This is a genomic window from Pseudomonas sp. BF-RE-21 (assembly GCF_019947305.1).
Lineage (GTDB): Bacteria > Pseudomonadota > Gammaproteobacteria > Pseudomonadales > Pseudomonadaceae > Aquipseudomonas > Aquipseudomonas migulae.
The window spans coordinates 57,672-114,539 of sequence record NZ_JAGYGF010000010.1 but is presented as its reverse complement, the minus strand read 5'-3'; the positions used below and the strand labels follow the sequence as shown (position 1 = coordinate 114,539).

At 60.3% G+C, this 56,868-nt stretch carries 52 protein-coding genes and 3 pseudogenes (2 of these 55 running past the window's edge); 21 read left to right on the top strand and 34 right to left on the bottom strand.

All coding sequences use genetic code 11. The features are described from left to right. On the bottom strand, positions 1–1,080 hold the 5' portion of the coding sequence (locus tag KGB25_RS10280) for a GntP family permease (protein ID WP_008038555.1). The gene continues 273 nt to the left of window position 1, outside the view; only the first 1,080 of its 1,353 coding nucleotides appear in the window; the start codon lies at positions 1,078–1,080; the stop codon falls past the left edge of the window. An 82-nt stretch (positions 1,081–1,162) separates the two neighbouring features. Continuing rightward, positions 1,163–1,696 carry a gluconokinase gene (locus KGB25_RS10275; RefSeq protein ID WP_192229135.1) on the bottom strand — a complete coding sequence of 178 codons (534 nt, stop codon included), beginning with the start codon at positions 1,694–1,696 and terminating at the stop codon, positions 1,163–1,165. A gap of 215 nt (positions 1,697–1,911) precedes the next feature. Here KGB25_RS10275 and KGB25_RS10270 point away from each other — a divergent pair, with 215 nt between their 5' ends. The 3 genes from KGB25_RS10270 (at position 1,912) to KGB25_RS10260 (ending at position 4,440) form a co-directional block, all read left to right on the top strand. After that, complete coding sequence (locus tag KGB25_RS10270) at positions 1,912–2,943, top strand: LacI family DNA-binding transcriptional regulator (RefSeq protein WP_008032586.1); 1,032 nt, start codon at positions 1,912–1,914, stop codon at positions 2,941–2,943. 142 nt (positions 2,944–3,085) lie between these two features. After that, positions 3,086–3,718 (top strand): glutathione S-transferase family protein, encoded by a 633-nt coding sequence (locus KGB25_RS10265; protein ID WP_008038561.1) that lies wholly within the window; start codon positions 3,086–3,088, stop codon positions 3,716–3,718. Positions 3,719–3,876: 158 nt separating this feature from the next. Further along, a complete protein-coding gene (locus KGB25_RS10260; RefSeq protein WP_008038562.1) occupies positions 3,877–4,440 on the top strand; it encodes a hypothetical protein in 564 nt (187 codons plus the stop codon). A gap of 305 nt (positions 4,441–4,745) precedes the next feature. Here the strand turns inward: KGB25_RS10260 and KGB25_RS30560 are convergent. From KGB25_RS30560 to KGB25_RS10245, 3 genes and pseudogenes are all read right to left on the bottom strand, one after another. Further along, positions 4,746–5,177 (bottom strand): annotated as a pseudogene (locus KGB25_RS30560) (methyl-accepting chemotaxis protein); the annotation flags it as partial. Positions 5,178–5,288: 111 nt separating this feature from the next. Continuing rightward, positions 5,289–5,960: pseudogene (locus tag KGB25_RS30555) on the bottom strand (PAS domain-containing protein); the annotation flags it as partial. A 512-nt stretch (positions 5,961–6,472) separates the two neighbouring features. Next, positions 6,473–7,345: a LysR family transcriptional regulator gene (locus KGB25_RS10245; protein ID WP_223434888.1), complete on the bottom strand. Its 873-nt coding sequence runs from the start codon at positions 7,343–7,345 to the stop codon at positions 6,473–6,475. A gap of 99 nt (positions 7,346–7,444) precedes the next feature. Between KGB25_RS10245 and gstA the strand changes: the two genes are divergently transcribed. Continuing rightward, entirely contained in the window at positions 7,445–8,047 is a 603-nt protein-coding gene (gstA, locus tag KGB25_RS10240; RefSeq protein ID WP_223434887.1) for a glutathione transferase GstA, read from the top strand. A 103-nt stretch (positions 8,048–8,150) separates the two neighbouring features. Here gstA and KGB25_RS10235 read toward each other — a convergent pair whose 3' ends face one another. The 4 genes from KGB25_RS10235 to KGB25_RS10220 all read right to left on the bottom strand — a co-directional run bounded on the left by KGB25_RS10235 (position 8,151) and on the right by KGB25_RS10220 (position 11,805). Then, positions 8,151–9,164 carry an ABC transporter substrate-binding protein gene (locus KGB25_RS10235; protein WP_008033013.1) on the bottom strand — a complete coding sequence of 338 codons (1,014 nt, stop codon included), beginning with the start codon at positions 9,162–9,164 and terminating at the stop codon, positions 8,151–8,153. Further along, a complete protein-coding gene (locus KGB25_RS10230) occupies positions 9,161–9,694 on the bottom strand; it encodes a sigma-70 family RNA polymerase sigma factor (RefSeq protein WP_008038576.1) in 534 nt (177 codons plus the stop codon). Before KGB25_RS10230 ends, KGB25_RS10235 begins: the two co-directional genes overlap by 4 nt. Before the next feature lie 243 nt (positions 9,695–9,937). Further along, the gene (locus KGB25_RS10225) at positions 9,938–10,729 is read right to left on the bottom strand and encodes a phosphate/phosphite/phosphonate ABC transporter substrate-binding protein (RefSeq protein ID WP_223434886.1); all 792 of its coding nucleotides are present in this window, start codon (positions 10,727–10,729) and stop codon (positions 9,938–9,940) included. Between the two features lie 134 nt (positions 10,730–10,863). Continuing rightward, entirely contained in the window at positions 10,864–11,805 is a 942-nt protein-coding gene (locus KGB25_RS10220) for a fatty acid desaturase (RefSeq protein ID WP_223434900.1), read from the bottom strand. A 421-nt stretch (positions 11,806–12,226) separates the two neighbouring features. Here KGB25_RS10220 and KGB25_RS10215 point away from each other — a divergent pair, with 421 nt between their 5' ends. Beyond that, positions 12,227–12,643: a GNAT family N-acetyltransferase gene (locus KGB25_RS10215; protein ID WP_223434885.1), complete on the top strand. Its 417-nt coding sequence runs from the start codon at positions 12,227–12,229 to the stop codon at positions 12,641–12,643. Positions 12,644–12,763: 120 nt separating this feature from the next. On the opposite strand, the gene def is transcribed toward KGB25_RS10215, so the two are convergent. Then, entirely contained in the window at positions 12,764–13,303 is a 540-nt protein-coding gene (def, locus tag KGB25_RS10210) for a peptide deformylase (protein WP_008032999.1), read from the bottom strand. Continuing rightward, positions 13,300–14,262, bottom strand: a complete 963-nt coding sequence (locus KGB25_RS10205) for a YihY/virulence factor BrkB family protein (protein ID WP_008032998.1) — start codon at positions 14,260–14,262, stop codon at positions 13,300–13,302. The genes def and KGB25_RS10205 overlap by 4 nt, the downstream gene beginning before the upstream one ends. Positions 14,263–14,497: 235 nt before the next feature. On the opposite strand from KGB25_RS10205, the gene KGB25_RS10200 reads away from it, so the two are divergent. Next, the gene (locus KGB25_RS10200) at positions 14,498–14,875 is read left to right on the top strand and encodes a hypothetical protein (RefSeq protein WP_008032995.1); all 378 of its coding nucleotides are present in this window, start codon (positions 14,498–14,500) and stop codon (positions 14,873–14,875) included. A 132-nt stretch (positions 14,876–15,007) separates the two neighbouring features. Here KGB25_RS10200 and fadD1 read toward each other — a convergent pair whose 3' ends face one another. Together fadD1 and fadD2 are read right to left on the bottom strand one after the other, a co-directional pair. Continuing rightward, positions 15,008–16,708, bottom strand: coding sequence for a long-chain-fatty-acid--CoA ligase FadD1 (gene fadD1 / locus KGB25_RS10195; RefSeq protein WP_008038583.1), 1,701 nt, complete (start codon positions 16,706–16,708; stop codon positions 15,008–15,010). Positions 16,709–17,091: 383 nt separating this feature from the next. Then, on the bottom strand, positions 17,092–18,780 hold the full coding sequence (fadD2, locus tag KGB25_RS10190) for a long-chain-fatty-acid--CoA ligase FadD2 (protein WP_008032992.1): 1,689 nt from the start codon (positions 18,778–18,780) through the stop codon (positions 17,092–17,094). Positions 18,781–18,995: 215 nt separating this feature from the next. On the opposite strand from fadD2, the gene KGB25_RS10185 reads away from it, so the two are divergent. After that, positions 18,996–19,940, top strand: a complete 945-nt coding sequence (locus KGB25_RS10185; RefSeq protein WP_008032991.1) for an alpha/beta hydrolase — start codon at positions 18,996–18,998, stop codon at positions 19,938–19,940. Positions 19,941–19,981: 41 nt separating this feature from the next. Next, a complete protein-coding gene (locus KGB25_RS10180) occupies positions 19,982–20,452 on the top strand; it encodes a MaoC family dehydratase (RefSeq protein WP_008032990.1) in 471 nt (156 codons plus the stop codon). A gap of 121 nt (positions 20,453–20,573) precedes the next feature. On the opposite strand, the gene KGB25_RS10175 is transcribed toward KGB25_RS10180, so the two are convergent. The 4 genes from KGB25_RS10175 to KGB25_RS10160 all read right to left on the bottom strand — a co-directional run bounded on the left by KGB25_RS10175 (position 20,574) and on the right by KGB25_RS10160 (position 24,251). Then, complete coding sequence (locus KGB25_RS10175; protein WP_192229123.1) at positions 20,574–21,434, bottom strand: HlyD family secretion protein; 861 nt, start codon at positions 21,432–21,434, stop codon at positions 20,574–20,576. A gap of 10 nt (positions 21,435–21,444) precedes the next feature. Beyond that, complete coding sequence (locus KGB25_RS10170; protein ID WP_008032988.1) at positions 21,445–21,651, bottom strand: DUF1656 domain-containing protein; 207 nt, start codon at positions 21,649–21,651, stop codon at positions 21,445–21,447. Next, complete coding sequence (locus KGB25_RS10165) at positions 21,638–23,626, bottom strand: FUSC family protein (protein WP_223434884.1); 1,989 nt, start codon at positions 23,624–23,626, stop codon at positions 21,638–21,640. Before KGB25_RS10165 ends, KGB25_RS10170 begins: the two co-directional genes overlap by 14 nt. Before the next feature lie 157 nt (positions 23,627–23,783). After that, complete coding sequence (locus KGB25_RS10160; protein ID WP_207285449.1) at positions 23,784–24,251, bottom strand: ferritin-like domain-containing protein; 468 nt, start codon at positions 24,249–24,251, stop codon at positions 23,784–23,786. A gap of 204 nt (positions 24,252–24,455) precedes the next feature. On the opposite strand from KGB25_RS10160, the gene KGB25_RS10155 reads away from it, so the two are divergent. Both KGB25_RS10155 and KGB25_RS10150 read left to right on the top strand, forming a co-directional pair. Beyond that, entirely contained in the window at positions 24,456–24,692 is a 237-nt protein-coding gene (locus tag KGB25_RS10155) for a DUF3820 family protein (RefSeq protein ID WP_003213031.1), read from the top strand. A 9-nt stretch (positions 24,693–24,701) separates the two neighbouring features. Next, positions 24,702–25,883 (top strand): aminotransferase class V-fold PLP-dependent enzyme, encoded by a 1,182-nt coding sequence (locus KGB25_RS10150; protein WP_223434883.1) that lies wholly within the window; start codon positions 24,702–24,704, stop codon positions 25,881–25,883. Positions 25,884–25,885: 2 nt separating this feature from the next. Here the strand turns inward: KGB25_RS10150 and KGB25_RS10145 are convergent, their stop codons facing one another. The 4 genes from KGB25_RS10145 to zwf form a co-directional block, all read right to left on the bottom strand. Beyond that, positions 25,886–26,611 (bottom strand): intradiol ring-cleavage dioxygenase, encoded by a 726-nt coding sequence (locus KGB25_RS10145; RefSeq protein WP_192417067.1) that lies wholly within the window; start codon positions 26,609–26,611, stop codon positions 25,886–25,888. 265 nt (positions 26,612–26,876) lie between these two features. Beyond that, on the bottom strand, positions 26,877–27,542 hold the full coding sequence (locus KGB25_RS10140; RefSeq protein WP_008032978.1) for a bifunctional 4-hydroxy-2-oxoglutarate aldolase/2-dehydro-3-deoxy-phosphogluconate aldolase: 666 nt from the start codon (positions 27,540–27,542) through the stop codon (positions 26,877–26,879). 17 nt (positions 27,543–27,559) lie between these two features. Continuing rightward, the gene (gene pgl, locus KGB25_RS10135) at positions 27,560–28,273 is read right to left on the bottom strand and encodes a 6-phosphogluconolactonase (RefSeq protein WP_008038595.1); all 714 of its coding nucleotides are present in this window, start codon (positions 28,271–28,273) and stop codon (positions 27,560–27,562) included. Continuing rightward, complete coding sequence (gene zwf / locus KGB25_RS10130) at positions 28,260–29,729, bottom strand: glucose-6-phosphate dehydrogenase (RefSeq protein WP_008032976.1); 1,470 nt, start codon at positions 29,727–29,729, stop codon at positions 28,260–28,262. Before zwf ends, pgl begins: the two co-directional genes overlap by 14 nt. Positions 29,730–29,971: 242 nt before the next feature. On the opposite strand from zwf, the gene KGB25_RS10125 reads away from it, so the two are divergent. Further along, positions 29,972–30,832 (top strand): MurR/RpiR family transcriptional regulator, encoded by an 861-nt coding sequence (locus KGB25_RS10125; protein WP_177318169.1) that lies wholly within the window; start codon positions 29,972–29,974, stop codon positions 30,830–30,832. Between the two features lie 128 nt (positions 30,833–30,960). On the opposite strand, the gene KGB25_RS10120 is transcribed toward KGB25_RS10125, so the two are convergent. The 11 genes from KGB25_RS10120 to edd form a co-directional block, all read right to left on the bottom strand. Beyond that, positions 30,961–31,815 carry a D-hexose-6-phosphate mutarotase gene (locus tag KGB25_RS10120; RefSeq protein WP_008038602.1) on the bottom strand — a complete coding sequence of 285 codons (855 nt, stop codon included), beginning with the start codon at positions 31,813–31,815 and terminating at the stop codon, positions 30,961–30,963. A gap of 115 nt (positions 31,816–31,930) precedes the next feature. Continuing rightward, positions 31,931–33,277: a carbohydrate porin gene (locus KGB25_RS10115; RefSeq protein WP_192229117.1), complete on the bottom strand. Its 1,347-nt coding sequence runs from the start codon at positions 33,275–33,277 to the stop codon at positions 31,931–31,933. Positions 33,278–33,450: 173 nt separating this feature from the next. Continuing rightward, complete coding sequence (locus KGB25_RS10110; RefSeq protein WP_223434882.1) at positions 33,451–34,611, bottom strand: ABC transporter ATP-binding protein; 1,161 nt, start codon at positions 34,609–34,611, stop codon at positions 33,451–33,453. Positions 34,612–34,615: 4 nt separating this feature from the next. After that, positions 34,616–35,461 carry a carbohydrate ABC transporter permease gene (locus KGB25_RS10105; RefSeq protein WP_008032971.1) on the bottom strand — a complete coding sequence of 282 codons (846 nt, stop codon included), beginning with the start codon at positions 35,459–35,461 and terminating at the stop codon, positions 34,616–34,618. Continuing rightward, entirely contained in the window at positions 35,454–36,362 is a 909-nt protein-coding gene (locus tag KGB25_RS10100) for a carbohydrate ABC transporter permease (RefSeq protein WP_008032969.1), read from the bottom strand. Before KGB25_RS10100 ends, KGB25_RS10105 begins: the two co-directional genes overlap by 8 nt. A gap of 171 nt (positions 36,363–36,533) precedes the next feature. Then, positions 36,534–37,841, bottom strand: a complete 1,308-nt coding sequence (locus tag KGB25_RS10095; protein ID WP_223434881.1) for an ABC transporter substrate-binding protein — start codon at positions 37,839–37,841, stop codon at positions 36,534–36,536. A 117-nt stretch (positions 37,842–37,958) separates the two neighbouring features. Continuing rightward, positions 37,959–39,218, bottom strand: a complete 1,260-nt coding sequence (locus KGB25_RS10090) for an AGE family epimerase/isomerase (RefSeq protein WP_223434880.1) — start codon at positions 39,216–39,218, stop codon at positions 37,959–37,961. A 182-nt stretch (positions 39,219–39,400) separates the two neighbouring features. Further along, positions 39,401–40,870, bottom strand: a complete 1,470-nt coding sequence (locus KGB25_RS10085) for an ATP-binding protein (RefSeq protein WP_223434879.1) — start codon at positions 40,868–40,870, stop codon at positions 39,401–39,403. Then, positions 40,860–41,591, bottom strand: a complete 732-nt coding sequence (locus KGB25_RS10080) for a response regulator (RefSeq protein ID WP_008031015.1) — start codon at positions 41,589–41,591, stop codon at positions 40,860–40,862. The genes KGB25_RS10085 and KGB25_RS10080 overlap by 11 nt, the downstream gene beginning before the upstream one ends. 172 nt (positions 41,592–41,763) lie before the next feature. After that, a complete protein-coding gene (locus tag KGB25_RS10075) occupies positions 41,764–42,714 on the bottom strand; it encodes a glucokinase (protein ID WP_008031013.1) in 951 nt (316 codons plus the stop codon). Continuing rightward, complete coding sequence (gene edd, locus KGB25_RS10070) at positions 42,711–44,537, bottom strand: phosphogluconate dehydratase (protein WP_008038612.1); 1,827 nt, start codon at positions 44,535–44,537, stop codon at positions 42,711–42,713. The genes KGB25_RS10075 and edd overlap by 4 nt, the downstream gene beginning before the upstream one ends. Positions 44,538–44,757: 220 nt before the next feature. On the opposite strand from edd, the gene gap reads away from it, so the two are divergent. The 10 genes and pseudogenes from gap to KGB25_RS10025 all read left to right on the top strand — a co-directional run bounded on the left by gap (position 44,758) and on the right by KGB25_RS10025 (position 55,850). After that, entirely contained in the window at positions 44,758–45,759 is a 1,002-nt protein-coding gene (gene gap / locus KGB25_RS10065) for a type I glyceraldehyde-3-phosphate dehydrogenase (RefSeq protein ID WP_008031008.1), read from the top strand. Between the two features lie 168 nt (positions 45,760–45,927). Then, on the top strand, positions 45,928–46,392 hold the full coding sequence (locus tag KGB25_RS10060; protein ID WP_008038633.1) for a methylglyoxal synthase: 465 nt from the start codon (positions 45,928–45,930) through the stop codon (positions 46,390–46,392). Positions 46,393–46,469: 77 nt separating this feature from the next. Next, a complete protein-coding gene (locus KGB25_RS10055; protein ID WP_008038635.1) occupies positions 46,470–46,988 on the top strand; it encodes an RNA polymerase sigma factor in 519 nt (172 codons plus the stop codon). Positions 46,989–47,069: 81 nt separating this feature from the next. Next, positions 47,070–48,035, top strand: coding sequence for a FecR family protein (locus KGB25_RS10050; RefSeq protein WP_223434878.1), 966 nt, complete (start codon positions 47,070–47,072; stop codon positions 48,033–48,035). 122 nt (positions 48,036–48,157) lie between these two features. Then, positions 48,158–50,749, top strand: a complete 2,592-nt coding sequence (locus KGB25_RS10045) for a TonB-dependent receptor (RefSeq protein ID WP_223434877.1) — start codon at positions 48,158–48,160, stop codon at positions 50,747–50,749. Positions 50,750–50,863: 114 nt separating this feature from the next. After that, positions 50,864–51,472 carry a biliverdin-producing heme oxygenase gene (locus KGB25_RS10040; protein ID WP_223434876.1) on the top strand — a complete coding sequence of 203 codons (609 nt, stop codon included), beginning with the start codon at positions 50,864–50,866 and terminating at the stop codon, positions 51,470–51,472. A 120-nt stretch (positions 51,473–51,592) separates the two neighbouring features. Beyond that, on the top strand, positions 51,593–51,985 hold the full coding sequence (locus KGB25_RS10035) for a YbaN family protein (RefSeq protein WP_223434875.1): 393 nt from the start codon (positions 51,593–51,595) through the stop codon (positions 51,983–51,985). Between the two features lie 201 nt (positions 51,986–52,186). After that, a pseudogene (locus KGB25_RS30550) lies at positions 52,187–53,419 on the top strand (chemotaxis protein); the annotation flags it as partial. A gap of 150 nt (positions 53,420–53,569) precedes the next feature. Beyond that, a complete protein-coding gene (locus KGB25_RS30545; protein ID WP_411738967.1) occupies positions 53,570–54,325 on the top strand; it encodes a methyl-accepting chemotaxis protein in 756 nt (251 codons plus the stop codon). Between the two features lie 193 nt (positions 54,326–54,518). Further along, entirely contained in the window at positions 54,519–55,850 is a 1,332-nt protein-coding gene (locus tag KGB25_RS10025; protein WP_223434873.1) for a CoA transferase, read from the top strand. 131 nt (positions 55,851–55,981) lie between these two features. Here KGB25_RS10025 and KGB25_RS10020 read toward each other — a convergent pair whose 3' ends face one another. Both KGB25_RS10020 and arcD read right to left on the bottom strand, forming a co-directional pair. Further along, complete coding sequence (locus KGB25_RS10020) at positions 55,982–56,845, bottom strand: DNA-3-methyladenine glycosylase family protein (protein ID WP_223434872.1); 864 nt, start codon at positions 56,843–56,845, stop codon at positions 55,982–55,984. Beyond that, on the bottom strand, positions 56,842–56,868 hold the final stretch of the coding sequence (gene arcD, locus KGB25_RS10015) for an arginine-ornithine antiporter (RefSeq protein ID WP_008027826.1). Its footprint extends 1,401 nt past the window's final position; the window shows 27 of its 1,428 coding nt (coding positions 1,402–1,428); its start codon lies beyond the right edge, outside the window; the stop codon is at positions 56,842–56,844. The genes KGB25_RS10020 and arcD overlap by 4 nt, the downstream gene beginning before the upstream one ends.

Here is a 56,868-nt window from a genome sequence, read left to right as displayed (position 1 = left end):
GATACGGATCACCGCCGCCACCAGCCAGGCCAGCAGGATCGGCGAGATTTGCGCGGCCACCGCCATGTTGCCGATGACATTACCCACGCCACTGGTCACCAGCATCTGCTTGAAGCCACCACCGGCACCGATGATCAGGATGATCGCGGCGGTTGGCGCGAGGCTCGCATCCAGCCATTTGAGCATCTGGTTGGAGCCAATGCCCTGCTTGTAACCGAAGGTGTACAGCGACAGCAGCAACGCCAGCAGCAGGGCCGAGATCGGGTGACCGATCAGGTCCATGAAGGTGCGGAAGAAGTTGCCGTCCGGCAGCACCACGTCGGCGAAGGTCTTGAGCAGCATCAGGAACACCGGCGACAGCACGGTGATCAAGGTGATGGAGAAGCTCGGGAGATCGGCAGAATCGTTCTCACGCGCCAGTTGATCCACCAGCTCCTGGTTGGGATGGCCGGGAATGTACTTGGCAATGAAGGTGCCGTAGATCGGGCCGGCGATGATGGCCGTCGGCAGAGCAACGATCAGGCCGTAGAGAATGGTTTTACCAATGTCGGCACCGAACACGCCGATGGCCAGCAACGGACCCGGGTGCGGCGGAACGAGCCCGTGCACGGCAGACAGACCGGCCAGCAGCGGGATACCGATCTTGATGATCGACACGCCGGTACGCCGGGCGACGATGAACACCAGCGGGATCAGCAGCACAAAACCGATTTCGAAGAACAGCGGAATGCCGACCAGGAACGCGGCGAACATCATTGCCCACTGCACTTTGTCCTTGCCGAACGCGCGAATCAGCGTCTGGGCAATCTGATCCGCCCCGCCCGACTCGGCCATCATTTTGCCGAGCATCGTGCCCAGCGCGAGGATGATGCCGACGAAACCGAGCACGCCACCGAAGCCGTCCTGGAACGCCTTGATGATGGTGCCGATCGGCATGCCGGAAGTCAGCCCGAGAAAGGCTGCGGCAATGATCAGGGCAATGAACGGGTGAAATTTGAACTTGGTGATCAAGACGATAAGCCCGATCACCGTGACCACTGCATCGAGCAGCAGGAAGGTCTCGTGGGACATGCCAAACATTAGGGGTGTCTCCTGGTTGTTGTTGTTATTAAAACGGGTAATTCGAAAGCCATAAGGACAGCGCTATCTCTTCAAGCAAAATTTAACCGGCGCGTTTCAAGCCGTGTTCCAGCCACCAGGCGTGGGCTTGCTTCGCCAACTGGTCGACGCTGTGGTTCGAGGCGTCGAGGGCCAGGGTCAGCGGCTCGCCAACCGGGGATTCAAGGGTGGCGAACTGGCTGTCGATCAGGGTCGACGGCATGAAATGGCCCGGCCGATGGGAGACGCGATCGGCCGCCACTTCAGGCGTGAGCTCAAGAAACACAAAACCCAGGCCCGGCAAGGCGCTGCGCAAAACTTCGCGGTAACTGTGTTTGAGGGCCGAGCAGGTCAACACCGGGCGCTGACCCGTGGCATCAACGCGGCGCAGTTCATCGCACAGGCTGTCGAGCCAGCCGGCACGGTCGTCGTCGTTCAGGGGGATACCCGCGCTCATCTTTTCGATATTGGCGGCAGGGTGGAAAGTATCGCCTTCAATGGCAGTCGCGCCGCTGAGCTGGCACAAGGCTTCGCTGACGCAGGTCTTGCCGCAACCGGCAACGCCCATGATGACCAGGGCGGTGATGGGATGATTCATGTAACACCTCAGCGCGCAGACAGCGCTACCTTTGCCAGTTATGACACTAGACGAAAAGTAGAAGTTGCCGACGCCTTCTTGTCATTTTTGTGGGTTGCAGCATGTTCGTTCCGGACGCCGAAAAGCGAGGTTCAGGCAAAACTCGCTTACGCATTTGCAGCTGCATCGGGACAGCGCTACCTTAGTGCCTTGAATTTTGTTTGGCAAGCCGCCCGATGACCTCTCCTAAAAACGATAAAAATACGCGAACCACTGGCCGTCCTACCCTCAATGAAGTAGCCCGACTGGCCGGCGTCAGCCCGATTACCGCCTCCCGCGCCTTGCGCGGCGTGAGCACGGTGGCCACCGAACTGGTGGAAAAAGTCCAGAAAGCCGCGCTTGAACTCAACTACGTGGTCAACCCCGCCGCCCGTGCGTTAGCCTCGGCCCAGAGCCATTCCGTGGTGGTTTTGGTGCCGTCGCTGTCCAACTTGCTGTTCATCGACACCCTGGAAGCCATTCATCAGGTTTTACGACCGAAGGGCTTCGAAGTGCTGATCGGCAACTTCCATTACTCGCGTGATGAAGAAGAAAACCTGCTGCGCAATTACATGGCCTATCAGCCGCGCGGTTTGCTGCTGACCGGGTTTGATCGCACCGAAAGTTCGCGGCGGATGATCGAGGCGAGCAATATTCCCTGCGTGTACATGATGGAACTCGACAGCGCTGCGGGCCTCAATTGCGTGGGTTTCTCGCAACTGGCGGCCGGCGAAACGGCAGCGGAGCATTTGCTGTCCCGTGGTCGCAAGCGCCTGGCGTACATCGGTGCGCAACTGGATCAGCGCACGTTGCTGCGTGGCGAAGGGTTTCGCAAAGCCCTGCAAAAGGCTGGTCGGTATGACCCGGACCTGGAAGTGCTGACGCCCCGCGCCTCCTCCGTCGGCCTGGGTGGCGAGCTGTTCCTGCAACTGATCGCCAGTCATCCCGATGTCGACGCGATCTTCTTCGGCAACGACGACCTGGCCCAGGGCGCGCTGCTGGAAGCGATGCGCTGCGGAATCAAAATCCCCGAACAAGTGGCGGTCCTCGGTTTCAACGACCTGCCGGCCTCGGCGCACATGGTCCCGCGCCTGAGCAGCATCAACACCCCGCGCGAGGCAATTGGCCGTCGCGCGGCAGAGCAGATGCTGACGTTGATGGCGGGCAACACCGTGGCGAAACCGGTGCAGGACATGGGGTTCGAATTGAAGGTGCGCGAAAGCACGTAACACCTGTAGGAGCCGGCTTGCCGGCGATCGAATCACCTCGGTCCGTCAGATTCAACGCGGTGATGCGATCGCCAGCAAGCTGGCTCCTACAGAGGTATTCTGATCATTCCAAAAAGCGTCTGACCGCTGTAGGAGTATCTCCATGGAACATGCACTGAAGATCCTGGGTAAGGCTTCATCCATCAACGTCAGAAAAGTCCTGTGGACCTGCGACGAGCTGGGCCTTTCCTACGAACGCGAGGATTGGGGCAGCGGGTATGCGTCGACCCACAGCCCCGAATTTGTCCGGCTCAACCCCAACGCACAGGTGCCGGTGATCATCGATGAGGCCGGCGTGCTGTGGGAGTCCAATACCATCTGCCGTTACCTGGCCGGAAAACACCCACACGCTGAATTGCTGCCGCACGAACCGGCGGCGCGCGCCCGGGTGGAGCAGTGGATGGATTGGCAAGCCACCGATCTCAATTCGTCCTGGAGCTACGCGTTCACGGCGCTGGTACGCAAAGACCCGGAGTTCCAGGACGCGCACCGGATTGCCACGGGCTTGCGCGGCTGGAATCAGAAGATGGGCATCCTCGAACATCAGCTCGCGACCACCAAAGCCTATGTTGCCGGGCCACGGTTCACGCTGGCCGATATCGTCATCGGGCTGTCAGTCAACCGTTGGCTGATGACGCCGATGGATCGACCGGACTTCCCGGCCATCGACGAATATTTCCAACGCCTGGCGCAACGCCCCGGTTTCCTCAAACACGGCTGCAACGGCCTGCCTTGATCGGTCGACCTCTGCCGTCGGGCGGCAAAGGTTGACCGCAACGCTTTCGTTTTCTGCACAAGAAAAAATATAACCAATTGAAAATAATAGGTTTTATTGCCTGGGCACGCTAATTGCTCAGGTCGCTGCACCGCAAACACCTACAAGGTCTACTCATCATGTTGGTCAGTGCAAAACAAAACCTAGTGACGCCGCTTCCCAAAAAGCCGGGCGACGAACCGACTGCGGACGCCGCCGCGGGTCTTCAAGGTGGCCTGCAAGCCGTGTTGATGCAGAGCGTGCAAAACAATATCCAGCTGCAAAACGTAAAGAACGATGGGAAGGTCCTGGCGTCTGCCTCCAAGCTCGCCACGGAACAGGTCAGCGCCGCCAATAAAATCAGCGACAACGTCGATGAAGCGTTCGCCAAGACCCGTGTCGCGCTGCAAGCCACCGATGCCTCGACAGTGCCAAAGGCCGGTGAAAGCACCGCCATGGCCGACTTCAAGGACTACATGAGCAAAACCCCGGAACAGCGGTTGCGCGACAGTATTCTGAAGGAGATGGGGATTACCGAAGAAGACCTGAAAGCCATGCCACCGGAGAAACAACTGGCGGTCGGTAAAGAGATTGCCGAGCGTCTGCAAGACAAGATAAAACTGGCGCAGGCCGAGAAAGAAAACGGCAGCAGCAGTGAGAAAAGCGGCGCCCAGGTGGTCGACAAGTTCCTCGCATCGCTCTGACCACGCGGATGCTTCTGTAGGAGCCAGCTTGCTGGCGATGGCGATCTTCAGGACGCCATCGCCGGCAAGCCGGCTCCTACAGGAATCGTGACGGATTCTGGATGTGGGCTCACCCAAGAACTGTAGGAGCCAGCTTGCTGGCGATAGCGATCTCGCGGACGCCATCGCCGGCAAGCCGGCTCCTACAGGGATCGTGACGGATTCTGGATTGTGGGTTCACCCAAGAACTGTAGGAGCCGGCTTGCTGGCGATGGCATCCGCAAGATCGCCATCGCCGGCAAGCCGGGCTCCTACAGGTCAGCGTTTCAATTCAATTGCAGCGTTGAATTGAACTGGCTGATCGCATCCACCACATGCCGCGAGCCTTGCTGGATTTCCAGGATCACCTCCCCCGCCTCGTTCGCCAGTTCCACCCCAAGGCCGGTTCGACTCAAGCTCGACTGCATGCTCGACACCGCGCTCAACGACAAATCGTGGTTTTTGCGCACCACGTCGACAATCTCCAGCGTCGCCTGGCTCGTGCGTGCCGCGAGGCTGCGAACCTCATCCGCCACCACGGCAAACCCTCGGCCGTGCTCCCCGGCCCGCGCCGCCTCGATGGCCGCGTTGAGCGCCAGCAGGTTGGTCTGGTCGGCAATGCCGCGAATGGTCTGAACGATGGTGCCGATGATGTCGGACTGTTTGCTCACCGCATCAATGCTCAGCGCCGCTTCGTTCAAGTCCCTGGAAATGTCCTGGATGATCTGCACCGTCTGCTGCACCACCTGAGATCCCTTCTGCGCGCAGGCGTCGTTCTGCACCGAAGTGCTGTGGGCCGACTCCGCAGCCGTTTGCAGCGTGGTCACTTGCTGCGTGATGTCGCTGGCGAACTTCACCACTTTGTACAAACGGCCCTTGGCGTCGAACAACGGGTTGTAGGAGGCTTCGAGAAAAATCGTATGACCGTGCTTGTCTCTGCGTTCGAAACGGTGCGAGTGATATTCGCCGCGATTCAGTGAAGCCCAGAATCCTTTGTAAGACGGCGATTCGGCTTCGGCGCGGTGGCAAAACAGGCTGTGATGCTGACCGACGATTTCGTTGAGCGCGTAATGCGTGGTCTTCAGGAAGTTTTCATTGGCGGTGATCACATTGCCGGCGGGGGTGAATTCGATCACCGCCATCGAACGACCGATTGCCGCGAGCATGCTTTCGTTTTCGTGTTCCTTGTTCACCCTGTCCGTAATGTCGGTGGCGACTTTGATCACACTGCTGACTCGCCGGTCGGGACCGATAACCGGCATGTAACTGGCTTCGAGCCAGATCTCCTTGCCGCCCTTGTTCAAGCGCAGGAAAGTCCCGCTGAGCGACTCGCCACGGGCCAGGTCACGCCACAATTTGGCGTAGGCTTCGCTGCGATAAAACGTTTCCTCGCAAAAGATCCGGTGATGTTTGCCGCGCACTTCTTCGGCGCTGTAACCCATGGCTTTGCAAAAGTTGTCGTTGGCATCGAGCACGATGCCGTCAGGGGTGAACTCAATCATCGCCATCGAACGACTGACGGCCGCCAACTTGGCGTTGGCCTCGGTCAGCGCACAGCTGTAGCGCTCGATTTCCTGCAGGTCAGCCTTGTGATGTAGGTTAAACATGGTCGTATCACCCTAAGCGCGGTCGTTTGATTGATGAAAGTTCTTCGGTCTTTCAACGTATCCACCACAACGTTCCATGGAACAGGCACACGCATTCCTCCACGGGAGGAACTGTCAGGTGATCAATGATGTTGAATCGGAGAGTCCATGTGGCAACGCTCTTATCAAGACATCCGTCTCTTGATAGCCCGGGACCGGGCCAGCCCTAACGTTTTCATAAGTAACTCCCTTTATCGTAAAACTCCTTGCCGCTCGCATCGGTGCCTTGGGGTGCGCACTCTGAAGCGTGCATGCCGGCCTTCACATGGCGACCGACATGGTTCGTCAGGACTGAGCATAGCCAGCCGCAATAGGCTTGCAAGGCCACTAGTCGGCCAGTATTGAGGACAAAAACGGTTCAGCTTGATTCAGTGTTCAGCCAGCATGCTCAACAACGCCTGCACCGCTGCCGAGGGTTGTTTGTTTGCGGCGACCACCAAGGCAAACTCACGATCGATACGCGGTTTGACCGGCACCACACGCAGCCCCTGGAGATGGCTGGGCAAGGTCATTTCCGGCACCAGGGTGACTCCGATGTTTTCGCGCACCAGCGTGAACGCACTGCTCCACTCGCGGACCTCGACCCGAACGTCGCGCAATTGCAGACCGGCATCGGCGGCCAGGCTGCGGGCGTTGGTCGAACAGCCGCCCGTGGCCAGCACAAACGGCTGGTCTGCCAACTCCGCGAGGGTGACGCCTTGTTCAATCGAGCGGCGTGCCAAGGGATGGCCACCGGGCAACACCGCGACCCAGGCATCGCACCCCAAACGCCCGGCATTGCGCTCCGGCGCCGGGTTCAGCACCACACCCACATCCACCAGGCCGGCGCCGAGCAGTGCTTCCACTTCATCGTCGCTGACTTCCAGCGCGACCACCTGAATGCCGGGGTAAAGCCGGCTGAATGTGCGCAGCAGCGGCGGCAGAAAGGTTGCCAGCACCATGGGAAAACTCGCCAGGCGAATCGTCCCGCGCTGGATGTCTTTCGCGGCATCGACGGTGCTGCGGATGTTTTCCAGGGCGCCGAGCATGGTCCGGGCCTGCTCGATGACCGGCAGGCCGATAGCGGTCGGCAGCGTTTGGCGATTCTCCCGAGTGAACAGCTGAACGCCGAGGGTATCTTCGATCAGCGCCAACGCTTGGCTCGCGCCTGACTGGGTCATGCCGACCCGTTCGGCCGCGCGGGTAATGTTGCCCGTATCGGCCACTGCCACCACCATTCGCCAGTGCATCAGATTCATCATGGCAGTAGCTTTCCTTATGGCAGTTTTCTTAAAGATTAATTTTACCGAGGGCGCCGCGCACTATGACACTGGCGCAAATCCCCAACCAGAGCCCTGCCGATGAAGTTGTATTACGCCCCTCAAGCCTGCTCGCTGGCACCGCACATTGTGCTGCGTGAACTGGACCTGCCGTTCGAGTTGATCCGCGTCGATAACCGCACCAAACGGACCGCGAGCGGTGCCGATTTCCTCGCCATCAACCCGAAGGGTTACGTCGCGGCGCTGCAACTCGACAACGGTGACGTGCTGACTGAAGGCCCGGCGATCCTGCAATACCTGGCGGACCTGCGACCCGAGGCGAACCTGGCGCCCGTGAACGGGACGTTCGAGCGACTGCGGTTGCAGGAGTGGCTGAATTTCGTTTCGACGGAGATTCATGGCGGGCTGGGTTGGCTGTTCAACGCGCAGCTCCCCGAGGAGGTGAAAGCGTTGATCAAGGAGAAGTTGTTCAAGCGCTTTGCGGTGTTGTGTCAGACGCTGGAGCGCCAGGATTATCTGCTGGCGGGTGGGTTCAGCGTGGCGGATGCTTACTTGTTTACGGTGTTGCGGTGGGCGCCGTTGTTTGCGATAGATTTGGATCAGTGGCCGGTGTTGATGCGGTTTCAGGCGCGGGTTGTTTTGCGCCCGGCGGTGCAAGCGGCGTTGGCCGTGGAGTTGGTGTAAGGTTTTAGATTGATTCGCGGGCAAGCCTCGCTCCTACAGGATTAACGATACCTTTGTAGGAGCGAGGCTTGCCCGCGAAATCGATGTAACAGACGCCGAAAAATTACAAACTCGCACTCACCTTGGTCGCCACCTCACCCGGCACCCAACCCTTCCAGATCTGCGGCTGATCGCGCAAAAACGCTTCCGCCACCTGACGCGGTTGCTGGCGTTTTTCGCTCATCTGCGCCAGCGTCTGGTTCAGCAGATCGATCGGGAAATCGACTTTCTCGAAGAACGACACCAAGTCCGGATACTGCGTCTTGAACGGTGCAGACACACCGATCGCCAGGCTCGCCGGCATCGAGCGCGTGCCTTTGGGGTTTGGGTTGTTGGCATCGGCCAGGGTCTTCCAGGCCTCGGCGTCGAAGGGCGGTTCTTCGAGTTTCACCAGTTTGAAGCGACCCAATAGCGGCGTCGGCGACCAGTAGTAGAACAACACCGGTTTGCCGCGACGGATCGACGAGGCCACTTCGGCATCCAGCGCCGCGCCGGAGCCGGTGCGGAAGTTGACGAAGCTGGTGGTCAGGTCGTAGGCCTTGAGTTTCTGACTGTTGACGATCTCCGAAGTCCAGCCGGTCGGGCTGTTGAGGAAGCGTCCGCGACTCGGGTCTTCGGGGTCGCGGAACACGTCTTTGTAGCGCGCCAGATCGGCGACGGATTTCAGCTCCGGCGCCAACGGTTTGATCCCGCGCTCCGGGTCGCCCTTGATCACGTATTCCGGCACCCACCAGCCTTCGGTGGCGCCTTTGACGGTGTCGCCCAGCCCGAACACTTTGCCTTCCGACGCCGCCTTGACCCACGCCGGACTACGCCCGGCCCACTCTTCGCCGATCACTTGAATGTCGTTCTTGGCCAATGCCGCTTCGAGGCTGACGGTGCTGCCCGGCAAAGTGTCGGTCGGGTAGCCGTAACCTTTTTCGACGATCAACCGCAGGATCTCGGTGATCAGGCTGCCGCTTTCCCAGGTGATGTCACCGAAGTGGATCGGCTTGGTTTGTTCCGCGGCGGGAACGTGGGTCGCCACAAGGCTCAGGGCCAGCAGCGAACTGCCGAGCAGGGTTTTGATCGATTTCATGCGGACCTCTGGTGCAAGGGTTCATTGGCGCTGTGCTGGGCGCACAACGCTTGGGAGCGGGTCATGTAGACGCTGACGGAGCGCTGGGAAATGCCCAGTTCGGCAGCGATTTGCGGGTACGTCAGGCCATCGATGCGCGACAACAGGAACGTCGCCCGGACTTTGCCCGGCAAACGCTCAAGCGTTCGGTCGAGACGGTGCAACGCCTGGGTCAGTTGCAGCAATTCCTCGGGCGAGGACGCTTGGGGCTGATCAAGGTGTTGCAGTTGATCGAGGTGCTGACGCTCCAGATCGCGACGGCGCCAGAGTTGATAAATCAACCGGCGGGCGATGGTGGTGAGCAAGGCGCGGGGCTCGCGGATCGGGGTCAGACCCGGCGATTCGAGCAGTTGCGCGAAAGTCTCGGCGGCGATGTCTTCGACGCTGGAACTGGCCCCGAGAAACTGGCGCAACCGAGCGCAGAGCCAGGGGTAATGGGCGCGGAACAATCCGCCCACATCGTTTCGATGGGATACGTCGGTGCCGGACATAGAGGCTCCAAGGGTTAGGGTCGCTGAATGTCCGGTGGTCCGGTGAGGCGAATCCTAGCAAGGAGCCTTATTCTTTAATAATACTTAAAATGCATTTTTATATTCCACAAAGGAATTAACGTTGTGTTTGATAGATTGCCTTCGCGGGCAAGCCTCGCTCCTACAGGATTTGTGTCGATCATCAATCCAGAGATCGACACAAATCCTGTAGGAGCGAGGCTTGCCCGCGAAGGCAATCTCCAGTCAACGCAACCGCCCAAACCCCAACGCCTCGGCTTCCTGCTGATAATCGAGAACGATTTGATAGTCGCTCTCGCCGGCCGGCAACACCTCGTGCAACCCAAGGACTTCGGCGACATCGGGCAATTCCCGCAGCGTCTCGTTCATCACCTGCCGCAGCGCCTCTACCTGTTTATCGGTCGCCGTCGCAACGGTGATATACGGCAAGGTCGGGCTGAACGCGCTACGCACCACCACGCGCAATCCCGCCACTTCCTCTTCGGCGTGCCGCGCCAGGTAGGCGAAGGTCACGCTGTCGATGGCGGCGAGGTCGGCTTGATCTTCACGCAGCCAGCGCAGGCTCTCGCGGTGGCTGCCGCTGATGCCGACGCTGGCGAAGAACTGACCGTCGCGGTGCAACGGCGCGAGTCGTTGACGCAGCAGGTTCATGCCGCTGTTGGAGTCTTCGCCGTTGATCACGCCACGGCTGCCGAAAAACGCGGGCAAGGTCCGGCGTGAATCATCGGCACGGCTGAGCAGCAGGCTGCAATGGTTGCCGCCGCTGCTGTCCGGCAGTTCGTAACGAGGCCGGCCGATAACCCGAACCTGGCCGCGCAATACGGTCATCAGCGGATAGCCGCAGGTTTGGGTCAGCAGCAACTGCGGGGACAGCCACAGGTCCATCAGCGATAGCCCATCGGCGTTGCGGCGGGTGGCGCCCAGACGTTCGAGGATTCGCGTCAGCCAACGCTCGTTGGCCTGGCGGATGGGTTCGGGGGCGACGTACATCAGTAATTCGGTGATGTGTTGAGTCATCAAAATCTCTCAAACAACAAACATCTACTGTAGGAGCCGGCTTGCCGGCGATGGCGGCGTATCAGTCCCATCAATGCAACATGACACACCGCCATCGCCAGCAAGCTGGCTCCTACAGGGGAATGTATTGGCAATCAGTGGAAGGGGTGTTTCGGGCTGTCGATCGCCTTTATCCCGTTCTCACGCCACAACTGAGCATAACCCTGCACCAGAAAGCCGCCGCTGCGCGCCACCCATTGCTCGCGGCGTGCGTGGTAGGCGCGGGGCAAGTCGTACCAGGGCAGACTCGGCAAGTCGTGATGCACCAGATGAAAATTCAGGTTCAGGAACAGCCAGCGCCATGGCCAGCCGGCTTCATTGAGCACGGTGCGTTGCTCGGGTTGCGCATGGGGACGGTGCTCATAGTAGGAGCGGATCATTGCAATCGACAGCGCCGGCACGCTGATCAGCAACAGGTAATGCCACACCGGCACCGCGCTGTAATGGGCGATGAACAGCAACATCGACACGGTCAGTGCGCCGTGGGTCAGCCACATCAACCAGGCCTGTCGATCACCCGATCTCAAGCGCTGCAGTTCTTCGCGCGCCAGCGCCAGCAAGGCCAGCGGCGCACCGATGATGAAGCGTCCGAGTACGGTTTTGTTCAGCCAGTGCAGGCTCTGTTCGAACACGGAACTGCCCTGCCACCGCTCGGCACTCAGGTAACGGCTTTCCGGATCGATGCCCGGCAAGGTCAGGTCTTCGTCGCGGTGATGCAGCAGATGGCTGTCGCGATACAACGTGTAGGGGTACCAGACGGCGAACGGTGCGTAACCGAGGATTTTGTTCAGCGTGGTCCAGCGGGTGGGATGACCGTGGAGCAATTCATGCTGCACCGACAACCACAGCACCACCAGCGGAATCAGCAGCAACGTGCTCCACCAGACGCCCAATCGATTGCTGGCCAGCATGATGCCGAACCAGCCGCCGTACACGCCGATCAGCAGCAACCAGGTCGGCCACTCGGTGCGAGCGGTCAGGCGCTGGCGCAGGGTTTCGATTTCTTCTCGGTGGGCACTATCGAAGTAATGGGGCATGGCGTTGCTCAGATCGGGGACCAGTCCCTTTCTGTGCAATGGCATCGGGAAATCTTGCAGATTATTTTGCCCCCCTCCTGTAGGAGCTGGCTTGCCGGCGATGGACTCTCAGACACCGCGTTTTTTTCTATGTAAACGCGTCATCGTTAACGGCCATCGCCGGCAAGCCGGCTCCTACAGGGAGAACGTGGGTTTCATGCTTACCGCTTAATGGCCGAACACACCCACCTTCTTGGCCTTCTTGTCCGCGCGTTTTTCATCGGCGGTTTTCGCCGGTTTCTTCTTCGCTGCTTTTTTTGAATCCATGCCTTTGGCCATGATACGTACTCCACTCATACGGGATGTGAGATCAGGTATACACCTATCCCCGGCCGCCCGTTCTTTTATAATCGCCCGCTTTGCGCACACACAGACCCGCCCCATGCCCGACACTCAATACACCTTGCTCGACGAGCCGTTATGGCCCCTGATGAACAAGTTTTATCGCGCCCACCAATCGTCGATGAAAGCGGTCCGCGACGCTCAATTGTGGGTGGCCCGGCGCAACGAGATCATTGCGGCGCTGTGCTTGCGTCCGGTCTCGGGCGGGCATTGGTTGACTGGTTTGTTTGTCGACCCGGCCTGTCGTGAACAAGGGATCGCAGCGACGCTGATTGCCGAAGCGGTGAACGGTCTCGACCAACCGGTGTGGCTGTTCTGCCACCCGGACTTGCGGGGCTTTTATGAGCGTCGCGGGTTTACCTTCGATCCGCCCATGCCATACGCGATGGTCGAACGCTTGAGCCGTTATGCGCGCAGCAAACCGATGATAGCGATGGGGCTGGAGCCGGTTGGATAGACATGAAGATCAACTGTAGGAGTGAGCCTGCTCGCGATGAGGCCGTGACAGTCAATACTTTTGGTGACTGACACGCCGCAATCGCGAGCAGGCTCGCTCCTACAGGGTTTGACGGTGAGGTCAATCGTCGGCGTTGGGATCTAGATCCGGAAACATCACTTCGGTGAACCCGAATTTGCTGAAGTCGGTAATCCGTGACGGGTACAACCGGCCGATCAGGTGATCACATTCGTGCTGCACCACACGAGCATGAAACCCTGAAGCGATGCGCACGATCGGCTCGCCTTTCGGGTCAAAACCTTCATAGCGAATTTGCTGGTAACGACTCACCGCGCCGCGTAATCCAGGCACCGACAGGCAGCCTTCAAACCCCTCTTCCATCACCGGACTCAACGGCGTGATCAGCGGATTGATCAGAATCGTCTGCGGCACCGCTTCAGCGTCCGGATAACGCTCGCTGTGCTCGAAGCCGAAGATCACCAGTTGCAGGTCGACGCCGATCTGCGGCGCGGCCAGGCCTACCCCGCCGACGCTTTCCATGGTCTGGAACATGTCGTCGATCAGTTGCCACAGCTCCGGGCTGTCGAACATCTCGGCGGGGACCGGCGGCGCAATGCGCAGCAGGCGCTCGTCGCCCATTTTCAGGATTTCACGGATCATTTGATGACTTCGTCAGTGGGTGGTTTCACCGAGTGATCCCGGCCCAGTCCGGAAACGTGATGTTTCTCTTCGTGGACAGGACCGTGCTCGCCGGGGACCTTTTCGCCAGGGTCCTTGCCTTCGGTCGACATGTGTTCGATCACCGCATTCATTTCCGCGCCGAGCAACAGCACCGCCGCGGAAATGTAGAAGTACAGCAACAGCACGATGATCGCGCCGATACTGCCATACATGGCGTTGTAGTTGGCGAAGGTCTTGACGTAAAACGCAAAGCCCAACGACGCGATGATCCACACCACCACCGCCAGCACCGAGCCTGGGGTGATGAAACGAAACTCCTGTTTTACGTCGGGCATGACGTAATAGATCAGCGCCACGGCAATCATCATCAGGATCACGATGACCGGCCAGCGAGCGATGGTCCAGACCGTGACAATAAAGTCTTCAAGGCCGACCTGCGCGGCGATCCAGCCCATCACTTGCGGCCCGAGCACCATCAGCGCGGCGGCAATCAGCAACATCCCGGCAATGCCGATCGTGTAGAAAACCGACAGCGGAAAACGCTTCCAGAACGGCCGGCCTTCGACCACGTCATACGCGGCGTTCATCGCGCTCATCATCAGTCGCACGCCGGCCGAGGCCGTATACAGCGCGATGACGATACCGACCGAGAGCAAGCCACCCTTGGATTGCTGGAGCTGGTCGATCACCGGGTTCACCTGCTCCAGCGCCTGGGGCGGCAGGACCAGTTCCGATTGCAGGCGCAGCCAGGAAAAGAAGTCCGGCAGGTGCAGGAAACCGATCAGGGCAATCAGGAAAAGAATGAAGGGAAACAACGAAAACAGCATTTGATAGGCCAACGCCGAGGCATAGGTCGACATCTCGTCGGCGACGAACTCGGTGACCGTGCGCACCATCACACGATGGAGGGGCACACCTTTCATGTCCGGGAAAATCATTAGCGTCTCCTTTCGCCGCAATGGGGTTGAAGTCGTGGCGACTCAGGGGCCGTTTTCTACATCAAAGTAGCCTACTTGGCGACTTTGAAACAATTTCCGTATGCAAGTTCAGACTGACACAAAAACGACATTTCATCGTTCCGTGCAGGTTGGGCTTTATGTTTGCCGACCAACCCCCGAGAATGCGCAACGTATTCAGGCTACGGCCCTGAAGATCCAATCCCGTAGGAATGTTATGAAACTCGATAAAAAGCAGGCCATTGCCCGCAGAAACCAGGAACTCGGCGGTGCTGTGCTTGGCGTCAACAACTGCCATTTCGCCGAATTGAACCGTAACCGCAACATCTGGTGGTTCGATCTCCCGGTGGCGCGCCTGGCCATTGGTCAGTACGAATGGATTCACCTGCTGATGCACACGCCGGACACCGACGAACTGCTGCACCTGAAAGTGCCGACGGTGTTCCTGCGCGAGAAGCTCGAAGGGCTGGTGGTGCGTAACCAGGGCAAGCGCAAGGCTGCGCTGAGCCTGGAACTGAGTGCGGACAAGGATTCGTACCTGCAGGACATGCGCCCGGCGGGCACCAACGTCAATTTCGCGCCGTTCCGCCAATAACATTGTAGGAGCCGGCTTGCCGGCGATGGCGGTACATCTGGCACATCAATGTTTACTGACACACCGCTATCGCCGGCAAGCCGGCTCCTACAGGTCCAACAAAAAGCCCCGCATCTGCGGGGCTTTTGTTTGTTACGCGCCTACTTTCTTCGCGTTGATCTTCTTCAGCTCTTCATCACGCAATTCCCGACGCAGGATCTTGCCAACGTTGGTCGTCGGCAGCGCATCGCGGAACTCGACGGCTTTCGGCACTTTGTAGCCGGTGACGTTCGCACGCATGTGCTCCATCACTTGCTCTTTGGTGAGGGTCACGCCCGGTTTGGCGACGATGAAAATCTTGATCGCCTCGCCCGACTTCTCGTCCGGCACACCGATGGCCGCACATTGCAGCACGCCCGGCAGGGTCGCGAGCACGTCTTCGAGCTCATTCGGGTACACGTTGAAACCGGACACCAGGATCATGTCTTTCTTGCGATCGACAATGCGCATGTAGCCGTCAGGCTGGATCAGCGCGATGTCACCGGTCTTCAACCAGCCTTCGCTGTCGAGCATTTCGTCGGTGGCTTCCTGACGCTGCCAGTAGCCCTTCATCACCTGCGGACCTTTCACACACAGCTCGCCGATTTCGCCCAACGGTTGCTCAACGCCGGCATCGTCGATGACTTTGCACAGGGTCGACGGCACCGGAATGCCGATGGTGCCGATCTGGATGTTCTGGATCGGGTTCACGGTGGCCACCGGGCTGGTTTCGGTCATGCCGTAACCTTCGCAGATAGCGCAACCGGTGACCGCTTTCCAGCGTTCGGCCGCGGCCAGTTGCAGGGCCATGCCGCCCGACAGGGTGACTTTCAGCGCCGAGAAATCCAGCTTGCGGAAGCCTTCGTTGTTGCACAGGGCCACGAACAGCGTGTTCAGGCCGACGAAGCCGCTGAACTTCCACTTCGACAGTTCCTTGACCATCGCCGTCAGGTCGCGCGGGTTGCTGATCAGGATGTTGTGGTTGCCGATCAGCATCATCGCCATGCAATGAAAGGTGAAGGCATAGATGTGGTACAGCGGCAGCGGCGTGATCAGGATCTCGCAACCTTCATTCAGGTTGGAACCCATCAGCGCCTTGCACTGCAACATGTTGGCGACGAGGTTGCGATGGGTCAGCATTGCGCCCTTGGCCACGCCGGTGGTGCCGCCGGTGTATTGCAGCACTGCCACGTCGCTGCTGGCCGGGTTGGCTTCAGCCACTGGCTGGCCATGGCCCTTGCTCAACACGTCGTTGAACTTGATGGCTTTGGGCAAGTGATACGCCGGCACCATCTTCTTCACGTACTTGATGACGCTGTTGATCAGCAGGCGCTTGAGCGGCGGCAGCAGGTCGGCGACTTCGGTGACGATGACGTGCTTGACGCCGGTTTTCGGCACGACGGCCTCGGCCAGATGCGCCATGTTGGCCAGGCAGACCAGGGCTTTGGCGCCGGAGTCGTTGAACTGGTGTTCCATTTCCCGCGCGGTGTACAGCGGGTTGGTGTTGACCACGATCAGCCCGGCGCGGATGGCACCGAACACAGCGACCGGGTACTGCAAGACGTTGGGCAGTTGCACGGCGATTCGATCGCCCGGCTGCAAGTCGGTATGCTGTTGCAGGTAAGCGGCAAAGGCACCGGACAATTCGTACAGTTCACCGTAGGTGATTGTCTTGCCCAGGTTACTGAATGCCGGCTTGTCGGCGAAGCGTTGGCAGGACTGTTTCAACACTGCCTGAATATTCGGATACTCGTCCGGATTGATGTCGGCAGCAATCCCGGCAGGGTACTTATCCTTCCAGAAGTCTTCGATCATGGAAGCCCACTCCTCAGCAACGCGAATTCAAATACCGCATTTGATGCGATTATTATTGGTGTTTGATTATTGGTGAGTCTGGGCTTTTTACAGAGGCCGAGAGGTCACAAAGCGCGCCGAGAGTAGCAGCTTTGCCAAGGGCCGACTAGAGCCAAAAGCGGCCTCTACAGTCACATTAGTGACTCAAGAATGACAAACGGTCATTTTAGAGCAAAAAACCTATATGTCGCTGAAAGCCCCGAAAATCGGGGCCTCCGCCTTAAAAGCATCGCGGGCAAGCCTCGCTCCTACAGGTTTTGTGTCGTTCATGACCTTATGAACAACACTGACCTTGTAGGAGCGAGGCTTGCCCGCGAACCGCGCGAAGCGCGGCCATTTATCGGTTACGCGATATCCCGCAACTCCCGCCGCAGAATCTTGCCCACCGGCGTCATCGGCAACGACTCACGCAACACGATGTGCTTGGGCACTTTGTACGCGGTGAAGTTTTCCTTGCAGTAAGCCTTCAACTCTTCAAGGCTGACCCCCGATTCACGCGCCACCACAAACAACTTCACCGCCTCGCCCGAACGTTCGTCCGGCACACCGATGACGGCGCAGTTGGCGACTTTCGGGTGAGCCATCACCACGTCTTCGATTTCGTTCGGGTACACGTTGAAACCCGAGACGATGATCATGTCTTTCTTGCGATCGACGATGCGCACAAAACCGTCCGGGTCGATCACCGCGATGTCGCCGGACTTGAACCAGCCTTCGGCATCCAGCACTTCGGCGGTGGCTTCGGGTTTCTGCCAGTAGCCCTTCATGATCTGCGGACCCTTGATGCACAGTTCGCCGCGCTCGCCCAACGGTTGCTCGACGCCTTCATCGTTGATGACTTTCAGCGTGGTGCCCGGCACCGGCAGTCCGACCGTGCCGATCCGCGATTTGTCACCGTACGGGTTGGTGCACGCCACCGGCGAGGTTTCGGTCAGGCCGTAACCTTCGGTGATGCGGCAACCGGTCAGTTGCTCCCAGCGCTCGGCGGTGGCCTTGACCAGCGCAGTGCCGCCGGAGTTGGTGAGCTTGAGGCTGGAGAAATCCAGGGTCTTGAAGTCCGGGTGGTCCATCAACGCGACGAACAGCGTGTTGAGCCCCAGCAACGCCGAGAACCGCCAGTTTTTCAGCTCCTTGATGAAGCCCTTGATGTCTCGTGGATTGGTGATCAGCACGTTGTGGTTGCCGGTCACCATCATGCACATGCAATTCGCCGTGAATGCATAGATGTGGTACAGCGGCAGCGGCGCGATCATCACTTCCTGCCCTTCGCGCAGCAACGGCTGACCGTCAGCGCCGAACTGGCCGAGGCAGGCGCGTGCCTGCTGCATGTTCGCCACCAGGTTGCCGTGGGTCAGCATCGCGCCCTTGGCCAGCCCGGTGGTGCCGCCGGTGTATTGCAGCACGGCGATATCGTTGAGGCCGGCGTTCAACGGCTTGATGCCCAGGCCCCGGCCCAGACGCAGCGCGCTCCTGAAGGAGATCGCCTGCGGCAAGGCGTAGTCCGGGACCATTTTCTTGACCTTGCTGACCAGCGTGTTGACCAGCCAGCCCTTGGCGGCAGGCATCAGGTCGCCCATCTTCGCTTCGATCAGGTACTGGATGTCGGTGTCGGCCAGCACTTCCTGGACCTTCTGCCCGAATACGTTCAGGTAAACCAGTGCCCGGGCACCGGAGTCCTTGAACTGATGACGCATTTCCCGCGCGGTGTACAGCGGGTTGGTGTTGACCACGATCAGCCCGGCGCGCAACGCGCCGAACACGGCAATCGGGTAATGCAGGACGTTGGGCATCTGCACCGCGATGCGATCGCCGGGCTCCAGGTCGGTGTGGGCTTGCAGGTAACCGGCGAACGCGGCGCTGTAGCGTTCCAGTTCGGCGTAGGTCAGGGTGACGCCCATGTTGCTGAAGGCCGGGCGGTCAGCAAATTTTTTGCAGGAACGCTCGAACACCTCGATCACCGACTTGTAAGCCCCTTGTTCGATGTCCAGGGGTACGCCGGCCGGGCGTTTGTCATTCCAGAAATCAGGTTGCATTGTTCTTGTCCTCTTTACCTGAACCTATCCGGGGCCGCTTTTGTGTCACCTTTGAAAAAGCGGAGCTTCACGGACACTAGCAGCTATGGCGAATCAGGCAAATATGCCAACAACCGTCATTGACCGTGTGAATCTCGGTGCCGTGGTGCGGCCTGATCAGACGGCAAGCGCAGGATGCGCTATACAATGGGCCGAGCCCATGCAAAGGAATCGCCATGATCCACGACACCTTCTGGCTGACCGCGAGTGACCGCAGCCGCCTCTTCGTCAACCAGTGGCTGCCCGCAGCGCCGTTGAAAGCGGTGATCCTGCTGGCCCACGGCATGGCCGAACACAGCGGTCGCTATGCGCGCCTGGCAGAAAAGTGCTGCGCACAGGACTACGGTGTGTACGCGCCGGACCTGCGTGGACATGGCAAAACTGCCGAAAACGGGACACTCGGTCATTTCGCCGACGACGATGGCTGGTGCAAGGTGGTCGGCGACCTCGCCAGCCTCAATCAGCACATTGGCCAGCATCATCCCGGCGTACCGATCGTGCTGCTCGGCCACAGCATGGGCAGCTACATCGCCCAGGCTTATCTGCTGCATCACAGCGCCAGCCTGCACGGCGCGGTGCTCAGCGGTTCGAACTTCCAGCCCGTGGCGCTTTATCGCGCGGCGCGGCAGATTGCCCGCCTGGAACGACTGCGCCAAGGGCCGAAGGGCCGCAGCGCGCTGATCGAATGGCTGTCGTTCGGCTCGTTCAACAAGGCCTTCAAACCGGCCCGCACCCGGTTCGACTGGCTCAGCCGCGACCCGGCGGAGGTCGATCTGTACGCCAACGACCCGCTCTGCGGCTTCCGCTGCACCAACCAACTGTGGATCGATTTGCTCGGCGGCTTGCAGCAAATCAGCAAAGCGTCCAATCTCGCTCAGATCGATCCGGGCCTGCCGTTGCTGGTGATAGGCGGTGAATGTGATCCGGTGAGCGAAGGCAAGCGTCTGAAAGATCTGGCCGATGCGCTACGCGCCGCGGGCAGCCAGAGCCTGCAACTGACGATTTATCCGCAGGCACGGCACGAACTGTTCAACGAGAGCAACCGTGATGAGGTGACGGCCGATGTGCTGGGCTGGATCGCACAAGCCCTGAGCCACCGCCGCCCGCCCCGATCCGAATAGTTTTTTTGTGGTTTTTTTATTTGTCACAGGAATTGAAACAGATGACCCAGGTTACCAACACCCCGTACGAAGCCCTCGAAGTCGGCCAGACCGCCAGCTACAGCAAGACGGTCGAAGAGCGTGACATTCAGCTGTTCGCCGCCATGTCGGGTGACCACAACCCGGTGCATCTGGACGCCGAATTCGCCGCCGGCACCATGTTCAAGGAGCGCATCGCGCACGGCATGTTCAGTGGCGCGTTGATCAGCGCTGCAGTTGCCTGCGAGTTGCCTGGGCCGGGGACTATTTATATCGGTCAGCAGATGAGCTTTCAGAAGCCGGTGAAGCTTGGCGATACGCTGACGGTGCGCCTGGAGATTCTGGAGAAGTTGCCGAAATTCCGTGTGCGCATTGCCACCCGCGTGTTCAACCAGCGCGATGAGTTGGTGGTGGATGGCGAGGCGGAGATTCTGGCACCGCGCAAACAGCAGACCGTGACGTTGACTAGTCTGCCGGCGATCAGCATCGGCTAAGTACGGCGCTCAACTGTAGGAGCCGGCTTGCTGGCGATGCGTACGCCTCGGTATCTCAGGGAAACCGCGTTGATCCCATCGCCAGCAAGCCGGCTCCTGCAGTGGCTGCGATCTTTTGATCTTATCGCCCCTCCTGCACCTGCACACTCGCCGTCATCCCCGAACTCAAATTGATCCCCTCGGGCACCTTGTCCAGTTTGATTCGCACCGGAATCCGTTGTGCCAGTCTCACCCAGTTGAATGTCGGTTCCACCTCTGCCAACAACTGCCCATCCGGCGTGGTGTTGCGATCGGTAATCCCGCGACTGATGCTTTCCACCTGCCCTTCCAGCGCCTCGCCCGCGCTCATCAACCAGACCTTCACCGGATCGCCGACGCGAATCCGCGGCAGTTTGGTTTCTTCGAAATACGCCTGCACATAAAACGTTGAATCATCGATCAACGCCATCACCGGTTGCCCGGCATTCACGTAATTGCCCTGGGCCAGGCGCAGGTTGGTGATGTGGCCGCTGCGGGGTGCGTGGACCTGACTGCGGGCAAGATTGAGTTCGGCGACCTTGGCTTCGGCCTGGGCTTCACGCAGTTCGCCACGAGCGATGCCGGCGTTGATTTGCGCATTTTCGCGCAGCTCGGCACTGATCGCTTGCGGCCCGAGGCTGGCGCGACGGCTGGCTTCGCGCTCACGCAGGTTGAGTTGCTGTTGACGGGTTTGCACCACCGCTTGCGCCTTCTCCAGCGCCGCTTCGAAACGGTCGCGGTCAATGCTCAATAACAGATCGCCGGCCTTCACCGGCTGGTTGTCGAAGGCCTTGAGTTCACGCACCCAGCCCGACACATCCGGGGCGATGACCACCACGTCGGCGCGAATCCGCGCGTCCCGGGTCCACGGCGTGAGCATGTAGTACTGCCACAAATGGAAACCGGCAAAAATCGCCAGCGCCACCAGGCACAGGGTTACCGCGACACGCACGGGTGTACGCATGTTCAACTCCTTATAAAGGTCCGAGGACGACGGTGATCAGGGTCAATACACAGACGTACAAGGCGCAATCGAATAACGCTTCGTGCCAGATCCAGCGACCGGCCGGGGTCAGGCGCAGCAGCAGGCGCAAGACCCCGGTGACCAGCAGCGCCAGCACCACATAAATCAGAAACGGGCTGAGCAGCACGCCGCCCACCGACCATTCACGCAAGCCCATGGCTTTGCTCCTGTTGATGGCACCAGGCGCGCCAGCTGTTCTGCAATTGCAGCACCGCGCCCTGGGCCAGTTTCACCGGGTCGCTGGGTGGCAACGCGTACAAGGTTTTCAAGAATTCTTCGCTGGGTTGTTCCAGCGCATCCGCGCAGTGGCCGGCCGGGCCTTGTTCGAGGATGTTTTCCAGTTGTTCGAGATAACGCCGCTGCGCGGCATTGACCGGTGCCTGCGCCGCCGCCAGGCTCAAGCGCAAATGCAGCAGCTCGTCACCAATATCGAGACCGAGCAAGCCGTCGTCCCAGCGGCTGCGCGCCGGTTCCGGCAGTTCCGGGTAGTGCCGCGCCAGTTGCAGCAAGCGGTCGGCCATGCGTCCGCCGAACCAGCTTTCGGCACCGCGCAGATTGCGTCGGGTCAGGCGCACCAGATCGTCGAGGGTCGCCGCCAGCAAACGCCGACCGTGCCACGTCGGGTTGCGCAGGATCAGCAAGTGGAAGGCCAGCGCCGCCGCCCCGACGCCCACCACCATGGCTTGAGCGCTGTTGAAGAACGTCGCGACATCAAACTTCATCGCGTTGAGCGGTGACACCAGCACGATGAAATGCAGACAGAACGACGTGGCCGTGGCGCCGATCTGCGGCCTGGCCATGCCCAGCGCACCGAAAAACAACGGCACGCCCATGCCCATGCAGAGCAGCGCAAAACCACTCCATTGCGGCAGCAGAATCTGCCCGACAAAAAACGCCGCCGGGATCGCCAGAAAAATCCCGCGCATGAAACTCATGCCAATTTGCGCGCCGTTTTCGCGACTGGCGAACAGGCTGCACACCACACACGTCAGCACCAATGCGCCCGACGCGGCGGGCCATGCAGTGGCCAGCCAGAAACACGACACCACCAGAAACGCCAAGGCACTGCGCGCGCCGAACACCAGCGCCAACGACAGGTCGCGATGCGGTGTCAGGGTGCGCGGCGGGTCGACCGCTTCCTTGCCCTCCTCCACCGCCGTCAATGCCGCGCTCGCCGCCATCGCGGTATCCATCAGCAGGGTGAAACGGACCAGGCAGTAACTCTGCGCAGAGCTGATCTGCGGGTCATGGCTGGCGTCGAGCAAGCGCGGGCGCAAGGTTTGCAGCATTGCGGTGTCCGGGCTGGCGAGCGCTTGCTGAACCTCGTTCATCCACGGCATCAATTGCTCGGCTTCCTGCGGTTCAAGCTGCTTCCACTGCCGGCGCACCGAGCGTGCGATGCGCAGCAACATCAACAGTTTCTGGCTCAATCCGCTGATGGCCCGCGCACGTTGCCGACCCAGCCCGCCTTCGAACCAGGCATGTTCGCGCTGAGCATCCACCGCGACGATGCGACCGAGGATTTCCAGCAGCCCCTTGCGCGCCTGACCGTCGCCGGCCAGGGTTGCGCGTGCGGCGTTCATCCCACTCTGCCACGCCGTTCGCGCCTGATCCGCCAGTTGCCGCTCGACCCGCATCGGCCATAGCAGCGCGCTGGCGGCGGTGGCGCAGAGAATGCCCAGACAGATTTCCGTGCAGCGCGCCACGGCTTGGTCGAACACCGTCAGCGGGTGGCTGATGGCGGGTAATGCGATGATCGCCACCGTGTAACCGGCCAGCACAAACGAATAGGACCAGGCACTGCGCAGCAGCGTCGAACTCGCCGTACACAACCCGAGCCACAACGCCAATGCCAGCAAAAACAGCCACGGCGTCTGGGCGAACAGGCCCATGAACACCACCGACATGAACGTCCCGATCAGCGTCCCCAGCAGCCGCGCCAAACCCTTTTGCACCACCATCCCGGACAACGGTTGAGCGACGATGAACGCTGTCATCAACGCCCAGGCCGGTTGCTCCAGGCCCCAGCGCAATGCCAGCCACAATGCCAGGCCGCCACCGAGTAACGTCTTGATCGCGAACTGCAAGGCGCGGCGGTCAGGCGCGAATAAAGCCTGCAAAGTGATAGGCACGTAAAGCACTCTTGAAAGGACGATTTAACGATAGTCGGGTTCATCGAAGTGACCGGTAAATCAAATTATTAGCTGGCTATCTATCAGGCGTCCAGCGCTAAAACCCAGGCACAAAAAAACGCCAGGCTGGCTGGCGTTTTTGACAGGCTTTACGCGCTTACGAGCGTGCGCGAGCCTGGTTGCGCAGGGCTTTCACCTGATCGTGATTGCGTTGCACACCGTGATACTGACGTTCAACCAGGTCACGAATGCCCACCAGGTTGTGCTTGTTGATTTTCTCGATGGCTTCCCGGTAAGCCTTCAGTGCATGGTCTTCACCGCGTTCGGCTTCGTTCAGAACGGCTTCTTCATCCTTGCCGGTGAATACTGATTTCACGTCGACCCAGCGGCGGTGCAGGTCACCACTGACGCTGGTGGAAGTTTCCGGATCGCCGCCCATCGAACGCACCGCAGCCTGCAGTTCGGAAGCCGCAGTGGCGCAGTCGGTCGAGCGAGTGATGAACAGTGTTTTCAGTTCTGGATGCTTGATGTCTTCAGCGCAGGTCTTGAACCCTTCCTGACCGTCTTTGCTGGTTTCAATCAGGTCGTTGAGTACAGAGATCGCTTCTTTATTAATGTCGGTCATTTTTCAATTCCTTGCGGGTTGATGAAAGATGCAATAGGTATTGCACCCTGCATGCCAGCCTTGAACTGATAATTTATTTGTTAATTTTCAACAACTTAGTTTTAAAGAGAAAATCTGTATCCGTTTTTTTTGCATGATCTGTCAATTGGCCTGCATGCAGAATGCCTGTATTTTCCAAGGCTGTTGAATCAAGACGATCGATTGATGAACCCTGAAAAACTCGAACTGCTGATTACCCGCGAAATGCCCTTCGGCAAATACAAGGGCCGCATCATTGCCGACCTGCCCGGCCCCTACCTGAACTGGTTTGCCCGGGAAGGTTTCCCCCATGGCGAACTGGGCGGACTGCTGGCCCTGATGCAGGAAATCGATCACAACGGCTTGTCGGAACTGCTTGAACCGCTGCGCGCCAAACACGGCAAACCCGCCCCTCGCCACTGAGCCGTCCCCATGCCCGATAACACCCGCCGTGCCCGTGATGAAATGTTCTGGCAAACCTTTGCCGACCGCTATGCCGTCGAACCCGGCCCGATCAACCTCGAGAACGGTTACTTCGGCCGCATGTCGCGTACGGTGATCGAGGAATACCAGCGCAACATCGAACTCATCAACCGCGGCAACTCGGTGCATGTACGCCAGCGTTTTGAACAGGGTGAAAACCTCGCGATCGTGAAACGTCTCGCCGACCTGATGGGCGTAACAACCGAATCTGTCGCCTTCACCCGCAACGCCTCGGACGGTTTGCAATCGCTGATCCGCAATTACAATCGCCTGAAACCCGGTGACCAAGTGCTGATCTGCGACCTGGAATACGACACGGTCAAAGGCGCCATGCGTTGGCTGGCCCGGCATCGCGGCGTGGAAGTGATCGAGATCGAACACGCCCACCCCGCCAGTTTCGACAGCTTGTTGGCGACTTACCGCGACGCCTTCGTGCGTTACCCAAAGCTCAAATTGATGGCCCTGACTCACGTCACTCACCGCACCGGCCTGGTGATGCCGGTGCAGGCGATTGCGGCCGCCGCCAGGGAACACGGGATCGACGTGATCCTCGACGGCGCCCATGCGCTCGGCCAGATCGAGTTCAGCCTCGATGACCTCGGCATCGCGTTCGCCGGTTTCAACCTGCACAAGTGGATCGGTGCGCCGCTGACCCTGGGCTTCATCTACATCGCCCCGGAGCGCCTTGCCGACATCGACCCGGACATGGGCGAGATGCATTTCCCGATCACCGACATTCGCGCCCGCACGCCGTACAGCACACCCAACATCCCGGCGTTACTGACTCTGCCACTGGTGTTCGAAGAACATCGGGCGATGGGCGGTTCCGCGGCCAAGGGTGCCCGGCTCAATTACCTGCGCAACCGCTGGGTCAACGCCGTACGTGACTTGCCGGGCATCGACGTCATGACCCCGGACGATCCGCGACTGTATTGCGGCATCACGTCGATGCGCTTTACCCGGCATGCCGACCAACAAGCAATGGCCGGGCGGCTGCTCAAGGACTTCAACCTGTTTACCGTGGTGCGCAGCGGTGCAGCGAGTGGCCCGTGTATCCGCATCACGCCGGGGCTGACCACCACTGCAGCAGACATGGATGCGCTGAGCGAGGCACTGAACGAGCTGCGCTGACGTCACACGGTGTACTTGTCGAAGTCCTCCGGCTTGAGCTGTGATGAAATCGCGAACGTGTCGATGCCAATGGTCATCTGCCCGAAAAAACCGTCTTCTTTCGAATCTCGACCGAGGGTGTGAACGTTCAGGGTCGAGGCTTCGCCACCCATGCTGGTGTAGAAATAGTCTTCGTCGTTGGTCAGCGCGGTGACGGTTCGGCCGCTGTATTCCCTGGCATTGAGCACCGAGCGCGAGGCCACTTCGGGGAAGTACAGCTGGCCGACCCAGGCAACGTGGCGCTCTTCGAGGTAGTTGTTGCCGGCGGTCACTCGAATCGCGACGTGTATGTGCAGCGCGCGACCGGCATAGAACCCCGGATAGATCGTGGTGAAACGCACGATGCCCTTCTGGTCGGTGAATTGCCCGCCGCGCAGATACGTGTCGTCGTCGGTACGCGGGATCGCGCCGATATCGCCGACATCGACTTCCTTGTCCGGGTTGACCTTGCTCCACCCCGAATAGGCGCCGCGGGCATTGCAATGCCAGATATCGACGATGGCCCCGTTGACGGGCTCACGGGTCATCGCATCGATGATCGTCAACCGTAGGACCAGCGGAATACCGTCCAGGCCTTCGCTGATGTTTCGTCTGATCAGTTTCGGGTTGCGAAAATACGGACCGGCGATCTGTTCGGGTGACAGCAGGTAAGCCGGTTGTGCGGATGTCACTGAGGTGTTGTCGTCCATGACGTTCTCTCTTCCATAAGATGAACGCAGGTTAACGCGGGACCGGCGGCGAGATGCGGTAACTATGTATCGCATGATGTCCTTGTAGGAGCAAAGCTTGCTTGCGAAGGCGTCGGTACAGTCAGCATCGGATGTGACTGGACTGACGCCTTCGCAAGCAAGCTTTGCTCCTACGGGGGCTTTCTTTGGGCAAAAAAAAACGGTGCACCGACCAAGCGCACCGTAAAGCCGTAGAACACACAACGAAGTGTTGGGTAAAAGCAGGTCAGTCCAGCAGCGCCAAGGCCTCGGCGGTGCATTCCTGAATGCGGGCCCAGTCGCCGTTCTTGATCCACTCCGGATCAAGCATCCAGCTACCGCCCACGCACATCACGTTTTTCAACGCCATGTAGCTCTTGATGTTGGCCGGGCCGACGCCGCCAGTCGGGCAGAATTTCACTTCGCCAAACGGGCCGCCCAAGGCTTTGATTGCCGCAACGCCGCCGCTGACTTCCGCCGGGAACAGCTTGAAGCGGCGATAGCCCAGACCGTAGCCTTCCATGATGCCCGAGGCGTTGCTGATGCCTGGCAGCAGTGGAATCGGGCTGGCGACACTGGCTTCGAGCAGGTCACGGGTGATGCCCGGCGTCACGATGAATTGCGAACCGGCGGCTTCGGCAGCGGCCAGCATCTGGCGATCGAGCACGGTGCCGGCACCGGTCACCAGTTCCGGACGCTGCTCGCGCAGGATCTGGATGGCCTTGAGGCCGAACTGCGAACGCAGGGTCACTTCCAGGGCTGTAAGACCACCGGCAGCCAGGGCGTCGGCCAATGGCAGCACGTCCTGTTCGCGAGCGATGGTGATCACCGGCAGAATCCGCGCCTTGGCGCAGAGGCTGTCGATCAGGGCAACTTTGTCCGCCATGGAAACGGTCGGGGATGGGGTTGTCATAGCGGCTGTTCCTTGGCTCATGGGCACCAGTAAATCTCTAACGTGGGTTGCAGAAACGCGCGGATCGGCATTTCGGCGACATCGTCACCGGCCAGCGCGAAACTCAGGGTGGTCAGCTTGGACTGACCGGAAATCGACAGAATCTTGTGTTTGGCCGAGGCCAGCAGCGCACGACTCATGGTCAGGCGCTGATGCGGCACGGTTGGCGCCAGCATCGGGTAGCAACGACGCTTGCCGTCGGTTTTCAAGGCATCGGCCAGGTTCGGGCTGTTCGGGAACAGCGACGCGGTGTGGCCGTCGTCGCCCATGCCCAGCACCAACACGTCAATCGTCGGCAGCTCGGCGAGCAGGCGATCAGCCTGTTCGGCCGCTTGCTCCAGGTTCGCGGTGGCGCTGTACAGGCTCAGGAACTGAGCCTTGGCCGCCGGGCCTTGCAACAGGTAACGCTTGAGCAGACCGGCATTGCTGTCGGCATGTTCAACCGGTACCCAGCGCTCGTCCGCCAGGCTGACCACCACGTTCGACCAGTCCAGCGTCTGCTTGGCCAGGTGCTGGAAAAACGCCACCGGACTGCGCCCGCCGGACACCACCAGCGTGGCCGTGCCTCGAGCATCGATCGCCTCGCTCAGTTGCCTGGCCACCTGCAGTGCCAGGCCTTCGGCCAGCAACACCGGGCTTTTGAACGCATGGGCGCTGACGCCCTGCGGCAATTGCAAATTAGATATCGCCATACCACGACCTCCCGTCCCGCGTGATCAGAGCAATGGAGCTCATTGGTCCCCAGGACCCGGCCGCGTACGGCTTGGGCGCATCACCGGATTTTTTCCACCCGGCGATCAACTGGTCACACCACTTCCACGCGGCTTCGATTTCATCTTTACGGACAAACAGGTTCTGATTGCCACGCATCACTTCCAGCAACAACCGCTCGTAGGCATCGGGGATCCGTGCGCTGCGCCAGGTGTCGGAAAAATTCAGCTGCAACGGACCGCTGCGCAGCTGCATGCCCTTGTCCAGGCCTTGTTCTTTGGTCATCACACGCAAGGAAATGCCTTCGTCCGGTTGCAGGCGGATAATCAGCTTGTTGCTGATTTGCAGGCGCTGCTCCGGGGCGAAGATGTAGTGCGACGGTTCCTTGAAGTGGATGACGATCTGCGACAGCTTTTGCGGCATGCGCTTGCCGGTACGCAGGTAGAACGGCACGCCGGCCCAACGCCAGTTGCGGATGTCGGCACGCAGGGCGACGAAGGTTTCGGTGTCGCTCTGGGTGTTGGAATTCGGTTCTTCCAGGTAGCCAGGAACTGATTTGCCTTCGCTGTAACCGGCGATGTACTGGCCGCGCACCACTTGCGTGGTCAGGCCTTCCGGGCTGATCGGCGCCAGCGCCTTGAGCACTTTGACTTTCTCGTCACGGATGCTGTCGGCGGACAGGTCGGCCGGCGGGTCCATGGCGATCAGGCAGAGCAGTTGCAGCAGGTGATTCTGGATCATGTCCCGCAGCTGACCGGCCTTGTCGAAGTAGCCCCAGCGGCCTTCGATCCCGACCTTCTCGGCCACGGTGATTTCCACGTGGGAAATGTAATTCTGGTTCCACTGGGTTTCGAACAGGCTGTTGGCGAAACGCAGGGCGATGAGGTTTTGAACGGTCTCTTTGCCCAGGTAGTGGTCGATGCGGTAGGTGCGGTTCTCCGGGAAGAACTGCGCCACGGCGTCGTTGACCTTGCGCGAGGATTCGAGGTCCGAACCGATCGGCTTTTCCAGCACTACGCGGGTGTTCTCGGCCAGACCGACCTTCGCCAGGTTCTCGCAGATCGCGCCGTAAACGGCGGCCGGCGTGGCGAAATAGGCAATCACCCGCTGGGCGCTGCCGGCCAGTTCGGCCAGGGCGAGGTAATCGTCAGCCTTGAGGAAATCGACGTGCAGGTAGCTCAAACGAGACAGGAAGCGCTCGACCACCGCCTCGTCCAGCTCTTTGGCCCCGACGTAGCGACGCAGCTCGGACGCGATGAACGCCAGATGCTCCTGTTCGCTACCGGGCTCACGGGCCAGCGCGATGATGCGCGTGTCCTCATGCAGCAGGCCTGCGCCATCGAGTTGATAGAGGGCAGGAAACAGCTTGCGCAGGGCCAGATCGCCAAGCGCGCCGAACAAGGCAAAGGTGCACGGTTCAACCGTAATCGAAGGCATGATGTTTGTTCTTTTATCAAGTTAAGCTACAAATACCTTTTTTCAAGGCATCGCTCAAGAGAAAATGTAGTAATAACCACAACATTTTCGCAAAATACAGATTCCGAGTGGTGGTCGGTTGGTGCCATCAGTAGGATAGGCCACCGCTTGGGGCCCTATCAAAGGCCCAATTTGCATAGCAACACCCTTATTTGCATCGCAGTGCACTCGTGTAGGTGCACCAAGGAAATCATATGGACCGCGTGCGAAATTTACTGGAACAGATCCAGAATCGCCTTGAAGACCTGAACAAGGCTGAACGCAAAGTCGCCGAAGTGATCCTGCTCAACCCACAGCAGGCCACCCGGTTCAGCATCGCCGCCCTCGCCCAGGCCTCCAAGGTCAGCGAGCCGACGGTCAACCGTTTCTGCCGTTCGTTCGGCGTCAGCGGCTACCCGGAACTCAAGCTTCAGCTCGCCCAGAGCCTGGCCAGTGGCGCGGCGTATGTCAGCCGTGCGGTCGAGGCCGACGACAATCCGGAAGCCTATACCAAGAAGATTTTCGGCAGCGCCATCGCGTCGCTGGACAGTGCCTTGCAGGCGCTGGACCCGAACCTGATCAGCCGCGCCGTCGACTTGCTGATCCAGGCCCGGCAGATCCACTTCTTCGGCCTCGGCGCCTCAGCCCCGGTGGCGCTGGATGCGCAGCACAAATTCTTCCGCTTCAACTTGGCCGTCACCGCCCATGCGGACGTACTGATGCAGCGCATGATTGCCTCGGTGGCCCACACCGGCGAGTTGTTCGTGATCATTTCCTATACCGGTCGCACCCGCGAGCTGGTGGAAGTGGCGCGTATCGCCCGGGAAAACGGTGCATCGGTGCTCGGCTTGACCGCTGAAGGTTCGCCGCTGGCCAAGGCCAGTACCTTGAGCCTGAACATTCCGTTGCCGGAAGACACCGACATCTACATGCCGATGACTTCGCGGATCATTCAGCTCACCGTGCTGGACGTGCTGGCGACCGGCATGACGTTGCGCCGTGGCGTGGATTTCCAACCGCATTTGCGCAAGATCAAAGAGAGTTTGAATGCGAGCCGGTATCCGATTGGGGATGAGTTTAATTAATCAGGTTTGAGTAGTTTGTGGCTGATAGTCCGTCTTCGCGGGCAAGCCTCGCTCCTACAGGTTCAGGGTGACCTGTAGGAGCGAGGCTTGCCCGCGAAGAGGCCAGCGGCAACACCGCGAACCCTGAACTAAACCCCCACCCGCGCCTGCAAACTCAAATGCGCTTTCTGCCCCGGCGCCAGGCTCAAGCTATCAGTCCCGCCGCTCGCCGCTTCCACACACACAAACTCGGAAATCTCGTTCCAGCTCACCCCCAGCAATGGACGCGTCCCCGGATGCCAGACCACCGTGTCCGCATCATCCCCGGTATCGATGCACAATTGCCGCTGCCAGGCGTGGTCCTTGAGCTGCAATTCGCCGTCATGCTGGAACACCCGCTGACAGCCACCCTCTACCCGCAACTCGCCTTCCTGCTGACAAACCTGGCGGTTCAACTGGTCGTAACCTTGCGCCCCGTCAAGCCCAGACAGCGCTATCTCACCGACATCACCAATACGCCAATAGGCGTGCAATGCCTGGCTCAATTGGCACGGCAGGCTGTCCTGATGCTCGGTGCTCAGGCGCAACTCCATGCGCTCACCAAGGTGGGCATGCAGGTCCACTTGCCAGTCGCACAACTGCAATTGCCAGTGCAGGCGCACGCCGTCATCGTCATGACGGCTGTCGAGCAGCTTCCAGTCCAGCAAGCGCGCCCAGCCATGGGACGGCCAGGCGTTTTCGCTCGGATGGCGGCCATACCACGGCCAGCACACCGGCACGCCGCCGCGAATCGCACCGACATGCGGCCACTTCGCCGCGCACCAGAGCCAGGGCTTCTGGCCCTTGGGCTGAAAGTGCAGCAACTGCGCGCCCTGACGACTGAACACCGCCTGACACAGCGGGTGATCGATCACCAGAACGTCGCGCATCTGATAGCGCTCCCACGCAAACACCGGACGTTCGCGCAAGGATTTGAAGAAGCGTTGTAGCGGATGCTCATGCATGTGCCACGGTCCTGAAAATCAGCTGTCACCGGGGTGTGCCGCCCCCCAAAAAAAAGCGGACAGCCTGGGCTGTCCGCAAAAATGCGCACATAGAGAGGAGCTTATCGCAACAGCGTTAGAACACCGACTGAATTTTCAGGCCGGCGACCAGCGCGTTATCGACTTCATCCACACCGCCCGGGTGAGTGATGTATTGCAGGTTGGGACGCACGGTCAGCCAGTTGGTAACGTGGAAGCCGTAGTTGATCTCGTAGTTGTATTCGGTGGTACGCAGTGGCGAGAACCGTGGATCGTTGTAGTCCGTGACATTGTTGGCGGCGTTGACCAGCTCGGCGTTTTTCTTCACGTCATCGTTGACATGAATACGCGCGAAACCGATACCGACGTCATCTTTCGGACGAGCATCGAACGGGCCTTTGTACACAAACATCAACGACTGGTAGTTGTCGACGAAGTTGGTGTCCTTGTCGTGGAACGTGGCGTTGGCCGAAACGGTCAGGCCGCGGCTCTTGTCACCGTTGTGGTCGGTCAGCTGTTGCTGCGCCACGAACCAGTAGCCGGACTTGCTGTCGTGGCTGCGGTAAGCGTTGCCGCTGGTGGCAGCATCAGCACCGTTGTCGTCTTCACGAACGTCATTGGCATCAGCCGTGCTTTTGTAGTAACCGACACGGTATTCGCCCGGCAGGTTGTTAGGGTTAGGCAACCAGACCAGTTCGACCGGCAGGACAGTGCCGTTGGTACCACTGCCGCTGAGCTTGAAGCCGTTACCGTGCTCCAGTTGCGACGTGTTCTGGTTGTACGCGCCGATCTGCGCATAGAACTCAGGCGAGATGTTGTACTTCACGCGGACCGCAGCCTGCATGACCGGCCAGTTGTACCAGATGTTGGTCGCCCAGTTACCCACCTGGGAACCGCAGAACGCCAGGTTCTGGAACTCGCAAGGGAAGGTGTTGAAGTCTTCGCCTTCGCCGAAGTAACCGGCCTTGACGTCCAGTTTTCCGTCGAGGAACTGGTGCTTGATCCACAACTGGGTCAGACGGACCATATGGCCGCGACCGTAGACTTCCTGGGAAGAACTCAAGGTGCCGGCACGTGGGTCGCCGACACGGTCATTGGAGATGTTTTCGCCGTTACGGTTGGTCAGCTGGATCTTCGCCTGGGTGTTATCCCAGCCCCACAATTTTTGCAGGTCCAGTGCCACGCCCAAACCAAACTGGTCGGCATAACGCGCTGTCTTGTCGTCGTTGAAGCCGCCGTGAAGGTTGCTGCCCACTTCACCGACGTAGTCCATTTTGATGTCGATGCCTTGCTCGATCAGCTTGGTCCGCTCACCACCCCAATCACCGGTCATCCATTCGGAATCGGCGCTGAACGCGTCAGCCGCGTGCACACTACCGGCCAACATCATTGCCGCAATTGCCGACAACTGGCAGATAAGCTGAGCGTTGTTGTTCTTCTTCATCCCTACATCCTCGTTTTATTGTTATTAACTGTTTTTATCTAACGCGGTTACATCGGTTGCGATGCGCGACAGGCCGCCCACCGCATATCCCCCCTGTAGGAGCCAGGCTTGCCGGCGAAGGCGTCACTGAAATCGCTTTCGCCGGCAAGCCTGGCTCCTACAGTTTTTGATCTTCAGCGGTTTTTGAACTGGGTGACGTTGGCGCTGTGAACTTCGGTTTTTGGCAGACCGGCCACCCCCAGGCGCTCCCCGGTCTTGGCATCGAACAGCAGCACTTTCGATGGATCGAATTGCAGGGTCAGGGTCTCGCCCACGGCCGGCGCAACGTCCGGCGCCAGGCGGCAGCAGACTTTGGTTTCATTCAGATTGACGAACACCAACGTGTCCGGACCGGTCGGTTCGGTGACCTGCACTTCGGCGCGAATGGTCGGCAAACCATTGGCCTCGCTGCCCGCCAGCACGATCTGCTCAGGGCGCATGCCGAGGATCACTTCGCGATCTTCCAGACCGGCGTCCTGCATGCCCAACGGCAATTCGCAGCGCGCCTGACCGCTGTCGAGCAGCGCCAACAGACGACCGTCCTTGCGTTGCAAACGCAGGGGAATGAAGTTCATCGGCGGCGAACCGATGAAGCTCGCCACGAACAGGTTGGCCGGGTTGTTGTAGATGTCTTTCGGCGTGCCGAACTGCTGAATGATCCCGTCCTTCATCACCGCCACTTTGTCGCCCAGCGTCATCGCTTCGATCTGGTCGTGGGTCACGTAGACCGTGGTGGTTTTCAGGCGCTGGTGCATCAGTTTCATTTCGGTGCGCATCTCGACGCGCAGCTTGGCGTCGAGGTTGGACAGCGGTTCGTCGAACAGGTAAATCTTCGGCCGACGCGCCAGGGCACGGCCCATCGCCACACGCTGTTGCTGACCACCGGAGAGCTGGCCGGGCTTGCGGCTCAGCAGGTGCTCGATCTGCAATAGCTTGGAGACGCGAGCGACTTCTTCGTCGATTTCGGCGGCGGGCATTTTGCGAATCTTCAGGCCGAAGGCGATGTTGTCGCGCACGCTCATGGTCGGGTACAGCGCGTAGGACTGGAACACCATGGCGATGTCGCGATCCTTCGGGCTCATGCCGCTGATGTCGGCGTCATCCACCAGGATCGCGCCGCCGCTGATGGTTTCCAGGCCGGCGATGCAGTTCATCAGCGTGGATTTACCGCAGCCCGACGGACCGACCAGGATCAGGAATTCCCCGTCATCGATCTTCAGTTCGATGTTTTTCAGGGTGTCCGGCAAACCGGCGCCGTAGGTCTTGTTGACGTTGCGTAATTCGAGAGTTGCCATGTTTCTACCCCTTGACCGCGCCGGACGTCAGCCCACGCAGGAAATACTTGCCAGCGAATATGTAGACCAGCAGTGTCGGCAGCCCGGCGATCATCGCGGCGGCCATATCAACGTTGTATTCCTTGGCCCCGGTGCTGGTGTTGACCAGGTTGTTCAGGGCCACGGTAATTGGCTGGGCATCGCCACTGGCGAAGACCACGCCGAACAGGAAGTCATTCCAGATCTGGGTGAACTGCCAGATCAGGCAGACCATCACGATCGGGATCGACATCGGCAGCAGGATCTTCCAGAAAATCGTGAAGAAGCCTGCGCCGTCCAGGCGTGCAGCCTTGACCAGCGCATCCGGGATGCTCACGTAGTAGTTACGGAAGAACAGCGTGGTGAACGCCAGCCCGTAGACCACGTGCACCAGCACCAGACCGGTGGTGGTGTTGGCCAAGCCGAACTTGCCGAGGGTGAACGAAGCCGGCAGCAGCACGGTCTGGAACGGCAGGAAGCAGCCGAACAGCAGCAGGCCGAAGAACAACTGCGAGCCACGGAAGCGCCACATCGACAGCACGTAGCCGTTCATGGCACCGATGAAGGTCGAGATAAAAACCGCCGGCACGGTGATTTTCACCGAGTTCCAGAAGTACCCGCCGACCACGTCCCAGGCCTTGATCCAGCCGATGCCGTCAATGACGGTCGGCCAGCTCAGCAGGTTGCCGGTACGGATGTCTTCCGGGGATTTGAAGCTGGTCAGCAGCATCACGATCAGCGGAATCAGGTACACCGCAGCGGCCAGCAGAAGCGTGGCGTAAATCGCGATGCGGCTGAAACTCAGCGTTGGTTTTCCGAGTTGATTAGTCATGGCGTTTGCCTCGCAGCTCGGAGTACAGGTACGGCACGAGGATGGTCAGCACGGCACCGAGCATCAGCATGGCGCTGGCCGAACCGATGCCCATCTGGCCACGGCTGAAGGTGAAGGAATACATGAACATCGCCGGCAGGTCGGACGAGTAGCCGGGACCGCCCGCCGTCATCGCCGCCACCAGGTCGAAGCTCTTGATCGCGATGTGCGCGAGGATCATGAAGGCGCTGAAAAACACCGGGCGCAGGCTCGGCAGGACGATCTTCAAATAGATGGTCGGCAGGCTCGCACCGTCGACTTGCGCGGCACGGATGATCGATTGATCGACACCGCGCAGACCGGCCAGGAACATCGCCATCACAAACCCGGAGGCTTGCCACACGGCAGCGATCACCAGGCAGTACACCACGCGATCCTGATCCACCAGCCAGTCGAGACGGAAGCCTTCCCAGCCCCAGTCACGCAGCATCTTGTCCAGGCCCAGGCCAGGGTTGAGCAGCCATTTCCAGGCCGTACCGGTGACGATCATCGACAGCGCCATCGGGTACAGGTAAACGGTGCGAATGAAGCCTTCCTTGCGAATGCGCTGGTCCAGCAGCACCGCGAGGAACACGCCCAATACCAGGCTGATGCCGATGAACATGCCACCGAAGAGCGCGAGGTTCTTGCTCGCGACCCACCAGCGATCGTTGTCCATCAGGCGCATGTATTGCTGCAGGCCGACCCATTTGTAGCTCGGCATGAAGCTGGAATTGGTGAAGGACAGTATGAATGTCCAAATGATGTAACCGTAGAAACCAACCAACACGATGAGCATGCTTGGCGCGAGTACCAACTTGGGTAACCAGCGTTGCAGCGCATCGAACGGTGAGGCTTTGCTGAAAACCGCCACAGAGCTCATCGGGATAATCCATTGGAGAAGTGAGTATCTGTAGGAGCGAGGCTTGCCCGCGAAGGCGGCGTAACTGTCGACAACTCTGTTGAATGTCAGACTGCTTTCGCGGGCAAGCCTCGCCCCTACAAGGGGAACGGTCCCAGAAAATTGCCGCAGGCGAGCCCGCGGCCTCAGGGATTACTGGGCGGCTTTGACAGCCGATGCCAGTTGGGCGCTGGCCTTGGCCGGGTCAGCGTCCTTGTCGTTCATGAAGTTGGTGACCACGTCGAAGATCGCGCCTTGCACGGCCAGGGAAGTGGCCATGTTGTGCGCCATGCTTGGTTGCAGGCCGCCGGTCTTCTCGTCCGCCAGGAAGTCCTTGGCGGCGGTTTGAGCGCAGGCGTCGAAACCGAGCTTGTCCATCTCGTTCAGCATGTCGGTACGGACCGGGATCGAACCCTTGTTGATGCTGAAGACTTTCTGGAAGTCGGTACCCAGAGCGACCTTGGCCAGGTCTTGCTGGGCGGCGATGTCACCCTTGCGATCAGCTTTCAACTTGAATACAGCCATCGAGTCGATGTTGTAGGTGAAGGCTTTTTCGGTGCCCGGGAACGGCACGCACTGGTAGTCCTTGCCGGCGATTTTCTTCGCCGCAGTCCATTCGCTTTTCGCCCAGTCGCCCATCATCTGCATACCGGCCTTGCCGTTGATGACCTCAGCGGCAGCGATGTTCCAGTCACGACCGGCGCGGTTCGGGTCCATGTAGCCGGTGAGTTTTTTCAGCTCGGTGAACGACTTGGTCATTTCCGGCCCGGACAGGGTTTTCTGATCCAGGTCTACCAACGCTTTTTTGTAACCATCGGCGCCCATGACCGAGAGCACCACGTCTTCAAACACGGTGCTGTCTTGCCAAGGCTGACCACCGTGGGCGAGCGCGATGAAGCCGGCGGCTTTGAGCTTGTCGCCGGCGGCGTAGAATTCTTCGAGGGTGGTCGGGGCTTTGTCGATCCCGGCTTTCTTGAACACTTCCGGGTTGATCCACAGCCAGTTCACACGGTGAATGTTCACCGGAACGGCCACGTAGTCGCCTTCGTATTTGACGGTGTCGGAGACTTTCTTGATCAGCAGGTTATCCCAGCCTTCGGACTTGGAAACGTCTTTCAGGGTGTCGGTGCTGAGCAGGCCAGTGCTGCCCCACTCCTGGATGTCCGGACCCTTGATCTGGGCAACGCCCGGCGGGTTACCGGCGACTGCGCGGCTTTTCAGTACGGTCATGGCCGTGGAACCGCCACCACCGGCGACTGCGCCGTCCTTCCAGGTGAAGCCGTCTTTTTCGACTTGAGCCTTGAGGACATCGACCGCTGCTTTTTCACCACCCGACGTCCACCAGTGAACAACTTCCACCGAACCTTTGGAATCGGCGGCAAGGCCACTGAGAGGAAATGCACTGAGGGGAAGCAGCGACGCGAGAGAAATGACAGTAGCGAGGCGAGAAATCGCATTCATCTAGTAGTACCTTTCTTGTTGTTATGCATGCAAGTCTGGTGCTTGCGCTGCATAGGATTTTAAACAGGAGTCATCCCCTCGCAGGTAACGAAGGGACGCGTGAATGTCACCGCATGGTTACATAGAACCGCTCTGGGACAGACTCGCCAAGGCACTGGCCATGCTCGGCGCCAGCGGCAGGCGCGGAATCAACACGGCTTGCCAGGCGTGATAGAGATCGGGTTTGCCGGCCCAGATATCGGCGCTCGGACGGTTCTGCGGATCGAGCTCGTGATACCAACTGCCCTCGCAGCGGTCGATGAAATGACTGTCACAAAATTCCCAGAACAGTCGGTACCAGGTTTCATATTGCTCATCGCCCGTGCGTTTAAGCAGCGCGCTGGCGGCGGCGCTGGCTTCGCAATGGGTCCAGTGCAAGCGATGGCGAACCACCGCGCGATTATCCCAATCGAGGGTGTAGACAATCCCGGGCAGCCCGTCGATATCCCAGCCGTGGCGGCAGTTGTGCTCGAAGAGTTTTTGCGCGTCAGTGGCGAGCCAACCGGGCGTCAGCATCCCGGCCTGTACTCGCGCAGCTTCGAGGTGCAGCAACAGCCGGGCCCATTCGAAGCCGTGTCCCGGCGTGGTGCCGTAAGGACGGAAACCGTCGGCCGGGTTGTCGTGGTTGTAGTCGCGCAACGGCTGCCAGTCGCGGTCGAAATGTTCGACCACCAGGTAATCGTTGGCGGCGGCGTGACCATGGATCACGCGCTCGACGATCCGTTGCGCGCGGCACAACCAGCGATTGTCTTGCGTGACATCGGCCAGGGCGAGAAAGGCTTCGGTGGCGTGCATGTTGCTGTTGGCGCCGCGATAACGTTCCTCTTCACGCCAGTCGCGATTGAAGGATTCGCGCATTGCGCCCTCCTCCTCACTCCAGAAATACGTGTCGATGATGTGGATCGCGTCATCGAGCAAGGCCTGTGCGCCGGGACGCCGCGCCACCACGGCGGAACTGGCGGCCAGGGCAACGAAGGCGTGCAGGTAAGCGGCCTTGCCGGTGTTGTCGTCAAGGTGATGCGCGGTGGCGAACCAGCCACCATGCTCGGCATCGCGCAACGGCCCGCGAAGGGCATTGATGCCGTGATCCACCAGCTCGGCGAAACCCGGCAGGCCCTGGATGTGCGCCATGGCGAAGCTGTGGGTCATGCGCGCGGTGTTCATGGTTTCGGCATGGGCGTTGGTCGGGAGACAGCCCTTTTCGTCGAGATTGCCGAAGCCCTCGGGGAGCTTCGATGCCTTGGCGAATGCCAGCAGACGCAAGCCTTCGGCGGCGAGCCATTGCTGATGGGCCGGTGCGTTCAGCCAACTGCTGAAAGCGGGTTGGAAGGTGTCCATGGGGTGCCTTTTTTGTTGTTATGACTGCGGGCAGTCTAAACAACGGGCGGTGGCGGGCTTGTAACGAAGGGGGCGAGTTATGTCACCGAATGGTGACATTTTGTAGGAGCCAGCTTGCTGGCGATGGCGTTTTCAATGACGCTATCGCCAGCAAGCTGGCTCCTACAGGGATTTGTGTTTTTTCAGTCGATTGATCGAGGCAATTGGAGCGTCACCCGCAACCCACCTTCACGCAGGTTTTGCAGGCTGACTTCCCCGCCATGGCTATGGGCAATGTTGCGCGCAATGCCCAATCCCAACCCATAACCCTGCTGCTGCCCGGCCAGACGAAAGTGCGGCTCGAACACCTGCTCCAGTCGCTGCTCCGGCACGCCCGGCCCCTCGTCATCGACATGCAGGACAAACGCGTTCTCGTCGTCATCGATGTGTAGGTGCGCGTTCTGACCGTACTTCAAGGCGTTGTCGATCAGGTTGCCGATGCAGCGCTTGAGCGCCAGCGGTTTACCCGGATACGCCGCCAGCGCCCGCCCCTGCTGGGTCACGCGACCATTGCCGTTAGGCGCCAGATACGGTTCCACCAGGCAATCGAGCACATGGTTGAGGTCCACCTGCTCGATGTTTTCGTGGATGTCAGTGTCTTTCACGCATTGCAGCGCGCCTTTGACCAGAAGCTCCAATTCATCGAGATCACGACCGAATTTGGCTTGCAGCTTTTCGTCCTCAAGCAATTCCACCCGCAGGCGCAAGCGGGTAATCGGCGTGCGCAAATCATGGGAAATAGCGCTGAACAACTGGCTGCGTTCAGTCAGGTAACGGCTGATACGTTCGCGCATCGCATTGAAGGCGCGCCCCACTTCCACCACTTCACTGCCGCCGCCCTCCGCCACCGGCTCGACTTCCGCCCCGAGGGACATGTCCCGCGCCGCCCGTGCCAAACGCTTGAGCGGTCGGCTCTGCCAATGCACCAGCAAGCCGATGAACAACAGCAAAAAGCCGCTGGTGAGGACGATGAACCAGACTTGCTGCGCCGGCAGGCCTTGCTCTTCAAGGCTGGTGTAGGGCTCGGGCAACAGCGAGGCGATGTACAGCCACTCGCCCGGTGCCATCTGGATTTGCGTGACCAGCACCGGCGGATTCACCGGCTCAAGGGTCAATGCGTAGTGCGCCCAGGAACGCGGCAGCTCATCCAGTTTCAGGCCACCGTTGAAGATCCGCAGATCTTCGGGGCTGACAAAAGTCACCGAGATATCGGTGTCCTGGCCGAGCGACTGGCGCAGCACTTCGTCCACGGCTTTGAGCACCGCCTCTTTGCGCGGGGTGATCGGCAGCACTTCCATGCCAAGCGGTTTGTCGTTGAGGGTCACCACAAAACGGGTGCCGCCCATGCTGCGCAACTGGTCGAGCACCAGCGGCCTGAACGCCACCGGCAACGAGCGAAAATAACTGACACTGGCGGTCATCGAATGGGCAAGGCTGCGGGCGCTGGTGACCAGGCCTTCCAACTGCGTGGCACGCAATTGCGAGACCCAGATCACGCTCGACAACGTCTGCGCGAACAACACCGCCAGCAAGGTCAGCAGCAACATCCGCCCGAGCAGCGAACGTGGGACCGGAACCTTTGCCGCGAGCTTGCGCAACACCTCAGTGACCATTGCTGGCAACCACATTGGCCGCCAACTGATAACCGCTGCCGCGCACGGTGCGAATCAGTCGCGGCGGTTTTTCGGTATCGCGCAGGCGTTGGCGTAAACGGCTGACGGCCATGTCGACGATCCGGTCCAGCGGCATCAGGTCGCGGCCACGGGTGGCGTTGCCGATGGTGTCGCGGTCGAGGATTTCCTGGGGGTGATCGAGGAACAGTTTCAGCAGGGCGAAATCGGCGCCGGAGAGAATCACCTCTTCGCCATCGATGTGGAACAGCCGATGGCTGACCATGTCCAGCCGCCAGTCATCGAAGGCCAGCACTTCACTGCCGGAACGTTCCTGGCCGAATTGCGCACGACGCAACAAGGCTTTGATCCGCGCCTGCAATTCACGAGGGCTGAAGGGTTTGCCGAGGTAGTCGTCGGCGCCCAGTTCCAGGCCGATGACGCGGTCGGCTTCGTCGGAGCTGGCGGTGAGCATGATGATCGGTACTTGCGCCTGACGCGGGTGCTGGCGAATCCAGCGGCAGAGGCTGAAACCGTCTTCGTCGGGCAGCATCACGTCGAGGATCACCAGATCGCTCGGCGCATCGTTCAACGCCTGGCGGAAACCGGCGCCGTCGGGCGTGGTACGTACCTGGAAACCCGCGCGGGTCAGGTAGGTGTCCAGCAACTCGCGTATCTCTTGATCGTCATCGACCAACAAAATCGACTTGTTGACTGAGCTCACGGGGCGGCGTCCTTGTTGTTTGAATTGGAGGATTATGCCTGATCGATCATAAATCTATGTGTCTGTTCCGGCCTCTTCGCGGGCAAGCCTCGCTCCTACAGAAGCACCGGAGCAACCTGTAGGAGCGAGCGGTGCGGCGTCCGACTTGCCCGCGAAGAGAACGACGCGGTCCTTATGCCTGGTCGAGGGCCACACCCGCACCCACCAACCCGGAATACGGCGCCGTCACCAGCCACACCGGAATCCCCTTGAAGTAATCGCTCATGCAACCCTTGTCGGCAAAGCACCGCGCAAAACCGCTTTCGAGGAAGAAATCGGCAAACCGCGGGATCACCCCACCGACGATAAACACGCCACCGCGCGCGCCCGTGGTGAGCACGTTGTTGCCCGCCACGCGACCGAGCCAGCAACAGAACTGTTCCAGCACTTCCAGCGCAATCGGATCACCCGCCAGGCCGGCGGCGGTGATCGCTTCCGGCGTTTCGAGCACAGGCGTGTGCCCGTCCACCGCGCAAATCGCCCGATAGACTCGTGGCAAGCCGCTGCCACTCAACGCCGTTTCCGCGCTGACATGCCCAATCTCGTTGAAGATGTGCTGCCACAACTGAGTTTCACGCGGGCTGCTCAACGGCAAATCGACGTGGCCACCCTCGCCCGGCAATGCAGCGAAACGTCCTTCGCCCAAGTCGAGCAAAGTACCGACGCCCAACCCCGTGCCCGGGCCAATCACCACCGCCGGGCGCAACGGTTCCGGCGTGCCTTCGCAAACCACGCGGAATTCGCCCGGCTGCAAACGGGTCATGCCCAGCGCCATCGCCGAGAAGTCGTTGACCAACAGCAGTTGCTCGACTTGCAAGGTCTGGCAGAACGCCTTGCGACTGAGGCGCCAGTGATTGTTGGTGAACTTGAATTCATCACCGCTCACCGGGCCGGCCACTGACAGACACACGGAACCAATCGAACCCGGCGCCAGCCCCTGCCCGTTCAGATAGACGCTGATCGCCTCTTCCGGGCTGGGAAAATCTGCCGTTGCCAGCACCTGGACCGATTCCAGCTGCTGGTTTTTCCACAACGCGAAACGTGCGTTGGTCCCACCGATGTCACCGACCAAAGCCAGTTTCAATTAAGCGTCTCCAGGGCAGAAGTAAAGGCGCTGGCGCCCTGCTCTGCGGAGCTAAAGGCCATGCGCATGAAACCAAACAGCTCGCGACCGGTGCCAATGTTGTTGCCCAACAGGCCTTTGGCCGGCGTGCGCGCTGCGAATTCTTCGGCGTCCACCTTAAGCTCCAGGGTGCCTTTGACGCCATCGACGCGGATGATATCGCCCTCTTGGACTCGCGCCAAAGCGCCGCCCACGTAAGCTTCGGGGCTGACGTGAATCGCCGCCGGGATTTTCCCCGAGGCGCCGGACATGCGCCCGTCGGTGACCAGCGCGACTTTGAAGCCGCGATCCTGCAGCACGCCGAGGAACGGCGTCATTTTGTGCAGTTCCGGCATGCCGTTGGAGCGCGGGCCCTGGAAGCGCATCACCGCGACAAAGTCCTTCTCCAGCAAACCGGCCTTGAACGCATCGGCCAGATCCTGTTGATCCTGGAACACCATTGCCGGTGCTTCGACGATCTGGTTTTCCAAGGCGACTGCCGAGACTTTCATCACGCCACGACCGAGGTTGCCTTCCATCACGCGCAAGCCGCCCTCGGGCGAGAACGCTCGAGCGACTGGACGCAGGATGGTTTCATCGAGGCTGTCGGTGACGCCTTCGCGCCATACCAGCTCACCGTTATCGAGGAACGGTTCCTTGGTGTAGCGGCTCAGGCCGTGGCCCAGAACCGTGTTGACGTTTTCGTGGAGCAGGCCGGCTTCCAGCAGTTCGCGGATCAGGAACGACATGCCGCCCGCCGCCTGGAAGTGGTTGATGTCGGCTTTGCCGTTCGGGTAGACGTGGCTCAGGGTCGGCACGACTTCGGAGAGGTCGGCCATGTCCTGCCAGGTCAGTTGAATGCCCGCCGCCATGGCAATCGCCGGCATGTGCAAAGTGTGGTTGGTCGAACCGCCGGTGGCGTGCAGCGCCACGATGGAGTTGACCAGCGAACGCTCATCGACGATTTCGCCGATCGGCATGAAGTTGCCATTCTGCTTGGTCAGGCGCGTGACCTGATGCGCCGCTTCGCGGGTCAGGGCATCGCGCAACGGCGTGTTCGGGTTGACGAAAGAAGCGCCCGGCAAGTGCAGGCCCATGACTTCCATCAGCAACTGGTTGGTGTTGGCGGTGCCGTAGAAGGTGCAGGTGCCGGGGCTGTGGTAGGAATTCATTTCCGATTCCAGCAGCTCTTCACGCGAGGCCTTGCCTTCGGCATAGCGCTGACGCACATCGGCTTTCTGCTTGTTGGAAATGCCCGAGACCATCGGCCCGCCCGGTACGAAAATCATCGGCAGATGACCGAAGCGCAACGCGCCCATCATCAGGCCCGGCACGATCTTGTCGCAGATGCCGAGCATCAGCGCGCCATCGAACATGTTGTGGGAAAGGGCAACAGCGGTGGACAGCGCGATCACTTCACGGCTTGGCAGGCTCAGTTCCATGCCCGGCTCGCCTTGGGTCACCCCATCGCACATCGCCGGGGTGCCGCCGGCGAACTGGCCGACGGAGCCGATTTCGCGCAGGGCTTTTTTGATCAGTTCAGGAAAGACTTCGTACGGCTGATGCGCCGAGAGCATGTCGTTATATGACGAAACAATCGCGATGTTCGCGGAGTTCATCATTCGCAGGCTGTTCTTGTCTTCGGTGCCGCAACCGGCCACGCCGTGGGCGAAGTTGGCGCATTGCAGCTTGCCGCGCATCGGACCGTCGCTGGCTGCACCGCGAATGAGCGCAAGGTAAGCCTCGCGGGTTGCGCGGCTGCGGGCGATAAGCCGTTCGGTGACCTCAAGGACGCGGGGATGCATGTGTAGAACTCCAGGCTAACGGATGTGGCGACCTGATTGTCTATGCTGAACAAGAGCCGTTGTTGATGGGATGACAAACGGCTTTCTTGATCATTCGGACCAGTTGATTCAGGTCACTCGTTGTAGATTGAACAAAATATTGCCACTAAAAAGGCTTGTTTTCTATTTTTATGCGAATAATCTTGTAATTCCAACAACAAAACGACGGCGGCCCTGTTAAATGACTCTTCGAATCGCAATCAATGGTTTTGGCCGTATCGGCCGCAACGTCCTTCGCGCACTGTATACCCAAGGCTACCGTCAGGATTTGCAGATCGTTGCAATCAATGACCTGGGCGACAGCGCGATGAACGCTCATCTGCTCAAGTACGACACTGTTCACGGCACGTTCGACGCCGATGTCCAGCATGATCAGGAAAGCCTGACCGTCAACGGCGACCGGATTTCCGTCAGCGCCATTCGTAACCCGGCCGAGCTGCCTTGGGCCGCGGAAAAGATTGATGTCGTGTTTGAATGCACCGGTTTGTTCACCGACCGGGCCAAAGCCGCCGCGCATATTACGGCCGGCGCGCGCAAAGTGATCATCTCTGCACCGGCCAAAGGCGCCGACGCCACCGTGGTGTATGGGGTGAACCACGACATTCTGCGCCAATCGCACCAGATTATTTCCAACGCGTCGTGCACCACCAACTGCCTGGCCCCGGTGGCCCAGGTGCTGCACCGCGAGCTGGGCATCGAAAGTGGTTTGATGACCACCATCCACGCCTACACCAACGATCAAAACCTGACCGACGTCTACCACACCGACCCGTACCGCGCCCGTTCGGCCACCCAGAACATGATCCCGAGCAAGACCGGTGCGGCCGAAGCGGTCGGCCTGGTGCTGCCGGAACTGGCGGGCAAACTGACCGGCATGGCCGTGCGTGTGCCGGTGATCAACGTGTCGCTGGTGGACCTGACCGTGCAACTGAAGCGCGAGGCGTCGGCCGATGAAGTGAATGCGCTGCTCAAGGAAGCCAGCCAGCATTCGAAGATTCTGGGCTACAACACGTTGCCGCTGGTCTCGAGCGACTTCAACCACAACCCGCTGTCGTCGATCTTCGACGCCAACCACACCAAGTCCAGCGGCAAGCTGCTCAAGGTGCTGGCCTGGTACGACAACGAGTGGGGCTTCTCCAACCGCATGCTCGATAACTGCCTGGCGCTTTGCAACGCTGAGTAACTCTGTGCCTGTTGCGCCGTACCCGACTCTGTAGGAGCCAGGCTTGCCGGCGAAGAACGATGACGCGGTCTAACAGATACATCGCGCCGCTCGGTTCGCGGGCAAGCCTCGCTCCTACAGGCGATGGCGTACTCAACCATCGTCGGTAACCTGCCTACGGAACATCCCATGATCGGTATCAGCTTCACGCAAAAAACCGTCGCCGCGCGCAAACGCATCGCCCTGGTCGCCCATGACCACTGCAAGGTGTTCCTGCTGGACTGGGCCGAGCGGCACAAAGACAAGCTCGCGCAACATGAACTGGTCGCCACCGGCACCACGGGTTTGTTACTGCAACAACGCCTCGACCTGCCCGTGGAAAGCATGATCAGCGGCCCCTTGGGCGGCGACCAACAACTCGGCGCGCAAATCGCCGAACAGCGGGTCGACATGCTGGTGTTCTTCTGGGACCCGTTCGAACCGCAACCCCATGACCCGGACATCAAAGCATTGCTGCGGGTCGCGGCAGTCTGGAACATTCCCGTTGCCTGCAATGAATGCAGCGCCGACTACCTGCTCAGCAGCCCGTTGATGGATCAGGCGCATTCCCATCGCATTCCCGATTACGCGACCTATTTGCTGGGCCGCGCATAAACCTTCACAAATCAGGACTTGACCATTGCAGCGGATGATAAGCATTATCATTTGATCGAAATGGATCAGGTCCTCCCGTGAGTCAATCGCGCTTCAATCACGTCTTCATCGCCCAGCGCGTCTCTCTGCTGCGCACGCTGGAGCGGATGGTCAACAATCACAGCACCGCCGAAGACCTCTTGCAGGAGACCTACCTGCGCGTGACCCGTGCGCTCAGCGAACGGGCCATCGACCACCTTGAACCCTTTGTTTTCCAGACCGCCCGCAACCTGGCGCTGGACCATTTGCGTGCGCGGCGCATTCAGTCACGGACGATGCTCGACGACGTGCCGATGGACGTGGTGGAAAGCATTGCCGCACCGGCCAGCAGTGCCGAGGACGCCGCCCATGCCAAACAATTGCTGGAGCGTTTGAACGTGAGCCTCAGTGAACTCAGCGCCCGTCAGCAGCAGATTTTCATTCTCAGCCGTTTGCACGGGCACAGCTATCTGGAGATTTCCGAGAAGCTCGGCGTGTCATTGAGCACGGTGCAAAAGGAGTTGAAGCTGATCATGGCCATCTGCATCGGTGTCGCCGAACGGTTAAACGGCGACTGAGCAAGCAAGGCTTTGCTACCCTTGCCCACTTTCAAGCTCCACTAAAAAACAGCCGTGCACAGACACTGCCGAGGAAACACCGTGACGGACACCCACCGCTCCCCTCCGCCCTCCCCGGCGCGGGACCCCGCAAGTGCGATGGACCAGGCCCTGGACTGGCTGATCGTGCTGGGCAGTCCGAGCGAAGAACAGTCTCGCCAGTTCCAGGCATGGCTGGACGCCGACCCTTTGCATGCACAAGCGTTCGCCAAGGCCCAGGCCATCTGGGACGGCCCGCAAGTCGTGCAATGCGCGCAACACCTGGCCGCGCTGCCACCAAAAGTCACCGTGTTGTCGCGCCTGCGCCCGCACTGGAAACCGTTGGCCACCGCTGCCGTGTTGATCCTCGGCCTGTTCAGTTTCAGCAACCTGCCCCTGCGTCTCCAGGCCGATCACCTGACGGTGGTCGGTGAGCGTCAGCGCCTGCAACTGGAGGACGGCTCGAAAGTCCTGCTCAATACCAACTCGGCGTTTTCCAGCACCATCAACGATCAGCAGCGCGTCGCCCGTCTTTATCAGGGCGAAGCGTTTTTCGAAGTGCCGGCCCATCGCGGCCAGCCGCTGGAAATCGACGCCGGACCGGTGAAGGCCAGCGTGCACGACACCGCATTTGCGGTGCGCTACCTCGATGGCGTGACGCAGGTTCAAGTGCAGCGTGGTGATGTCGACTTGCGGGCGACCCGCGACGACGCACGGATTCGCCTGTCTGCCGGCGAAAGCATCCGCATCGGCCCCAACGGTTTCGACCGGCCGGCCAGGCTCGACGCCGCGACTGACCTGGCATGGGTCCAGGGCCGATTGGTGTTTGAAAATTGCCCGATGAGCCAGGTGCTGGCGGAGCTGCGTCGCTACTATCCCGGCTGGATCATCAACAACAACGAGCAATTGGCCGACGTCGCCGTGACCGGCAATTACCGTCTCGACCAGCCGCTGGACGTGGTCCGCTCGCTGGCGCACATCACCTCGGCGCGGCTCCAGGAATTCCCGGCGCTGGTGATTTTGAACTAAATGAGAATTATTTTTACTCGATAGCTGAAGCTCGTACGTCTCGTTATAGCCAATGCAATTGATTCGCATCTTCATATGCCAATCAGCACCTATAAAGATTCGTGCGACTCGGAGCGCTATCGATGTCCTCTCGCCTTACCCGCCACTCCTCTTCACCGTCCCGCGTGCTCTCGCTGCTGACCGCCGCCATCCTCATGGCTGGTAGCGCGCCGCTGATGGCCGCCACCGCCGCCGAACAACCGACGCGCAACATGGGCGATTACGCGTTTGCGATCCCGCAACAGTCGCTGGTCTCGGCACTCAATGCCTTTACCGCGGTGACGGGCTGGCAGGTCGGCTTGCCGGCAGAACTTGGGCAAGGCGTGGCCTCGCCGGGTGTGCGCGGGTCCTTGTCGCCGGAGAAAGCCCTGGATCGCCTGTTGGTGGGGACCAACCTGAGCTATCGCAAACTGGGCAACAACAACATCGTCCTGGAAAAGCGCCCGAGCAGCAGCGCGCTCAATCTGCAACAGGTGACCATCAGCGCCACCCGCCAGGAACAAACCGTGGAAAGCGTGCCGGGCACCGTCACCGTTCACACCCGCGAAGAGCTGGACCGCAACAACGTCAACACCATCAAGAACCTCGTGCGTTACGAACCGGGCGTTTCGGTCGGTGGTGCGGGCCAGCGCGGCGGGATCAGCGGCTACAACATCCGCGGCATCGACGGCGACCGGATCCTGACCCAGGTCGATGGCGTCGAAGTGCCCAACGATTTCTTCAACGGCCCTTACGCCAAGACCCAGCGCAACTACGTCGACCCGGAGATCATCAAACGCGTCGAAATCCTCCGTGGGCCGGCCTCGGTGCTGTACGGCAGCAACGCCATCGGCGGCGCGGTCAGCTATTTCACCCTCGACCCGGACGACATCATCAAACCCGGCAAAGACGTCGGCGCCCGCCTGAAAACCGGCTACAGCTCCGCCGACGAGAGCTGGTTGAAGTCCGCGACGGTGGCCGGCCGCGCCGATCAGTTCGATGGCTTGCTGCATTACAGCCAGCGCGACGGTCATGAAACCGAATCCTACGGCAGCAACAACGGCACCGGCCTGGCGCGCACTGCGGCCAACCCGGAGGACGTGCGAACCTACAACGTGCTGGCCAAGATCGGCTGGAACTACAACGAAGATTCGCGCCTGGGCCTGACGTATGAAAAGTACAAGGACGACCGCGACACCGATCAGAAAAGCGCCTACGGCGGTCCGTTCGACAAAGGCCAGCCGGCGATTCCGGCCAGCGTCCTGCCGGGCGGCATGTACCAGTGGCGCACCGGTAACGACACCGTCACCCGCGAGCGTTTCGGCCTGGAACACAGCTTCGCCCTCGACAGTCTGCTGGCAGACAACGTCAAGTGGAGCCTGAACCACCAAGTCGCCAAGACCGACCAGAGCACCGAAGAGTTCTACTACCCGATCTCACGCAAAGTGCTGCGCACCCGCGAAACCCTTTATGAAGAAAAGCAGTGGGTGTTTGACGCGCAACTGGACAAGGCTTTCAGTCTTGCCGACACCGAGCACCTGTTGACCTACGGCACCACGATCAAGCAGCAGAAAGTCACCGGTTCGCGCAGCGGCAACGGCACCTGCCTCGCGGTCTTTGGCTCCTGCCGAACCCTCGGCGCCGTCAGCACCGCAGACGTGCTGAAAAAATCCAGCGACTTCCCCGATCCGACCGTCAACACCTACAGCCTGTTCGCCCAGGATCAGATCAGCTGGGACAAATGGACCTTCCTGCCGGGGCTGCGCTACGACTACACCGAGCTCAAGCCGCACATCACCCAGGAGTTCTTGAACACCGTGGCGGCCGATGGCCGCGGCACCGTCAGCAACGACTCAAAAACCTGGCATCGCGTGTCGCCGAAATTCGGCCTGACCTACGCCCTGACTGACCAGTACACCTGGTATGGCCAGTACGCCGAAGGTTTCCGCACACCGACCGCCAAGGCGTTGTACGGACGCTTCGAGAACACCACCACCGGTTATCGCGTGGAACCCAACCCGAACCTCGACCCGGAAACCAGCAAAGGTTTTGAAACCGGTCTGCGCGGTCAATTTGAATCGGGCTCCTTCGATGTGGCCGTGTTCTACAACAAGTACCGCGACTTCATCGAAGAGGATGCCATCTCCCCCGGTTACAACGAGCTGACCTTCCAGAGCGCCAACATCAAGCGCGCCACGATCAAGGGCGCAGAGGTCAAGGGACGTCTGAACCTCGACGTCTTCGGCGCGCCACAAGGTCTGTACACCCAGGGCTCGGTGGCCTACGCCTACGGTCGCAACAACGACAACGGCGAACCGATCAACAGCGTCAACCCGCTGACCGGCGTGTTCGGCCTCGGTTACGACCAGGACAACTACGGTGGTTTGCTCAGCTGGACGCTGGTGAAAAAGAAGGATCGCGTCGACGACACCAAATTCAAGTCGCCGGACGGCGTCAGCAGCCAGTTCAAATCGCCGGGCTTCGGCGTGCTGGACCTGACCGGTTTCTACAAAGTGACGGACGATGTGACCGTCAGCGCCGGGGTCTACAACCTGACCGACAAGAAGTACTGGCTGTGGGATGACGTGCGCGGTTACGACGGCGTCGGCGAGGCGTCGGTCCTCAGCCCGGCCAACCTTGATCGCCTGACTCAGCCGGGTCGCAACTTCGCGGTCAATCTGGTCTGGGACATCTGACCCTGCACGCTCACTGCGCGGCTTTTTATAGCGCCGCGCGGTGAGGTTTTTTTACGCTCAGGCGTCTTCTTGTTCGTCTCGTTACCAAGCGCCTCTTTTCTTCAAGGATTTCTCATGACTAACCAGGACACTGCTCAACGCCCGGCTTTGCGCTCGCAACGCTTGAACCAGATCACCCATGAGCCCCACACCAAACTCGATGCACTGGTCAAAGCCCACGCGCCGTTCGAAACCCAGGCCAATTTCGCCCGTTTCGTGGTGGCGCAGTATCTGTTCCAGTCGGAGCTGGTGGCGCTGTACAACGATGCCGAACTGATCGCCATCGTTCCCGATCTGGCAGCGCGCTGCCGTGCCGAGGCGGCCAAGGCAGACTTGGCCGATCTGGACACCGAAGTGCCGGCGCCTGTCGCGGGCGCAGTGAACACCCCGAACAAAGCCGAAGCGCTGGGTTGGTTGTTTGTGTCCGAAGGCTCGAAGCTCGGTGCAGCGTTCCTGATCAAACGGGCTGTCGGCCTGGGCCTGAGCGAAACCTTCGGCGCCCGTCACCTCGGCGAACCGGCCGGTGGCCGCGCTGAAGGCTGGAAAAGCTTCGTCAAGACGCTGGACGGTCTGGAACTCACCGAACAGGAAGAAGCCGAGCTGGATAGAGGCGCAATTAATGCGTTCAACCGCTTCACCGTGTTGCTGGAACACGCCTACGCCACCACCCCCGAACTCGCCTGATAACCCCGCCCTTGTAGGAGCGAGGCTTGCCCGCGAAGAACGATAACGCGGTTTTTCTGACAGACCGCGTTATCGTTCTTCGCGGGCAAGCCTCGCTCCTACAGGTCATAAATCGATCTTATGACTCGCGCCTCCTCCAAACTCGCCCGTTTCCTGTTCGGTCTCTTGGCCTACATCAGCCTAGCCATCGGCCTGATCGCCATCGTCGTGCCAGGCCTGCCGACCACCGAGTTCGTCCTGCTCGCCGCCTGGGCCGCGACCAAGAGTTCGCCGCGCCTGAGTGCCTGGCTGGAAAACCATCGGCTGTTCGGTCCGATCCTCTGCAACTGGCGCAACGGTAAAATCGTCACGCGTCGAGCCAAGGTCAGTGCCACCGTGAGCATGCTGCTGTGCGCCGGGTTGATGCTGGTCATGCTCGATCACGGTTGGCCGGTTTACCTCGCCATCGCCGGCATGAGCCTGGGCAATCTGTGGATCTGGTCACGACCGGAATCACTGCCGCAAACCACCTGACACACTCCGCGATTTATCCCCGTTTTAAAGCGCTTTTCGGCACTTTTTCCCGCGCAAACGTTCAACCATGACCGTTCGTCGGGGTCACCTTCATGCATCCTCGCCCCACGCCGATGCGCAGAGATTGGCGCTGAATGGATTTGGCGAACCGGGTCGACTTCGACTCGCAGCCAACACTTCATCCCTTCGCGAGTTCGTCCTATGTTCGACTCTCTGTCCATCCGCCTGAAAATCGTTCTGCTCTCCGGTCTATGCCTGTTGGGCGTGGTCGTCCTGATCGTCAGCATGAACTTCTACCAGACCAACCAGAACGATGAGCTGGTCAGCGCCTCCAGCAGCAAAATGCTCACCGACAGCGTGCAAGACCTGCTTCAGGCCAAGGCCGCCGAGCAAGCGGTGCGGGTGCAGAAAACCTTTGGCGAAAGCCTGTTGGTGGTGACCGCCCTGGCGGACCAGATCAAGGACATGCGCACCCTGGCCGCCAAGCGCTCGCTCGAGGCCGGCGCCCTGCGTGAAGAGTTGAACCAGAGCCTGAAAACCGCCTTCGAGCGCAACAGCAAAGTGCTGGGGATCTGGCTGGCGTTCGAACCCAACGGTCTGGACGGCAAGGACAGCGAGTTCGCCAATGACGCCGCTCGCCAGTCCAACGAAGCCGGTCGTTTCGCCAGTTACTGGAGCCGCGCCGGTGGTACCGCGCTCAACACGATCATGGTCGAAGACGACATGACCAAAACCACCTTGAGCCTCAGCGGCACGCCTTACAACAGCTGGTACACCTGCCCTCGCGACAACAAGCGCACCTGCTTGCTGGACCCGTACGCCGACACCGTCGGCGGCAAGGAAATGCTGATGACCACCATTTCCGTTCCGCTGCTGGTGGACGGTAAATCCATCGGCGTGGTCGGTGTGGACATCGCCCTCGACGCCCTTCAGGCAGCGGCTGTCGATTCCCAGCGTGATCTGTTCAACAGCGCCGGGCACATGCTGATTGTCTCTGGCAGCGGCGTGCTCGCCGCTTACAGCGTCGACGCGAGCAAGGTCGGCAAAAGCATCGGTGAGACCCTGGGCGCAGAAGGCAAGGATGTCCTGCAATTGCTCAGCGGCGGCGCACCGAAAATCCTCGAACAAGGTGATTTGATTCGTGCGGTGTACCCGGTCAGCCCGATCAGCGATTCCAAAGCCTGGGGCGTGGTGATCGACCTGCCCAAGCAAGTGCTGCTGGCCGATTCGGTGAAGCTGCAAACGGTGCTCGATGATGCCCAGCAAAGCGGCACGATCAAAGCCGTGCTGGTGGCGGTCGCTGCCGGCCTCGTCGGTCTGCTGCTGATCTGGCTCACCGCGTCGGGCGTGACCCGGCCGATCAACAGCGTCGCCGAGATGCTCAAGGCCATTGCCAGCGGCGACGGCGACCTGACCCAGCGCCTGCATTACAGCAAGCAGGATGAACTGGGCGAACTGGTGAGTTGGTTCAACCGCTTCCTCGACAAGCTGCAACCGACCATCGCGCAGATCAAACAGAGCATCACCGATGCCCGTGGCACCGCCGACCAGTCTTCGGAAATCGCCCGCCAGACCAGCGAAGGCATGCAGGTGCAGTTCCGCGAAATCGACCAGGTCGCCACCGCGTCCAACGAAATGAGTGCCACGGCCCATGACGTGGCCAACAGTGCGTCGAACGCGGCAAACGCGGCCAAGGGCGCTGACCAGTCGGCTCGCGATGGCATGTCGATCATCGAACGCAGCACCCGCGACATCAATCAACTGGCCGACGAAGTCAGCAAGGCGGTGACCGAAGTCGAAGCGCTGGCGGTCAACAGCGAGCAGATCGGTTCGGTGCTGGAAGTCATCCGCAGCATCGCCGAGCAAACCAACCTGCTGGCGCTCAACGCCGCCATCGAAGCCGCCCGTGCCGGCGAGAGCGGTCGCGGTTTTGCGGTGGTGGCCGATGAAGTGCGCAACCTGGCCAAACGCACGCAGGATTCGGTGGAAGAGATTCGTATCGTCATCGAACGCATCCAGACCGGCACCCGCGGCGTAGTCGCTACCATGCATTCGAGCCAGACCCAGGCGCACAGCAACGCCGGACAGATTCAACAAGCGGTGCAAGCCTTGAGCAAAATCAGCGACGCGGTCACGGTGATCAGCGACATGAACCTGCAAATCGCCAGCGCCGCCGAACAGCAAAGCGCCGTGGCCGAAGAGGTCAACCGCAACGTCTCGGCGATCCGCACCGTCACCGAAACCCTGACCGGCCAGGCCACCGAATCGGCGCAGATCAGCAGCCAGCTCAACTCCCTGACCACCCACCAGATGAAATTGATGGATCAGTTCCGCGTGTAAAGCCACACCGCAAATCCCTGTAGGAGCCGGCTTGCCGGCGATGGCGATGTGTCAGCCAACGTAGATGTCAACTGACACACCGCTATCGCCGGCAAGCCGGCTCCTACAGGTTCGTGCTCGGCAGGCTAATGGGTTTTCATCTAATTGAGCGGTGTTTTGTTCTATGCTCTGGCCCTCTTCCGGAGGGCCTTCGATGACTGATTTACTCACGTCCATTCAAGCCGCACTCGGCTTGCCCCACACCCCGATTCCGTTCACCTCGAAGGGCGCCCTGCCCTCGGCGTTCGCCGTCACTGACCTGGCGAGCGCCAGCATTGCCGCTGCCGGCCAGGCGGTCAGCGAGTTACTGCACCAGCACACCGGTCGTTTGCCCGGCCTTGAAGTCGACCGTCGCCTCGCGTCTTTCTGGTTCGCGACGTCGATCCGTCCCGACGGCTGGAGCGTTCCTCCACTCTGGGACCCGGTGGCCGGAGACTACCCGACCAGCGACGGCTGGATCCGCCTGCACACCAATGCGCCACATCACCGTGCGGCGGCCGAAAAAGTGCTCGGTGCCTGTGCCGACCGCGCCGCCGTGGCGAGCAAGGTTGCGCAATGGGCGAAAACCGATCTGGAACAGGCCGTGGTCGAGGCCGGTGGCTGTGCCGCCGAAATGCGCAGTTGGGCGCAATGGCAAACGCATCCCCAGGGCCAGGCGGTGAATTCTGAGCCACTGATTCAGTTCAGCGCCGGCAACCCTGAACCGCCGCGATCGTGGCAAGGATCGGTGGCGCAACCACTGGCCGGAATCAAGGTGCTGGATTTGACCCGCGTGCTCGCCGGCCCGGTCGCCAGTCGCTTTCTTGCCGGCCTCGGCGCCGACGTTTTGCGCATCGACCCACCGACCTGGAACGAGCCCGGCGTGGTGCCGGAAGTCACCTTGGGCAAACGCTGCGCACGCCTGGACTTGCATGACAAAGCAGATCGCATCCTGTTCGAAAGCCTGCTCAAGGACGCCGACATTCTGCTCCACGGCTACCGCGCCGATGCCCTGGAACGGCTGGGTTACGGCGTCGCCGAACGGCAGGCACTCGCGCCCGGCCTGATCGACGTTTGCCTGAACGCCTACGGCTGGAGCGGACCATGGCAGAACCGCCGCGGCTTCGACAGCCTGGTGCAGATGAGCAGCGGGATTGCCGAAGCGGGGATGCAATGGAAGAAGGCGGACAAGCCAACGCCGTTGCCGGTGCAGGCGCTGGATCATGCCACCGGGTATTTGATGGCGGCTGCGGCGATCACGTTGTTGGGACGGGGTGGGTCGGCACGGTTGTCGCTGGCGCGGACGGCGAAGTTGTTGATTGAACAGGGTGCGGGGACGAGTGAGCCGTTGCGGGCAGAGGATGAAAACGACCAGGACTTGCTGGTTGAACAGACGCCCTGGGGGCCGGCGCATCGGCTTCATGTGCCACTGAAAATCACCGGGACGCCGTTGCAGTGGGCGATTCCGGCGTCTGAATTGGGTTCACATCGCGCGCAGTGGTGGTGACTTTCAAATAGCTATCGCCGGCAAGCCGGTCTCGCTCCCACACTGGATCACCGTCGATCACAAAACCTGTGGGAGCGAGACCGGCTTGCCGGCGATAGCGGTCGAACAGTCACTAAAAATCCCGGATCAGCTCAGTCCGCCCGACTCAGTGATGTCCACAAAAGCTGCGCCGCATACCCTCGACAAGGCCGCCAACCCTCGGCCCGCGCCAACAACTCCCGAGCCGTCACCCGCTCCCCCTCAAGCGCCGACAACGCATTGATCAACCCCACATCCCCACCCGGAAACGCATCCATCTCGCGCAATTGTCGCAAGGCAATGTACTGCGCCGTCCAGTCGCCAATCCCGTGCAACGCCAGCAACCGCGCCACACCACCCTCACGCCCCGGTTCAAACAATAACGGATCATCAAGCAACGCCTGGGCCACACCCGACAACGTCCGGCCCCGGCTTTTCGGCATGCCCAGCGCCGCCAGATCCGCCTGCGCCAATACATCAGCCGCCGGGAACACCTGCGTGATACCGGGCAAAACCGACGCCAAAGGCGGCCCATATTGCACCACCAGTTTCCCCGCCAACCTGATCGCCGCAACCACGCTGATCTGCTGCCCCAACACCGCACGAATCGCCAGTTCCAGACCGTCCCACGTCCCCGGAACTCGCAACCCCGGCCGCTCGGCGATCAACCGCGCCATCAACGGGTCAGCCTCCAGCGGCCGATGAATCGCCGCTAAATCCGCATCCAGATCAAACATCCGCCGCAACCGCGCAACGATCTCCGGTACCGCCGCCGGGTCAGGAAAATCCAGCGTCACTTCCAGCGCATCGCCCGCCACCGGCCTTATCGAAAACGTGCCGTGATCGCCGTCCAGGCCAATGCTGCGCGAATACACGCCATCCACCACCGTTTCCATACCCGCCACGGCCCGCGCCGACAAGAAGCCCAGCATCGCCGGCCAGTCATAGGGCGGCAGATAGGCCAGCCGCAACCTCACAACGAGAGAAATCCGCTGTACAA

What these genes read in the sequence shown, in the direction of transcription:
- KGB25_RS10275 (WP_192229135.1), bottom strand. Translation starts at nt 1,696, where the DNA reads ATGAATCATCCCATCACCGCCCTGGTCATCATGGGCGTTGCCGGTTGC.
- KGB25_RS10270 (WP_008032586.1), top strand. Translation starts at nt 1,912, where the DNA reads ATGACCTCTCCTAAAAACGATAAAAATACGCGAACCACTGGCCGTCCT.
- KGB25_RS10265 (WP_008038561.1), top strand. Translation starts at nt 3,086, where the DNA reads ATGGAACATGCACTGAAGATCCTGGGTAAGGCTTCATCCATCAACGTC.
- KGB25_RS10260 (WP_008038562.1), top strand. Translation starts at nt 3,877, where the DNA reads ATGTTGGTCAGTGCAAAACAAAACCTAGTGACGCCGCTTCCCAAAAAG.
- KGB25_RS10245 (WP_223434888.1), bottom strand. Translation starts at nt 7,345, where the DNA reads ATGATGAATCTGATGCACTGGCGAATGGTGGTGGCAGTGGCCGATACG.
- gstA (WP_223434887.1), top strand. Translation starts at nt 7,445, where the DNA reads ATGAAGTTGTATTACGCCCCTCAAGCCTGCTCGCTGGCACCGCACATT.
- KGB25_RS10235 (WP_008033013.1), bottom strand. Translation starts at nt 9,164, where the DNA reads ATGAAATCGATCAAAACCCTGCTCGGCAGTTCGCTGCTGGCCCTGAGC.
- KGB25_RS10230 (WP_008038576.1), bottom strand. Translation starts at nt 9,694, where the DNA reads ATGTCCGGCACCGACGTATCCCATCGAAACGATGTGGGCGGATTGTTC.
- KGB25_RS10225 (WP_223434886.1), bottom strand. Translation starts at nt 10,729, where the DNA reads ATGACTCAACACATCACCGAATTACTGATGTACGTCGCCCCCGAACCC.
- KGB25_RS10220 (WP_223434900.1), bottom strand. Translation starts at nt 11,805, where the DNA reads ATGCCCCATTACTTCGATAGTGCCCACCGAGAAGAAATCGAAACCCTG.
- KGB25_RS10215 (WP_223434885.1), top strand. Translation starts at nt 12,227, where the DNA reads ATGCCCGACACTCAATACACCTTGCTCGACGAGCCGTTATGGCCCCTG.
- def (WP_008032999.1), bottom strand. Translation starts at nt 13,303, where the DNA reads ATGATCCGTGAAATCCTGAAAATGGGCGACGAGCGCCTGCTGCGCATT.
- KGB25_RS10205 (WP_008032998.1), bottom strand. Translation starts at nt 14,262, where the DNA reads ATGATTTTCCCGGACATGAAAGGTGTGCCCCTCCATCGTGTGATGGTG.
- KGB25_RS10200 (WP_008032995.1), top strand. Translation starts at nt 14,498, where the DNA reads ATGAAACTCGATAAAAAGCAGGCCATTGCCCGCAGAAACCAGGAACTC.
- fadD1 (WP_008038583.1), bottom strand. Translation starts at nt 16,708, where the DNA reads ATGATCGAAGACTTCTGGAAGGATAAGTACCCTGCCGGGATTGCTGCC.
- fadD2 (WP_008032992.1), bottom strand. Translation starts at nt 18,780, where the DNA reads ATGCAACCTGATTTCTGGAATGACAAACGCCCGGCCGGCGTACCCCTG.
- KGB25_RS10185 (WP_008032991.1), top strand. Translation starts at nt 18,996, where the DNA reads ATGATCCACGACACCTTCTGGCTGACCGCGAGTGACCGCAGCCGCCTC.
- KGB25_RS10180 (WP_008032990.1), top strand. Translation starts at nt 19,982, where the DNA reads ATGACCCAGGTTACCAACACCCCGTACGAAGCCCTCGAAGTCGGCCAG.
- KGB25_RS10175 (WP_192229123.1), bottom strand. Translation starts at nt 21,434, where the DNA reads ATGCGTACACCCGTGCGTGTCGCGGTAACCCTGTGCCTGGTGGCGCTG.
- KGB25_RS10170 (WP_008032988.1), bottom strand. Translation starts at nt 21,651, where the DNA reads ATGGGCTTGCGTGAATGGTCGGTGGGCGGCGTGCTGCTCAGCCCGTTT.
- KGB25_RS10160 (WP_207285449.1), bottom strand. Translation starts at nt 24,251, where the DNA reads ATGACCGACATTAATAAAGAAGCGATCTCTGTACTCAACGACCTGATT.
- KGB25_RS10155 (WP_003213031.1), top strand. Translation starts at nt 24,456, where the DNA reads ATGAACCCTGAAAAACTCGAACTGCTGATTACCCGCGAAATGCCCTTC.
- KGB25_RS10150 (WP_223434883.1), top strand. Translation starts at nt 24,702, where the DNA reads ATGCCCGATAACACCCGCCGTGCCCGTGATGAAATGTTCTGGCAAACC.
- KGB25_RS10145 (WP_192417067.1), bottom strand. Translation starts at nt 26,611, where the DNA reads ATGGACGACAACACCTCAGTGACATCCGCACAACCGGCTTACCTGCTG.
- KGB25_RS10140 (WP_008032978.1), bottom strand. Translation starts at nt 27,542, where the DNA reads ATGACAACCCCATCCCCGACCGTTTCCATGGCGGACAAAGTTGCCCTG.
- pgl (WP_008038595.1), bottom strand. Translation starts at nt 28,273, where the DNA reads ATGGCGATATCTAATTTGCAATTGCCGCAGGGCGTCAGCGCCCATGCG.
- zwf (WP_008032976.1), bottom strand. Translation starts at nt 29,729, where the DNA reads ATGCCTTCGATTACGGTTGAACCGTGCACCTTTGCCTTGTTCGGCGCG.
- KGB25_RS10120 (WP_008038602.1), bottom strand. Translation starts at nt 31,815, where the DNA reads ATGCATGAGCATCCGCTACAACGCTTCTTCAAATCCTTGCGCGAACGT.
- KGB25_RS10115 (WP_192229117.1), bottom strand. Translation starts at nt 33,277, where the DNA reads ATGAAGAAGAACAACAACGCTCAGCTTATCTGCCAGTTGTCGGCAATT.
- KGB25_RS10110 (WP_223434882.1), bottom strand. Translation starts at nt 34,611, where the DNA reads ATGGCAACTCTCGAATTACGCAACGTCAACAAGACCTACGGCGCCGGT.
- KGB25_RS10105 (WP_008032971.1), bottom strand. Translation starts at nt 35,461, where the DNA reads ATGACTAATCAACTCGGAAAACCAACGCTGAGTTTCAGCCGCATCGCG.
- KGB25_RS10100 (WP_008032969.1), bottom strand. Translation starts at nt 36,362, where the DNA reads ATGAGCTCTGTGGCGGTTTTCAGCAAAGCCTCACCGTTCGATGCGCTG.
- KGB25_RS10095 (WP_223434881.1), bottom strand. Translation starts at nt 37,841, where the DNA reads ATGAATGCGATTTCTCGCCTCGCTACTGTCATTTCTCTCGCGTCGCTG.
- KGB25_RS10090 (WP_223434880.1), bottom strand. Translation starts at nt 39,218, where the DNA reads ATGGACACCTTCCAACCCGCTTTCAGCAGTTGGCTGAACGCACCGGCC.
- KGB25_RS10085 (WP_223434879.1), bottom strand. Translation starts at nt 40,870, where the DNA reads ATGGTCACTGAGGTGTTGCGCAAGCTCGCGGCAAAGGTTCCGGTCCCA.
- edd (WP_008038612.1), bottom strand. Translation starts at nt 44,537, where the DNA reads ATGCATCCCCGCGTCCTTGAGGTCACCGAACGGCTTATCGCCCGCAGC.
- gap (WP_008031008.1), top strand. Translation starts at nt 44,758, where the DNA reads ATGACTCTTCGAATCGCAATCAATGGTTTTGGCCGTATCGGCCGCAAC.
- KGB25_RS10060 (WP_008038633.1), top strand. Translation starts at nt 45,928, where the DNA reads ATGATCGGTATCAGCTTCACGCAAAAAACCGTCGCCGCGCGCAAACGC.
- KGB25_RS10045 (WP_223434877.1), top strand. Translation starts at nt 48,158, where the DNA reads ATGTCCTCTCGCCTTACCCGCCACTCCTCTTCACCGTCCCGCGTGCTC.
- KGB25_RS10040 (WP_223434876.1), top strand. Translation starts at nt 50,864, where the DNA reads ATGACTAACCAGGACACTGCTCAACGCCCGGCTTTGCGCTCGCAACGC.
- KGB25_RS10035 (WP_223434875.1), top strand. Translation starts at nt 51,593, where the DNA reads ATGACTCGCGCCTCCTCCAAACTCGCCCGTTTCCTGTTCGGTCTCTTG.
- KGB25_RS30545 (WP_411738967.1), top strand. Translation starts at nt 53,570, where the DNA reads ATGCAGGTGCAGTTCCGCGAAATCGACCAGGTCGCCACCGCGTCCAAC.
- KGB25_RS10025 (WP_223434873.1), top strand. Translation starts at nt 54,519, where the DNA reads ATGACTGATTTACTCACGTCCATTCAAGCCGCACTCGGCTTGCCCCAC.